Origin of the sequence: Xanthomonas cannabis pv. cannabis, from assembly GCF_000802365.1 — a bacterium.
Classification (GTDB): domain Bacteria; phylum Pseudomonadota; class Gammaproteobacteria; order Xanthomonadales; family Xanthomonadaceae; genus Xanthomonas; species Xanthomonas cannabis.
In genome coordinates this window covers 1-44,400 of sequence record NZ_JSZE01000040.1, presented here as the reverse complement: position 1 = coordinate 44,400, position 44,400 = coordinate 1, and the positions used below count along the sequence as shown (strand labels likewise).

Annotated in this window: 41 protein-coding genes, 2 tRNA genes, 1 other RNA gene and 1 pseudogene; 36 read left to right on the top strand and 9 right to left on the bottom strand. The window is 66.0% G+C overall.

Annotation, left to right across the window (positions count from 1 at the left end):
• Positions 1-77 precede the first annotated feature (77 nt).
• The 6 genes from OZ10_RS08890 (at position 78) to OZ10_RS08865 (ending at position 4,177) form a co-directional block, all read left to right on the top strand.
• On the top strand, positions 78-827 hold the full coding sequence (locus tag OZ10_RS08890) for a 3-deoxy-D-manno-octulosonic acid kinase (protein WP_039404020.1): 750 nt from the start codon (positions 78-80) through the stop codon (positions 825-827).
• Entirely contained in the window at positions 827-1,576 is a 750-nt protein-coding gene (locus OZ10_RS08885) for an MBL fold metallo-hydrolase (RefSeq protein WP_039404022.1), read from the top strand. Before OZ10_RS08890 ends, OZ10_RS08885 begins: the two co-directional genes overlap by 1 nt.
• Positions 1,576-2,610, top strand: coding sequence for a GTP 3',8-cyclase MoaA (gene moaA / locus OZ10_RS08880; protein WP_039404024.1), 1,035 nt, complete (start codon positions 1,576-1,578; stop codon positions 2,608-2,610). Before OZ10_RS08885 ends, moaA begins: the two co-directional genes overlap by 1 nt.
• A gap of 390 nt (positions 2,611-3,000) precedes the next feature.
• Positions 3,001-3,498: a cyclic pyranopterin monophosphate synthase MoaC gene (gene moaC, locus OZ10_RS08875; RefSeq protein WP_039404026.1), complete on the top strand. Its 498-nt coding sequence runs from the start codon at positions 3,001-3,003 to the stop codon at positions 3,496-3,498.
• Complete coding sequence (gene moaD / locus OZ10_RS08870; RefSeq protein ID WP_039404028.1) at positions 3,495-3,740, top strand: molybdopterin converting factor subunit 1; 246 nt, start codon at positions 3,495-3,497, stop codon at positions 3,738-3,740. The genes moaC and moaD overlap by 4 nt, the downstream gene beginning before the upstream one ends.
• Entirely contained in the window at positions 3,737-4,177 is a 441-nt protein-coding gene (locus OZ10_RS08865; RefSeq protein WP_039404030.1) for a molybdenum cofactor biosynthesis protein MoaE, read from the top strand. Before moaD ends, OZ10_RS08865 begins: the two co-directional genes overlap by 4 nt.
• Positions 4,178-4,713: 536 nt before the next feature.
• Here the strand turns inward: OZ10_RS08865 and ffs are convergent.
• Together ffs and OZ10_RS08860 are read right to left on the bottom strand one after the other, a co-directional pair.
• Positions 4,714-4,810, bottom strand: an RNA gene (ffs, locus tag OZ10_RS20600) — signal recognition particle sRNA small type.
• A gap of 74 nt (positions 4,811-4,884) precedes the next feature.
• Positions 4,885-4,977: transfer RNA gene (locus OZ10_RS08860), tRNA-Ser, on the bottom strand.
• A gap of 135 nt (positions 4,978-5,112) precedes the next feature.
• On the opposite strand from OZ10_RS08860, the gene dnaX reads away from it, so the two are divergent.
• The 4 genes from dnaX to OZ10_RS08840 all read left to right on the top strand — a co-directional run bounded on the left by dnaX (position 5,113) and on the right by OZ10_RS08840 (position 8,585).
• Positions 5,113-7,113 carry a DNA polymerase III subunit gamma/tau gene (gene dnaX / locus OZ10_RS08855; RefSeq protein WP_039564566.1) on the top strand — a complete coding sequence of 667 codons (2,001 nt, stop codon included), beginning with the start codon at positions 5,113-5,115 and terminating at the stop codon, positions 7,111-7,113.
• 6 nt (positions 7,114-7,119) lie between these two features.
• Complete coding sequence (locus tag OZ10_RS08850) at positions 7,120-7,440, top strand: YbaB/EbfC family nucleoid-associated protein (protein ID WP_005913896.1); 321 nt, start codon at positions 7,120-7,122, stop codon at positions 7,438-7,440.
• 100 nt (positions 7,441-7,540) lie between these two features.
• A complete protein-coding gene (gene recR, locus OZ10_RS08845) occupies positions 7,541-8,134 on the top strand; it encodes a recombination mediator RecR (RefSeq protein ID WP_039564564.1) in 594 nt (197 codons plus the stop codon).
• Between the two features lie 100 nt (positions 8,135-8,234).
• Positions 8,235-8,585, top strand: a complete 351-nt coding sequence (locus OZ10_RS08840) for a histidine triad nucleotide-binding protein (RefSeq protein ID WP_039404049.1) — start codon at positions 8,235-8,237, stop codon at positions 8,583-8,585.
• 299 nt (positions 8,586-8,884) lie between these two features.
• Here OZ10_RS08840 and OZ10_RS08835 read toward each other — a convergent pair whose 3' ends face one another.
• From OZ10_RS08835 to OZ10_RS08820, 4 genes are read right to left on the bottom strand one after another with little or no spacing between them, the layout of a single operon-like run.
• A complete protein-coding gene (locus tag OZ10_RS08835) occupies positions 8,885-9,418 on the bottom strand; it encodes a Slp family lipoprotein (protein ID WP_039404052.1) in 534 nt (177 codons plus the stop codon).
• Entirely contained in the window at positions 9,415-11,367 is a 1,953-nt protein-coding gene (locus OZ10_RS08830; RefSeq protein ID WP_039564563.1) for a transglutaminase TgpA family protein, read from the bottom strand. Before OZ10_RS08830 ends, OZ10_RS08835 begins: the two co-directional genes overlap by 4 nt.
• On the bottom strand, positions 11,360-12,316 hold the full coding sequence (locus tag OZ10_RS08825) for a DUF58 domain-containing protein (RefSeq protein ID WP_039404056.1): 957 nt from the start codon (positions 12,314-12,316) through the stop codon (positions 11,360-11,362). Before OZ10_RS08825 ends, OZ10_RS08830 begins: the two co-directional genes overlap by 8 nt.
• A gap of 5 nt (positions 12,317-12,321) precedes the next feature.
• Positions 12,322-13,275 carry an AAA family ATPase gene (locus tag OZ10_RS08820; RefSeq protein ID WP_039404058.1) on the bottom strand — a complete coding sequence of 318 codons (954 nt, stop codon included), beginning with the start codon at positions 13,273-13,275 and terminating at the stop codon, positions 12,322-12,324.
• Between the two features lie 37 nt (positions 13,276-13,312).
• Here OZ10_RS08820 and OZ10_RS08815 point away from each other — a divergent pair, with 37 nt between their 5' ends.
• From OZ10_RS08815 to OZ10_RS08805, 3 genes are all read left to right on the top strand, one after another.
• Positions 13,313-15,148: a glycosyltransferase family 39 protein gene (locus tag OZ10_RS08815; protein ID WP_039564562.1), complete on the top strand. Its 1,836-nt coding sequence runs from the start codon at positions 13,313-13,315 to the stop codon at positions 15,146-15,148.
• An 8-nt stretch (positions 15,149-15,156) separates the two neighbouring features.
• Entirely contained in the window at positions 15,157-16,131 is a 975-nt protein-coding gene (locus OZ10_RS08810) for a glycosyltransferase family 2 protein (RefSeq protein ID WP_039404062.1), read from the top strand.
• A gap of 266 nt (positions 16,132-16,397) precedes the next feature.
• A complete protein-coding gene (locus OZ10_RS08805) occupies positions 16,398-17,984 on the top strand; it encodes a glycosyltransferase 87 family protein (RefSeq protein ID WP_039564569.1) in 1,587 nt (528 codons plus the stop codon).
• Between the two features lie 14 nt (positions 17,985-17,998).
• On the opposite strand, the gene OZ10_RS08800 is transcribed toward OZ10_RS08805, so the two are convergent.
• Positions 17,999-18,574 carry a Maf family protein gene (locus OZ10_RS08800; protein WP_039564561.1) on the bottom strand — a complete coding sequence of 192 codons (576 nt, stop codon included), beginning with the start codon at positions 18,572-18,574 and terminating at the stop codon, positions 17,999-18,001.
• 108 nt (positions 18,575-18,682) lie between these two features.
• On the opposite strand from OZ10_RS08800, the gene OZ10_RS08795 reads away from it, so the two are divergent.
• The 14 genes from OZ10_RS08795 to OZ10_RS08730 all read left to right on the top strand — a co-directional run bounded on the left by OZ10_RS08795 (position 18,683) and on the right by OZ10_RS08730 (position 29,921).
• Entirely contained in the window at positions 18,683-19,192 is a 510-nt protein-coding gene (locus OZ10_RS08795; protein ID WP_039564560.1) for a YceD family protein, read from the top strand.
• A 97-nt stretch (positions 19,193-19,289) separates the two neighbouring features.
• On the top strand, positions 19,290-19,484 hold the full coding sequence (gene rpmF, locus OZ10_RS08790) for a 50S ribosomal protein L32 (protein WP_039404068.1): 195 nt from the start codon (positions 19,290-19,292) through the stop codon (positions 19,482-19,484).
• 89 nt (positions 19,485-19,573) lie between these two features.
• Complete coding sequence (locus OZ10_RS08785; protein WP_005995227.1) at positions 19,574-20,551, top strand: beta-ketoacyl-ACP synthase III; 978 nt, start codon at positions 19,574-19,576, stop codon at positions 20,549-20,551.
• Positions 20,552-20,611: 60 nt separating this feature from the next.
• On the top strand, positions 20,612-21,394 hold the full coding sequence (locus tag OZ10_RS08780) for a BUD32 family EKC/KEOPS complex subunit (RefSeq protein WP_039564558.1): 783 nt from the start codon (positions 20,612-20,614) through the stop codon (positions 21,392-21,394).
• 104 nt (positions 21,395-21,498) lie between these two features.
• Positions 21,499-22,443, top strand: coding sequence for an ACP S-malonyltransferase (gene fabD / locus OZ10_RS08775; RefSeq protein ID WP_039564557.1), 945 nt, complete (start codon positions 21,499-21,501; stop codon positions 22,441-22,443).
• Positions 22,444-22,525: 82 nt separating this feature from the next.
• Positions 22,526-23,269: a 3-oxoacyl-ACP reductase FabG gene (gene fabG, locus OZ10_RS08770; RefSeq protein WP_039404078.1), complete on the top strand. Its 744-nt coding sequence runs from the start codon at positions 22,526-22,528 to the stop codon at positions 23,267-23,269.
• 154 nt (positions 23,270-23,423) lie between these two features.
• Positions 23,424-23,663, top strand: coding sequence for an acyl carrier protein (gene acpP / locus OZ10_RS08765; RefSeq protein WP_002814322.1), 240 nt, complete (start codon positions 23,424-23,426; stop codon positions 23,661-23,663).
• Between the two features lie 140 nt (positions 23,664-23,803).
• Positions 23,804-25,039: a beta-ketoacyl-ACP synthase II gene (gene fabF, locus OZ10_RS08760; RefSeq protein WP_039404089.1), complete on the top strand. Its 1,236-nt coding sequence runs from the start codon at positions 23,804-23,806 to the stop codon at positions 25,037-25,039.
• Between the two features lie 173 nt (positions 25,040-25,212).
• Positions 25,213-26,568 (top strand): aminodeoxychorismate synthase component I, encoded by a 1,356-nt coding sequence (locus tag OZ10_RS08755; protein WP_039564556.1) that lies wholly within the window; start codon positions 25,213-25,215, stop codon positions 26,566-26,568.
• Between the two features lie 60 nt (positions 26,569-26,628).
• Positions 26,629-27,702, top strand: coding sequence for an endolytic transglycosylase MltG (gene mltG / locus OZ10_RS08750; protein WP_039404093.1), 1,074 nt, complete (start codon positions 26,629-26,631; stop codon positions 27,700-27,702).
• Positions 27,699-28,658: a DNA polymerase III subunit delta' gene (locus OZ10_RS08745; protein ID WP_039564555.1), complete on the top strand. Its 960-nt coding sequence runs from the start codon at positions 27,699-27,701 to the stop codon at positions 28,656-28,658. The genes mltG and OZ10_RS08745 overlap by 4 nt, the downstream gene beginning before the upstream one ends.
• The gene (locus tag OZ10_RS08740; protein ID WP_003483889.1) at positions 28,655-29,008 is read left to right on the top strand and encodes a PilZ domain-containing protein; all 354 of its coding nucleotides are present in this window, start codon (positions 28,655-28,657) and stop codon (positions 29,006-29,008) included. Before OZ10_RS08745 ends, OZ10_RS08740 begins: the two co-directional genes overlap by 4 nt.
• Before the next feature lie 232 nt (positions 29,009-29,240).
• Positions 29,241-29,315: transfer RNA gene (locus OZ10_RS08735), tRNA-Val, on the top strand.
• Between the two features lie 279 nt (positions 29,316-29,594).
• Positions 29,595-29,921, top strand: a complete 327-nt coding sequence (locus tag OZ10_RS08730) for a hypothetical protein (protein ID WP_039404101.1) — start codon at positions 29,595-29,597, stop codon at positions 29,919-29,921.
• A gap of 49 nt (positions 29,922-29,970) precedes the next feature.
• Here the strand turns inward: OZ10_RS08730 and prpR are convergent, their stop codons facing one another.
• Complete coding sequence (gene prpR / locus OZ10_RS08725) at positions 29,971-31,581, bottom strand: propionate catabolism operon regulatory protein PrpR (RefSeq protein WP_039564553.1); 1,611 nt, start codon at positions 31,579-31,581, stop codon at positions 29,971-29,973.
• 124 nt (positions 31,582-31,705) lie between these two features.
• Between prpR and prpB the strand changes: the two genes are divergently transcribed.
• Together prpB and prpC are read left to right on the top strand one after the other, a co-directional pair.
• A complete protein-coding gene (gene prpB, locus OZ10_RS08720; protein ID WP_039564552.1) occupies positions 31,706-32,602 on the top strand; it encodes a methylisocitrate lyase in 897 nt (298 codons plus the stop codon).
• A 75-nt stretch (positions 32,603-32,677) separates the two neighbouring features.
• On the top strand, positions 32,678-33,832 hold the full coding sequence (gene prpC, locus OZ10_RS08715; RefSeq protein ID WP_039564550.1) for a bifunctional 2-methylcitrate synthase/citrate synthase: 1,155 nt from the start codon (positions 32,678-32,680) through the stop codon (positions 33,830-33,832).
• A 23-nt stretch (positions 33,833-33,855) separates the two neighbouring features.
• On the opposite strand, the gene OZ10_RS22605 is transcribed toward prpC, so the two are convergent.
• Positions 33,856-34,050, bottom strand: coding sequence for a hypothetical protein (locus tag OZ10_RS22605; protein WP_052209998.1), 195 nt, complete (start codon positions 34,048-34,050; stop codon positions 33,856-33,858).
• A 32-nt stretch (positions 34,051-34,082) separates the two neighbouring features.
• On the opposite strand from OZ10_RS22605, the gene acnD reads away from it, so the two are divergent.
• From acnD to OZ10_RS08675, 7 genes and pseudogenes are all read left to right on the top strand, one after another.
• The gene (acnD, locus tag OZ10_RS08705; protein ID WP_039564549.1) at positions 34,083-36,674 is read left to right on the top strand and encodes a Fe/S-dependent 2-methylisocitrate dehydratase AcnD; all 2,592 of its coding nucleotides are present in this window, start codon (positions 34,083-34,085) and stop codon (positions 36,672-36,674) included.
• A gap of 91 nt (positions 36,675-36,765) precedes the next feature.
• A complete protein-coding gene (locus OZ10_RS08700; protein ID WP_039564548.1) occupies positions 36,766-37,008 on the top strand; it encodes a type II toxin-antitoxin system ParD family antitoxin in 243 nt (80 codons plus the stop codon).
• Entirely contained in the window at positions 37,005-37,322 is a 318-nt protein-coding gene (locus OZ10_RS08695; protein ID WP_039564547.1) for a type II toxin-antitoxin system RelE/ParE family toxin, read from the top strand. Before OZ10_RS08700 ends, OZ10_RS08695 begins: the two co-directional genes overlap by 4 nt.
• Positions 37,323-37,412: 90 nt before the next feature.
• The gene (gene prpF, locus OZ10_RS08690) at positions 37,413-38,600 is read left to right on the top strand and encodes a 2-methylaconitate cis-trans isomerase PrpF (RefSeq protein WP_039564546.1); all 1,188 of its coding nucleotides are present in this window, start codon (positions 37,413-37,415) and stop codon (positions 38,598-38,600) included.
• A gap of 573 nt (positions 38,601-39,173) precedes the next feature.
• A complete protein-coding gene (locus tag OZ10_RS08685) occupies positions 39,174-41,390 on the top strand; it encodes a TonB-dependent receptor (RefSeq protein WP_039564544.1) in 2,217 nt (738 codons plus the stop codon).
• 76 nt (positions 41,391-41,466) lie between these two features.
• On the top strand, positions 41,467-42,462 hold the full coding sequence (locus OZ10_RS08680) for a nucleoside hydrolase (protein WP_052209997.1): 996 nt from the start codon (positions 41,467-41,469) through the stop codon (positions 42,460-42,462).
• A gap of 943 nt (positions 42,463-43,405) precedes the next feature.
• Positions 43,406-44,400 (top strand): annotated as a pseudogene (locus OZ10_RS08675) (alpha-2-macroglobulin family protein); the annotation flags it as partial.

The window sequence follows — 44,400 nt, the reverse complement described above, 5'->3', positions numbered from 1 at the left end:
GACATCGCCCAGGGCGGACAAGCGCAGCAGACACAGCGATGCAGGCGTTACAGCCATGGTGTTGTTAGACTCGATAGATGGTTTCTTTCGACGCCACCGAAGCGCTGACGCCGTACCGCGAGGGCCGCGGGTACGGCGCCATTCTGTTCGACCGCGAACGGCTGCGGCAAGCCGATGCCGGGCTGTTTTCGCCGCAACGCTGGGGCGACAGGGCGCAGCCGGTCGGTGAGGGCGGCCGCGGCGGGGCCTGGTTTGTGGATGCGCCATTCGGCCGCAGCGTGTTGCGCCAGTACCTGCGTGGCGGTATGGCGGCGCGGGTGAGCCATGACCGGTATCTGTGGAAAGGTGCCGGACGCACGCGCAGCTTTGCCGAGTTCCGGCTGATGCGCGAACTGATCAAGCGTAAGTTGCCGGTGCCGCGTCCGCTGGCGGCCTGCTATCTGCGCGAAGGCCTGGGCTACCGCGCGGCCTTGTTGATGGAGCGGCTTGAAGATGTGCGCTCGCTGGCCGACCACGCGCAGGTGGCCGGACGTGGCGCACCGTGGGAGGCCACCGGCCAACTGATTGCGCGGTTTCATCGCGCCGGGCTGGATCACGCCGACCTCAACGCGCACAACATCCTGTTCGATGCCGGCGGGCATGGCTGGTTGATCGATTTCGACCGCGGTGTGCTGCGCATTCCGGCCACCCGCTGGCGCGAGCGTAACCTCAAGCGGCTGCATCGTTCGCTGCTGAAGCTGCGCGGCAACCGTAGCCGCGAAGAGGTCGACAAGGATTACCAGCGGCTGCACCGCGCGTATGAGCTGGCCTGGGGCCGGGGCTACTGATGCATTGGGCGTTGCGGGTGCAAGGGGTCGGCAATGCGTCGGCGGTGGCGCTCGGTTCGCCGATGGCCACCATCGAGCGCGACGGTGCGCCGTGGCTGACCATCGACTGTGGCAGCGAGGGGCTGACTGCCTATCACGCCCATTACGGCCAGCTGCCGCAGGCGATCTTCATCACCCATGTGCACCTGGATCATGTCGGCGGGCTGGAGCGGGTGTTCGTCGACAGCTATTTCTCCGAGCGGCGCGGGCGCACGCGCCTGTATGTGCCCGCGCCGGTGGTGCCGCTGCTGCAGCGGCGCATTGCCGATTACCCGAACGTGCTGGCCGAAGGCGGGGCGAACTTCTGGGACGCATTCCAATTGGTGCCGGTCGGCGATGCCTTCTGGCACGACGGGGTGCGGCTGGAAGTGTTCCCGGTACGCCACCACTGGCCCGAGACCGCTTACGGGCTGCGTCTGAAGGGCGCGCTGGTATGGACCGGCGACACCCGGCCAATCCCGGAAATGCTGAAGCGTTATGCCGACGACAACGAGCTCATCGCGCATGACTGCGGTGTTCACGGCAACCCGTCGCATACTGGCGTGGACGATTTGGAGCGGGAATACCCGCAGGACCTGTTGAGCCGCATGCTGCTGTACCACTACGCCAGCGACGCCGATGCCGATGTGCTGCGCGCGCGGGGCCATCGTGTTGCCGTGCCTGGGCAGCATCTGGCACTGGCGGACTCGACCGCTGCCACGGTGCGCTGATGGGCGCCCTGACCCTGCCCACCCTGGCCGGTGCGCCCATGCAGGACCGCTACGGTCGCCCGTTGCGCGACCTGCGCCTGTCGGTGATCGAGGCCTGCAACTTCCGCTGTGGCTATTGCATGCCGGCCGATCGCGTGCCGGACGACTACGGGTTCGATGCGCAGCAGCGCCTGAGCTTCGAGCAACTGGAAACCCTGGTGCGGGCCTTTGTTTCGGTGGGCGTGACCAAGGTCCGCCTGACCGGTGGCGAGCCACTGCTGCGGCGTGACCTGCCGGCCCTGATCGCGCGTCTGACGGCGATCGACGGCATCGAGGATCTGGCATTGACCACCAATGGCGTCCTGCTCGCGCGCCAGGCGGTGGCGCTGCGCCAGGCCGGGCTGCGCCGCATCACGGTCAGCATGGATGCGTTGGAGCCGGCATTGTTCAGACGCATGAGCGGCGACCGCGGCGATATCGCCCAGGTGCTGGCCGGGATTGCGGCTGCCGAGCAGGCCGGCTTCACGCGGTTGAAGATCAATTGCGTGGTGCAGCGTGGCGTCAACGAGGATCAGGTGCTGCCGCTGGTGGAGCACTTCCGCGGTACCGGTCACGTGCTGCGCTTCATTGAATTCATGGACGTGGGGAGCTGCAACGGCTGGTCACCGGAGGCGGTGGTGAGCTCTGCGCAACTGCACGAGCGCATCCATGCACGCTGGCCGCTGATGCCGCTGGACGCCAATTACACCGGCGAAGTCGCGCAGCGCCACGCATTTGCAGATGGCGCCGGCGAAGTGGGGTTCGTCAGTTCGGTCAGCGTGCCGTTCTGTGGCGACTGCCAGCGCGCGCGCGTTTCGGCCGACGGCCATCTGTATACCTGTCTGTTTGCCAGCCAGGGCCATGATCTGAAGCCAGCCTTGTCCGACGGCGAGTACGGGTTGGCGGAACACCTGCGTCAGCGCTGGAGCCTGCGTGGCGACCGCTACAGCGAGGTGCGTGCGGTGGCGGCGCCGCGGCGGGGTAAACCGGTGGAGATGTTTCTGATCGGCGGGTGAGTGCGGGCATGCTTCTGGCGCTATGCGCGCCGCACGCGTGCCTGCGCGATTTGCTGATGCGCTGTGCGCGGGCGTTGGCGCATTGCGCGGCACGGACTGGGCGTCACTGCGTCCGGGCGTCCTGCAGTCGCAGCGGACGGTGTGCAGCGATCGCTGCGCTAAGTGCGGACCTCGCTATCGATGACCGGGTCGACGGTGTTTGAAGCGTTGTTTTCTTGCAATCCTGCGCCGCTGGATCATCGGTCGACCGCCGGGTGACTGCCGGATTGCGTGCTGCCGCGCGTCGCGCGCTGGCGCAAGGATGCACACTGCTAGCAGCTGCTGTTCCATCAAGGCGCCTCGTTCACCGAGAATGCCGCATCCTGCCCGCCTGTCACCGTGTAGTTCTCCATGCCTCCCAAATCACGTTCCGCGCGCCTGACCCACCTGGATGATGCCGGGCTCCCCACCATGGTGGATGTCTCGGACAAAGCGGTCACCGCACGCAGCGCCATGGCCGTCAGCCGGGTGCGTTTTCCGGTTGCGGTCGCAGCCCAGTTGCGTGCCAGCGGCCTGCGCAGTGCCAAAGGTGGCATCGTCGAGACGGCAGTGATCGCCGGCACGATGGCGGTCAAGCGTACGCATGAGCTGATCCCGTTCTGCCATCCGCTGCCGATCGACGGCTGCCGTTTCGAGATCGATTGGGCTGGAGAGCAGGTGCTGGACATCCAGTGCACGGTCCGTTGCGTGCATCGCACCGGCGTGGAGATGGAGGCCCTGACCGGCGCCAGCGTTGCGGCATTGACGGTGTATGACATGTGCAAGGCGCTGTCGCACGCCATGACCATCGGGCCGACCAGGTTGGTCTCCAAGCGTGGCGGCAAGCGCGACATCGGAGCGGTGCGATGACCGCCACGGTGACGGTGTTGTATTTCGCCAGCCTGCGCGAGGCGGCAGGGATGGCCGACGAGCGCGTGCAGTCCAGCGCCCAGGACCTGCGGGGACTGTATGCCGAGCTCGATGCACGGCACGGCCTGCGCTGGACGCCGGCGCAGTTGCGCGTCGCCGTCGACGGGGCGTTTGCGCGCTGGGAGGATGCGGTGCGCGACGGCAGCGAAGTGGTGTTCATTCCGCCAGTGTCGGGAGGTTGAACGTGAGCGAGCAGACAACTGCCGTGTTTGCGCTGTCCGACATTGCGCTGCCAGTCGATCACTTGCGTGCATGGATGGAGCATCCGCACGCCGGCGCCTTCGCCAGTTTCGAGGGCTGGGTGCGCGACCACAATGAAGGCCGCGGCGTTGCCGGCTTGCGCTACGAAGCCTATGCCGCACTCGCCCAGGCCGAAGGCCAGCGCGTGCTCGATGAGGCGGTCAGCCGCTTCGCCATCGTGCAGGCGCAGTGCGTGCATCGTGTGGGCGAGCTGCGTATCGGCGAGATGGCAGTGTGGGTCGGTGTGAGTGCGGCGCATCGCGGCGCCGCGTTCGACGCCTGCCGTTACATCATCGACGAGGTCAAGGCGCGCGTGCCGATCTGGAAGCACGAGCACTATCTGGAAGGGGATGCGGGCTGGCTGCATCCGGAGGCGTAGGGGTGAAGTCAGCGTAGTGGCGTACCGAGCGCTGCAAGTCTCATGCTGACGATGGCGCGCGGCTCAAGGGCGTCTGCCGCGCGTCAATGCGCTTGTGTAGTGCCCAGCCCTGCGCACGCCACGTCGGTCCGCAACGCGGCACTCATTAGTGCAACTGCAGCTGGTCAGGAGCGGGTACGCGTTGAAGCTCGGGTGGTGTCCCGGCCGCTTATCTGGTCGAGCGCATTGAGCGATTCACGCTCAGCCGGGCGTCGCAGCGCGTTGCATCAATCCGCGTCGTAGGCGCTTTGGCGCGCAGCTTCCCGGTGCGGGCGCTCGGCTGTCGCCAAGACCGCCATCAGGGACGGACGAGGGGTTTGCATGCGGTGCGAAGCACGACACCGACGGCCTGCACGGCAACATCGCCAACAACAGCGCACTGATGTTCCTACAGAACGCCAATGGAACTGCAGAGCGTGGTTGCCGCGTGATGCAGGCAAGCGTACCGCTGTGGCGGCGACTGGCCGGCCCGGCGCGTGCTGGAGGTTGGGGTGGTGTCCCCGCCGGTTGACCTCGGCGCCCGCATCAATCGATACCGTTGCTGCCTTCCGGCCCTGGCGGGATTTTCGATCTAGCGTCGCGAGGGACCGACGGGGCCACCATAAGACGTGGGCCACTGGCGTGGCCCGGGATCTGCTGCGACGGTGTCATCGCGCACATCATGAAACTGGCGGAGAGAGGGGGATTCGAACCCCCGAAGCGCGGTTTAGACGCTTACACACTTTCCAGGCGTGCTCCTTCAACCACTCGGACACCTCTCCGTACCTGCACGACCGGGGCCTTACAGGGCCGCAAATTCTAGCGGTCGCCGGCCCATACCACAAGCTGAATCTTGCAGGCGCAGTCGATGAGACGGGCCGTGGCACAATATCGGCTCAGAACAAGCTGGTTGCCCGATGTCTTATCTCGTTCTCGCCCGCAAGTGGCGCCCGAAGCGTTTTGCCGAACTCGTGGGCCAGGAACACGTGGTCCGCGCGCTCAGTAACGCGCTCGACAGTGGGCGCGTGCACCACGCGTTTCTGTTCACCGGCACGCGCGGCGTGGGCAAGACCACCATCGCGCGCATCTTCGCCAAGTCGCTGAACTGCGAGACAGGCACCAGCGCCGACCCGTGCGGGACGTGCCCGGCCTGCCTGGACATCGATGCCGGCCGCTATATCGACCTGCTGGAAATCGACGCCGCATCCAACACCGGCGTGGATGACGTGCGCGAGGTGATCGAGAATGCCCAGTACATGCCCTCGCGCGGCAAGTTCAAGGTCTATCTGATCGACGAAGTGCACATGCTCTCCAAGGCGGCGTTCAATGCGTTGCTGAAGACGCTGGAAGAGCCGCCGGAGCATGTGAAGTTCCTGCTGGCCACCACCGACCCGCAAAAGCTGCCGGTGACCGTGCTGTCGCGCTGCCTGCAGTTCAACCTCAAGCGACTGGACGAGGATCAGATCCAGGGGCAGATGACGCGGATCCTGGCGGCCGAAGAGATCGAATCGGATCCGTCGGCGATCGTGCAGCTGTCCAAGGCGGCCGATGGCTCGTTGCGCGATGGTTTGTCGCTGCTGGACCAGGCCATCGCCTACGCCGGCGGCGCGCTGCGTGAGGACGTGGTGCGCACCATGTTGGGGACGGTCGATCGCACCCAGGTTGGGGCGATGCTGCAATCGCTGGCCGATGGCGATGGCGCGCGGCTGCTGCAGGTGGTGGCCGCGCTGGCTGAATTCTCGCCGGACTGGAGCGGCGTGCTGGAAGCCCTGGCCGAGGCACTGCACCGGGTGCAGGTGCAGCAGCTGGTGCCATCGGTGGCCTTTGTAGGCGATGGGATCGACCCGACCCCGTTTGCCGCGCAGCTGCGCCCGGAAGTGGTGCAGCTGTGGTATCAGATGGCGCTCAACGGGCGCCGTGATCTGTATCTGGCGCCAAGCCCGCGCGCCGGGTTCGAAATGGCGGTGCTGCGCATGCTGGCCTTCCGGCCCGCGGCGGCGGTGCCTGCCGGTAGCAGCGACGACGGCCGTGGGGCCGGTGCCGGCAGTGGCACACGCGTGGCGGGCGCAGGCGTGCAGGCCGCTGCGCCTGCTGCCGCGGCCGCAGCTCCTGCAGCGATGCCGGCAGCGGCGATGGAAGCAGTGGCTGCGCCAAACGTGGCAGTTGCCGCTGCTGCGCCAGCAGCGGTCGCGGCAGCGCCGGTGGTTTCGCTGGCTGCTTCGGCGGTTTCCATGGACGCTGCGCCTGCGCGCACTGACGACACCCCACCCTGGGCGGTGGACGACGCACCAGTGAGGACGCCTGCCGCAGTGAGGGAGATCTCGGCTGCCGCATCCGGGGCGGCCACTGCCCCGTCGATCGCGTCGCCCTCGGTCATGGCCACGCCAGAAGCGGCCATGGCGCCTCCCTTGGACGCTGCAGACCCGGCAGCGGCAACCGAAACGATGGCGGCGACACCGCCGTCGCACGTTGCAGCAGCATCCCCGGCGCCTTCCACCGATGCGGCGGCGCCGATCGACGATGGCCGCATCGCCGATGCCGAACAGTGGCTGGAGCTAGTCACGCGCAGCGGCTTGAATGGCCCGTCGCGACAGCTTGCCGCCAACGCTGCGTTTATCGGGCATCGCGATGGCGTGCTGCGGCTGGCGCTGGCGCCGGGCTTCGAATACCTCAACTCAGAGCGCTCCATCGCCAACCTGGCTCAGGCATTGGCGCCGGTGCTGGGCGACACCCCGCGCATCGTGATCGAAACCGGCAACGCCGATGTCGAGACCTTGCACGAGCGGGCCAACCGCCAGAAAGGCGAGCGCCAGAGCGCAGCCGAAATCGCCTTCATCAACGACCCCAATGTGCAGCAGCTGATTCAGCAGCAGGGCGCGCGGGTCGTCCCCGATTCCATCCGCCCTTACGACGAGTAACGCCCCATGCGTGGAAACATTGCCCAATTGATGCAGCAGGCGCAGAAGATGCAGGAAAACCTGCAGCGCGCCCAGGAAGAACTGGCCAAGCTGGAAGTCACCGGCACCGCCGGCGGCGGCATGGTCAGCGTGACGCTGACCGGCGCCAAGGAGTGCCGCAAGGTGCGCATCGACCCGAGCATCCTGTCCGACCAGGAAATGGCCGAAGACCTGATCGCCGCTGCGTTCAACGACGCCTCCAACAAGATCGACGCCGAATCCAAGGACCGCATGGGCTCGGCCACCGCCGGCATGCAGCTGCCGCCCGGCATGAAGTTGCCGTTCTGATCGAGGGGATTCGGGAGTCGGGATTGGGGATTCGCTAGAAGCGAGGCTCGCTTCTGCGTTTGCCAATCCCGAATCTCAACTCCCGAATCCCGGCCGCCCAATGTCCACTCTGCTCGAACAACTGATCGAGGCCTTCCGGGTATTGCCCGGTGTGGGCCAGAAATCGGCGCAGCGCATGGCCTACCACGTGCTCGAGCGCGAGCGCGAGGGCGGGCGGCGCCTGGCCGCGGCGCTGGGAAATGCGGTGGAAAAGGTCGGGCATTGCGTGCAATGCCGCGATTTCACCGAATCGGAAGTCTGCACCATCTGCGCCAGCAGCAGCCGTGACCGACAGCAGCTGTGCGTGGTCGAGTCGCCGGCCGATCGCCTGGCGATCGAGCATGCCACCGGCTACCGCGGCCTGTATTTCATCCTGCAGGGGCGCCTGTCGCCGCTGGATGGCATCGGCCCGCGCGAGCTGGGGCTGGACCGCCTCGGCGAGCGCCTGGCCGGCGGTGAAGTGACCGAAATGATCATCGCCACCAATGCCACCGTGGAAGGCGAGGCGACCGCCCATTACCTGGCGCAGCTGGCGCGCCAGCATGCGGTACGGCCAAGTCGGCTCGCCCAGGGCATGCCGCTGGGCGGCGAGCTGGAATACGTCGACCGCGGCACCCTGTCGCACGCCTTCGGCACCCGCAGTGAGGTGCTTTGAGGGCGGGGATTGGGGAGTCGGGATTGGGGATTCGCAAAAGCCGGTCGGCGCGCGCGGTAAGCTTTGGCCAATCCCGAATCCCGAATCCCCAATCCCGTCTATGACCGACACCATCTTCGGCAAAATCATTCGTCGCGAAATTCCGGCCACCATCGTTTATGAAGACGACGAGGTGCTGGGCTTTGAGGACATCGCACCGCAGGCGCCGGTGCATGTGCTGTTCATTCCCAAGCAGCACGCCATTCCCACCCTGGACGATGTGCCGCCGGAGCAGGCGCTGCTGGTCGGCAAGCTGGCCATTGCGGCGGCGGCCTACGCGCGCGCGCAGGGACTGGCGCAGGACGGCTACCGCATCGTGATGAACTGCCGCGAGCATGCCGGCCAGACGGTCTTCCATATCCATCTGCACCTGCTGGCCGGTGCACCGCTGGGCCGCTTCGGCACCCCCTGACGGGACGTCGCCACCGATGTGGCCGAACAGATGGTCGAGCGACAACGGCAGGCCGGGCTTGAGCATGGCCGGTCGTCGCTACTGCGGTCACGAGCCGATGCACACCAATAGGCGCTCATGGCAGCCGTGTAGCCGCGCAGCCGCGATTCCGGCCTTGTTGCGCCCGCGTAGCGCCGGGGCCGGCGAAATGGCGAAATAACGATCCTGCCGAAACGCGCCGCAGGCGGCTTGATCCGCACCAACAAAAACGCCGCTCCTTCAAGAGCGGCGTTTTGCATCGCGGCTGACTCAGCGGTGGATTACCACCAACCGCGGCCCCAACCCCAGCCGCCTCCCCAACGCGGACCCCACGGGTCGCCCCATGGGCCGTACGGGTAGGCCGGAATCACGTCGACGTCGCGCACTTCCGGCCACAGATACACCACATCGGCAGCCACCTTGGGCAGCTTGTAGTCGTACTCGCCGATCTTGGTGGTTTCATAGCCTTCGATCTTGCCGATGAAGGTGACCTCGCGGCCCGGCTCGAACACGGCCGGGTCATAGAAGCCCGAGCGGCATGCCAGGAAGCGGCCATCGCTGGCATCCACCGCATTGCGGTCCGGACGGCCACTGGCGTTGAGCGGACGCGAGATCAGCTCGAAGCAGGTCTGGCCCTGGGCGGGTTTGGTCTGAATGATCTTGCCGCCCCAGCGCACCGAGGTGCCCAGCTGCGCGCTGGCCGTGGAATCGCTAGGGCTGACCGTGGGGAACTGGCCCTGCAGCGGCTTGGGCGCGGTCGCGCAGGCTGCGAGCCCGAGCACAGCGACAATGGGGAACAGAAAACGGGTACTCATGAGGAAGCTCCGGTTCGCGGGCGATGCTGCAGCAGGTCTTTCAGGAGAGTGGCGCTGTCGGAATCAGCGCCAGCGTATCGCGCGGCAGCGAAACGTTGGCTGAGCGCCAACAGTGCCGTGTCCGGGTGCGAACGGGCGACGCGTTGCGCCCAGTCAATGGCCGGTTCGTGGGGTTCGCGGGCCAGGCCCAGCTTGCCGTAGCGGCGACTCAGCCGATGCCAGGCGCGCAGTAGCGGGTCGCGTTCGCGCTCGCCGCGAGCCAGCAGCCAGCCCATCCAGGCCAGGGCACTGACGGCAAACACGCCGAAGATGGCGGCCAGTTGCGTGGGCTCTAGGCGGTCGATGCCGAACGGCTGCAGCAGGCGCTGCTGGCGGTCGGCATTGAATGACAGCACCAGGTCGTTCCAGCCGCGGCGCAGCCAGTCGCCGACCTGGCTCAGGCCGGCCCAGGTGCCGAGCTGGGCCAGGCCGGCGCCGCCATCGGTCTGCAGGCGATCTTCCAGCGTGTCGTAGATGCGTTCCGGCGCCACCGCCGCAGTCGGGTCCACGCGCACCCAGCCGCGGCCGGCCAGCCACACCTCGGTCCAGGCATGGGCATCCATGCGCCGCACCACCCAGTAGTTGCCCAGCCCGTTGTAGGTGCCGCCGGCATAGCCGGTGACCACGCGCGCCGGGATGCCGGCCGCACGCATCAGCACCACGAATGAAGAACTGAAGTGTTCGCAGAAACCGGCCTTTTGCTGGAACAGGAATTCGTCCACGCTGTTGCGGCCGAGCAGCGGCGTATCCAGCGTGTAGGCGAATTCGCGGGTGATCCAGCCCAGCGCGCGCTGCACCACCGCATCGTCGTTGCTGCCGGCCTCCGCGCGCCATTGCCGGGCCAGGGTGAGCGTGCGCGGATTGAAGCCTGGAGGCAGCGCGAGCGCGCGCTTGCGTAGCTGGTCGGGCAGGTCGGTATCGAAACGGGTGGGCGGTGCCGATTGCAGCTCCCAGCGTGTTAACGCGCTCAACGGGCGCTGCGCGAACAGTTCGTAATCGGGTGAGAGCTCGGCGTTGGCAACGCCCTGGGTCGGCAGGTCCAGCGACACCAGCTGGCGACGATCGGTGGGCTCGTAGTCCAGTCGGTAACGATAGGTTTGCGGGCCTGCGGTGACCGAGGCGGGCTGGCCGCGGCCGGTCCAGCGCGCGCGCTGCCAGGTACGGCCGTCGAAGTCCCACATCACTGGTCCGCGCCAGTAGCGTTGCTGCGGCGGTGGTGCCTTGCCGGTGAACTGCACGCGCAAGGCCGGGCTGTCGTCGGCCATCAGGTCGATCCATTCGCCCGGGGACATGTTGTCCGACAGGCCGGGCCGCGACAGTGCGCGCTCGGGCACGCCCCACAACGGCGAACTCAGGCGCGGCAGCAGCCAGAAGGTGACCAGCGCCAGCGGCACGCCGATGGCGACCAGTTTGCCGATGCTGCGCAGCTGCAGGCGCAGGCCGGGCGTGCCGGTGCGGTGCTCTTCGTCGGCCAGCCGCTGCATGCTGAGCAGGGCGCTGACCACCGCCAGCAGCGCCAGGCCCATCGTCGTCGGGCCCTGGTCGAGCAGGAAGGCCGCAAACGGCGCAAACAATGCAAAGCCCAGCAGGCTGCGCGCATCGCGCAGGGTGCGCAGTTCGGAGGCCTTGATCGCCAGCATCGCCGCCAGCACCGCGCAGCCGGTGTCGCGCCCGAAACGCATGCCAATTTGCCAATACACCGCCGCCAGCATCGCGATCACCAGCAGGACGCGCACCGGTGCCATCAGGGTGCCGCGCCAGCTCATCACGCCCACCAGCATTGCGGCGATGGCGATGGTGGAGGCCAGCAACCCGGGCAGCTGCAGCAGCAACGGCGTGAGCGCCAGCCAGCTGGTGGCCAGCACCCAGCCACGGCTGGCCTGGGAAATGGGAAGGGCCGGCTCAGTCATGGGGCAGCAGCGCCAGCGCGCGTAGGCAGAGGTGATGGTGCGAAGGCCCCTGTGCAGGGCCCAGCGGGGGTTGGCCCGGCAGCAGCAGCCGGTAGCGTCGCCCGTCGCGCTCGGCCAGGTTGACCCAGCGCGCCAGCCGCGCGATGCGGCGCTCGTAGGGCAGCGCGTGGAGGCTGCGCCAGTCCAGCGTCACTTCGATACCGAGCGGTTGCTCGTACTCGCGCACCAGCAAGGTGTCGCGCCGCGCCGAGTGCTTCCAGGAAATCGTGCGTGGCGCATCGCCTGTGCGGTACGGGCGCAGCTGATGCAGTTCCTCGCCTTGCGCGTGCAGCCGGGTCTGGTTGGGCGACCCGGCGCCCTCGGGCAATGACGGCCCCTGTTCTTCGGGTCTGGGGTAGGCCAGCAGCGGCGTTTCCGGCCACGCCCACGACCATGCCCGTACCAGCCCCAGCGGTTGGGTACTGGACAGGCGGATGCGTTCGATGTCCTGCCAGCCGCGGCGTGCGGTGGGCACCAGCAAGTCGACCTCGGCCATGTCGTGGTCGACCAGCGAACAGAAGCCGCTGCTGTCCAGATGATCCAGGCGCACGCCGCGGCGCGCGCGGGTGTCGCGGCGTGCCAGCGACACCCGCATGCGCAGCGGCTCGCCGGCCACCACCGGCTCGGCCGACACCGCCTCGATCCGCAGCGCCGACAACTGCAGGTGCGCCATGATGCTGCTGGCGACCCCGGCGGTGGCCAACAGCAGCGCCAGCAGCAGCGCGGGGTTGTTGTTGTAGTTCAGCGCGCCCAGCAGCATCGCCAGCAACAGTGCGGTGACGAACAGTCCGAAGCGGGTGGGCAGCACATAGATGCGCCGCCGGTCCAGCACGATCGGCAAGGCTTCGGCTCCCCGCGGACGCGCCAGCAGGCTGAGCCGGCGGCCGATGCCGCGCAGTGGCGCACGCACCTGGGTCAGTCCACCGGCACACTGTGCAGCAGCGCCTTGGCCAGTGCCGGCCCGGACGAGGATTCGGCCTCCGGCACCAGCCGGTGCCCGGCCACGGCGACAAACAGCGCCTGCACGTCTTCCGGTAGCACATGTTCGCGCCCCAGCAGCAGCGCGTAGGCCTTGGCGGCACGCAACAGCGCGATGCCGGCGCGTGGCGACAGCCCCACGCGCACCCCGGCGTGCTGACGGCTGCGCAGCAGCAAGGCCTGCACATAACCGATCAAGGCATCGCTGGTGTGGACCTGGCCGACCACTGCGCGCAGCGCCACCACGTCGGCGTCGCTGAGTTGCGGGGCGGCCTGGGCGATCAGCTCGCGTCGGTCGGTGCCCGACAGCAGCGCGCGCTCGGCATCGGCGCTGGGGTAGCCCAGACTCAGCCGCAGCAGGAAGCGGTCCAGTTGCGAATCGGGTAGCGGGAACGTGCCGGACAGATCGACCGGGTTCTGCGTGGCGATCACGAAGAACGGCTCCGGCAACGCATGCGTCACGCCGTCCAGTGTCACCTGCTGCTCGGCCATGGCTTCGAGCAGCGAGCTTTGCGTGCGCGGCGGGGCGCGATTGATCTCATCGGCCAGCAGCACGTTGGTGAACACCGGGCCGGGATGGAACTGGAACTGGCGCGAGGCCGCGTCGTAGACCGACACGCCCAGCACATCCGCCGGCAGCAGGTCGGAGGTGAACTGCACGCGCTGGAAGCCCAGCCCCAGGCTGGACGCCATCGCGTGGGCCAGGGTGGTCTTGCCCAGGCCGGGCAGATCCTCGATCAGCAGATGGCCGCCGGACAGCAGCGCCACGAACGCCAGCCGCACTTCCTGCGCCTTGCCCAGCAGCAGCGAATTGACCTGGTCTTGCGCGCGCCGCAGCGATTGACGCAGCGCATCGGTTAGCATTTCCGTGGAACGCAGCGGTGTCGACATCACAATTCCGTAGGTGAAAAGAAGAGTGCACAGGGCAATGCAGGGGGACCAACGCGCACATCGCACCTTCGTGATCCTGTGGACACTGGCGACGGCCGTCAAGCTATTGATCGCCGCACGCTTGCCGCTATTCGTGGACGAGGCGTTTTACTGGCAGGAAGGTCAGCATCTGGCCGCGGCCTACTCGGATCTGCCGGGCCTGACCGCCTGGCTGGCGCGGCTGGGCGTGGAGCTGGGCGGGCATCATCTGCTGGCCTTGCGGTTACCGTTTCTGGCCATCGCCGCGCTGATTCCCTGGTTGATCGCGCACATCGCCACGCGCTGGTTCGGCTCCACCCTGGGCTGGCAGGCCGGCAGCCTGACCCTGCTGATGCCGCTGTCGGCCACGCTGGGCATCCTGGCGGTGCCGGATGTGCCGATGGCCTTGGCAGCGGTGCTGTGCATGGACGCTGGCGCGCGCTTGCTGCGCGAGGTTGATGCCACCAGTGCGCTGGAGCTCGCCATCGGTCTGGTGATCGGCGCGCTCAGCCACTACCGCTTTGCCGGCGTGATCGGGGTGGGCTGCATCGCGCTGCTGTGCATTCCGCAGGGACGGGCGGTGATGCGCGACCCGCGCATCTGGATGGCGCTGACGGTGGGCGCGATGAGCTGGCTGCCGCTGCTGTTCTGGAACACCGACCATGACGAGGCCGGCCTGCGCTTCCAGTTGGTCGACCGGCACCCGTGGCGCTTTCAGATCACCGGGCTGTGGTTTCTGCTGATCCAGGCGGCACTGGTGACGCCGTTGCTGGCCTGGGCAATGGTCAAGGTGGGCCTGGCTGGCACGCGGACCGGTGGCGGTTCGCGTGCGCAGTGGCGTTACTTCGGTTTGCTAGGCGGCATTTCGACCGTGGCGATCTTCGTGCTCGGGTTCTTCAGCGATGCCGAGCGGATCAGCTTCCATTGGCCACTACCGGGGTATCTGGCGCTGCTGGTGGCGGTGCCGGTGATCCTGATGCGCTGGCCGCACCCGCTGCGCCGTGCGGCGTGGCTGATCGCGCTGCTCGGCACGCTTGGTGCGTATGGCTATTACCTGGCCGTCTCGGTGCCGTCGATCCGCGCGCACGCGGCTGGCGAAAAATACTACCCGCGCAACTTTGCCGGCTGGAACGATCTGGCGCGCGCGGTCAAACGTCAGCTGGCGCAGATGCCGCCGGGCACGCGCGTGCTGGCAGAAAACTTCAAGGTCGGCGCCGAGCTCGGTTTCCAGTTGCACGACGCCAATATCGAGGTGCTGCGCGCCGACTTGAACGACAAGCACGGGCGCAGTGCGCAGTTGCTGCAGTGGGGGTTGCTCAGCGATGGCACGCGGGATGGGCCGCGATTGCTGGTGCTGTCGCCCAGCGATCAGCGTTACCGCGATCTGCTCGTGCGCTACCACGACATCTGCAAGATGGTCGGGCCATTGCCATCGCCCACCGTCGTCTCCACCGATCACGGCTATCAGCGCTTCCTGCTGCTTGCATTGCCGGCGCAGCGCGCGCCCGGGGTGTGCATCACCCCGGCGATGGCCTGGATCGACACGCCGCTGCCGGACGCGGCGGTGTCCGGCCAGGTTCAGGTGCGCGGTTGGGCATTCAAGGACGGCGTCGGCCTGGCGGCCGTGGAGCTGCTGCTTAACGGTCGCCCGGTTGCGCAGGTCGCTTACGGCAGCGCGCTGGACGTGCGCCCGTACTGGAAGATTTCTACCGACCCGCAGCACCCGAACGTCGGCTTCTCCGCCACGCTCGACACGCACGCGCTGCCGCCAGGCACGCACTGGTTGGGACTGCGCCTGCACGGCCGCGACGGCAGCGTCGAGGACTGGTGGGAGCAGCCCGTCACCGTTCCCTAGATCGCCCAATGACGCAATCCTTGCCTGTTACCCATCCCGCACCGCTGTCCGGGATTCGAATCGCCGTGCTGGTGCCTTGCCATGACGAAGCGGCAACAGTGGCCGAGGTGGTCGGCGCGTTTGCTGCCGCCCTGCCGGGCGCGGTGATCTACGTGCTGGACAACAATTCCAGCGATGCCACCGCAGCAGTCGCCGCGGCAGCAGGTGCACAGGTATGTCGCGTCGCACTGCAAGGCAAGGGCAACGTGGTGCGGCGTGGATTTGCCGACGTCGAAGCCGACATCTACGTGCTGGTCGACGGCGACGCCACCTACGACGCCGGTGCTGCGCCCGCGCTGGTGCGCAAGCTCATCGACGAACGCCTGGACATGGTGGTCGGCGCGCGGCGCGATCAGCAGCAGGCCGCCTATCGCCCGGGCCATCGGCTGGGGAACGTGCTGCTGACGCGGTGCGCCGGGCTGCTGTTCGGGCGCAGCTTCGATGACATGCTGTCCGGGTACCGGGTGTTCTCGCGGCGCTATGTCAAATCCTTCGCGGCCCATGCCCATGGTTTCGAGACCGAAACCGAACTGGCCGTGCACGCATTGCAGTTGCGCATGCCGGTGGCCGAGGTCGAAACCGCCTACGGCGTGCGCCCGGAAGGCTCGCAAAGCAAGTTGAATACCTGGCGCGATGGCTGGCGCATCCTCACCACGATCGCCAAGTTGTTCAAGGCCGAGCGGCCGCTGTTGTTTTTCTCGGTGGGTTTTATTGCCTGTGCCCTGGCTTCGGTGGGATTGGCGATCCCGTTGTTTGAAACCTACGCCCAGACCGGCCTGGTTCCGCGCTTTCCCACCGCCATCCTGTGCGTGGCGCTGATGCTGTTGGGGTTCTTGTTGCTGGCCTGCGGATTGATCCTGGATACCGTCACCCGTGGACGCATCGAGGCCAAGCATCTGGCCTATCTTGCCGAGCCCTTGCTGGGGCCGGGGGCGCATCGATGAGTGCGCTGCTCGCGCGCGTCTACGCCGGCACTGCCGCCTGCGGACGGGGGCGCAGGATCGCCCGCTTGTTGCATTGGGCCGATCACCGCTTCGCGTTCCGGCGTCCAGCCAACATGGTCGCGGCGGTGACCGCCGTTGCGCTGCTAGGTGGTCTGGTGGCGTTGTGTCTTGGGCAGGATGCCAACTGGGACCTGCGCAATTACCACGTCTATAACGGCTATGCGTGGTGGCACGGTCGCCTGACCCAGGATCTGGCTCCGGCACAGTTGCAGAGCTATTTCAATCCGGCGCTGGATATCGTCCAGTACGCGCTGCTGACACGCTGGCCCGGGCCAACGGCCGGCGCGCTGATGGGCGTGCTGCATGCAATGGTGTTCGTGCCGGTGGCGGCAATCGCCTGGTATGTGCTGGAGGCAGACTCCCAGCGCGCTCGCCTCGCCCCGCTGCTGGCGCTGGCTGGCCTGTGCAGCGCGGCATTCCTTTCCGAATTTGCCAACACCATGGGCGATGCAAGCACGGCGCTGCCATTGCTCGCGGCGCTGGCATTGGTGATGCGCGCGCAGCGCCGACAACAGGCCGGTAGTGCGCTTGCTGCGGGTCATTGGCTGCTCGCCGGGTTTTTGCTTGGTCTCGCCGTGGCGTGCAAGTTGACCAACGCGCCTTATGCAGTGGCATTGGCTTGTGCGGCGCTCTGCGCCGGTGGGCGGCCGCGCGCACGGGCGCTGGGTGTGGTGAGCATGGCGCTAACGGCATTGCTGGTCTTTGCCGTGATCGCTGCCCCCTGGTATCTGCGGGTCTGGGAGCAGTTCGGCAACCCCTTGTTTCCGCAGTTCAATGGCCTGTTTCGCGCGCCACTCGCGCAACCTGTCTCGCTAGGTGACACCCGTTGGCTGCCGCGCAATGTTGGCGAGTGGTTGGCGTGGCCGCTGGTACTGACCTTCAATCCCTGGCGAGTGAGTGAAATTGCGCTGTTTCAATGCATCTGGGCACTGCTTTATCTGGCCGTGCTGGGAATCGTGGGGCGTGCGCTATGGCGCAGGTCGTTGCCCGTTCCCGGCTGGAATGCACAGGCGATGACGCTGCTGGTGTTTGTCGGCGTGGGTTATCTGCTCTGGCAGAGCATGTTTTCGATCCATCGTTACCTGGCGGCGTTGGAACTACTGGCGCCGTTGGCGCTCTGGCTTTGCTGTCAGCGGCTGTTCGCTGCCGCCCGGGCCCGCACTGTGGCCGCCTGCCTGGTGCTCTTGAGTGCGGTGATTGCGCTCGGGGGCTGGAACGACTGGGGCCATGAATCGTGGGCACGGCACAGCATCCAGGTGCAGCCACCACCGATCGATGCACCGGCGTCCAGTACCGTGTTACTGGTCGGAAACCAGCCACAGGCATGGCGGATTGCGCTGCTTGCGCCAGCGGCACGCTATGTCGGTGTGGCCAGCAACCTTGCCGAGTCGGATGCCTATCGCGCCCGCGTGCGCGCACTGGTGGCAGAGCGGCCCCAGCTGTATGCGTTATGGGATGCTACCCAGGACAAGCAGAGCCCCCGCGTGGATCGGATGAATCGGTGGGCGCGGCGTCTGGGATGGAGTGCTGGACCGGAATGCGCCCAATTGCGCTGGCTGACGGCGCATGGATTGCGTGCCGAACTCGATGCATCCCGGCCCGGACTGTGTCAGCTGCGCGTTCCCGAGTACAAGGCGAGGGAATTGGTGGCTGCCGATCGCCGTCTACTGGAGCAGGCGCGGCAACAGCTGCTTGCCTATGGGGTGAAGCTGGATCCGGCGAGTTGTCGCAGGCTTTCCTCGCAAATCGGGCAGGGGGAGTATCCCTACCAGTTCTGCAGGCTCGATCGATGAGGCCAGGCGATAGCTCAGGGCAGTTGAAACCCCGCCTGACGCAGTAACCGCGCCAGCGCGATCAGCGGCAGCCCGACCAGGGCCGTCGGGTCCTCAGAGCGAATCGCATCGAACAGGCTGATGCCAAGGCCCTCGCATTTGAAGCTGCCGGCACACTCCAGTGCGGGTTCGGCGGCCAGGTAGCGCGCGATCGCGTCGGGTGTCAGCGGGCGAAGCTGGACTTCGGTCAGGTCCACGGCGTGAAAGGCGCCCTCCGGGCCGATCAGGCTGACCGCGGTGTGGAAGCGCATCGTGCGCCCGGACATGGCGCTCAACTGCGCGCGTGCCTGGTCCAGGGTGCCGGGCTTGCCCAGCGCCTGGCCGTCGAGGTCGGCCACCTGATCCGAGCCGATCACCCAGGCGTCGGGCGTGTGGGTCGCGATGGCGGCGGCCTTTTCGGCAGCCAGGCGGCTTGCGAGGGCGCTCGGGGCCTCACCCGGTTGCGCCCGCTCGTCGACCTGCGGGCGTGCGGTGGTGAAGTCCAGTTGCAGGCGGCCAAGCAGCTCGCGCCGGTACACGGAAGTGGAGGCTAGGATCAGGCGTGGCATCATGGACGCTGCTGGAAACGGGCAGGGCAGTCTGCCAGTCTGCACCCGGTGCAGCACACTGAATGGGTGCATTTGACATGGCCACGGCGGGTCTTTAACATTCTGCGGCTTATGTCCGCGAACGTACCCGAAATGCTGGATGCTTGGCGGATGGTCGCAGCGCGCAGGCGCTTCGATGGCCGCATCCCGCTCTCTGCGATGACCCGTCTGCAGGGGAGTCTGGTCGATACCGAAGGCGAGTGTGTCTATTCGCTCCAGTTCGATCAGGACGCTCTGCTCAAGGTCGCCTATGTCGAACTCAGCATCGATGTCGAGCTGCCGCTGGCCTGCCAGCGCACCTTGCAGCGTTTTCTGTACCCGGTGCAGATCAGGCAGCGTCTTGGCCTGATCCGCGACGAGGACGAAGAAGCCGCGTTGCCGCCGGACTACGAAGCCTTGCTGGTGCCCGACGACGGCATGTTGCGGGCGGCGGACCTGGTGGAGGACGAACTGGTGCTGTCGGTGCCAGTGGTGCCGATGGCGCCGGGTAGCGAAGCGATCGATGCCGAATGGGTCCCGACCCAGGAAGAGCAGGACAAGGCCAGTCCGTTCGCGGCGCTGGCAGCGTTGAAGAAACAGTAACCGCCGCTGTTAAGGGCGGAAAGACAGGTCGACGCGGGCGTAGAGCGTGCTGTTCGACTCAACAGACAAGTTATCGAACTAAAGTTGGAGCAATCCCATGGCTGTGCAGAAATCCCGTGTCACCCCGTCCCGTCGCGGCCAGCGTCGTTCGCACGACGCCCTGACCGCCAAGCAGCTGTCGACCGACCCGACCAGCGGCGAGATCCATCTGCGCCACCACATCACCGCTGACGGTTACTACCGCGGCAAGAAGGTGATCGCGACCAAGTCGTCGGCCATTCAAGAAGATTGATTCGTGGCACCCGGCGCCTCTGCGCGGCCGGGTGACTCTCGCTTCTTCCGGAGCCGCCGGTCACCGCGGCTCTTGCACCAGGAAACAGTATGAGCAAGCGGATCTATTCCAGAATCGCGGGCACGGGTAGCTATTTGCCCGAAAAGGTGTTGACCAACGACGACATGTCCAAGATCGTCGACACCAGCGATGAATGGATCTTCTCGCGCACTGGTATCCGTGAGCGTCACATCGTCGCCGACGACCAGACCACCAGCGATCTGGCGTATTTCGCCTCGCTGAAGGCGATGGAAGCGGCCGGCGTCACCGCCGACGAGATCGACCTGATCGTCATCGGCACCACCACCCCCGACCTGATCTTCCCGTCCACGGCCTGCCTGCTGCAGGCGCGGCTGGGCAACGTCGGCTGCGGGGCGATGGACGTCAACGCGGCCTGCTCGGGCTTTGTCTACGCGCTCAGCGTGGCCGATAAGTTCGTGCGCAGCGGCGACGCCAAGACCGTGCTGGTGGTCGGCGCCGAGACCCTGACCCGCATCGTCGACTGGACCGACCGCACCACCTGCGTGCTGTTCGGCGACGGTGCCGGTGCGGTGATCCTCAAGGCCGACGAAGAAACCGGCATCCTCAGCACCCACCTGCATGCCGACGGCAGCAAGAAGGAGCTGCTGTGGGACCCGGTGGGCGTGTCGGTCGGCTTCGGCGAAGGCAAGAACGGCGGCGGTGCGTTGCTGATGAAGGGCAACGACGTGTTCAAGTACGCGGTCAAGGCGCTGGATTCGGTGGTCGATGAGACCCTGGCCGCCAACGGCTACGACAAGCACGACCTGGACTGGCTGATCCCGCATCAGGCCAACCTGCGCATCATCGAGGCCACCGCCAAGCGGCTGGACCTGCCGATGGAGCAGGTGGTGGTCACCGTGGATCGCCACGGCAACACCTCGTCGGCCTCGGTGCCGCTCGCGCTGGACGAAGCGGTCCGCTCGGGCCGCGTGCAGCGCGGCCAATTGCTGCTGCTGGAAGCGTTCGGTGGTGGATTTACCTGGGGCTCGGCGCTGCTGCGCTACTGAGTCCCGCAGGCCCGGCCGCGTCCGCCGGCTGGGTTTGACTGCGTCGAAGGACGGGCCGTCATGGCAGAACCGATCGTCATCGCCGGCCAGCGTGTCTGGCTCAAGCAGTACCGCCGCAGCGATCGGGCGGTCTCGCTAGGCGCACTCAACTTTGTCGCACGCCGCTGGGGCCTGGATGCACTGCGTCCACCGCCGCACCGTGGCGGCGACGCCGCGCGCGACCTCGAAGCGCGCCGGCTCGGCGAGCTGCATGCGCAGTCGGTCAATGTGCCGCGCGTGGTCGGCTGCGGGCAGGCGGCCCTGATCCTGAGCGACAACGGCCGCTCGTTTGCCACCTGCCTGCGCGAAGCCGACGTGTCCGAGCGTGACCGCCTGGTGGCGCTGGCGGTGTCGGCCATGGTCCATGCGCATGGTCATGGCGCCTATTTCGGGCAGCCATTGCCACGCAACATGACCTTCGATGGCCAGTCGGTCGGTTTTATCGATTTCGAAGAAGATCCACTGGAAGTGATGGACCTGGCGCAGGCCCAGGCGCGCGACTGGCTGGTGTTCGGCTATGGCGTGGCCAAGTACTACCGTGGCCGGCGCGAGGTGCTGCAGCGCCTGCTGGCGCGTGCCTTCGATACCGCCGGCCCGGCGGTGGTCGAGCATGCGCATACGGTCACCGGGCGCCTGCGGCGTGTTGCGCAGGTGGCGCGCAGGCTGGGCCGCTCGGCAAGCGCGCTGGGGCGGGCGATCCAGGCCATCCATGCGGCCAGTGCCTTCGGCGTGGTGTTGGTGCTGGTGCTGTGCGTGGACTGGTTTGCCGACGGCGAAATGGACCTGCTCGAAGCCTTGCTGTAAGCGTGCCGGCCGCTGCGTCGGTGCCGGCTTGCATACGCGGCAGTACAGACGCCAGGCCGATTTCGCACGTATCATCCCGGCTCGATTTTTGCAGGCAGCAGCGCGTGACCGAATCCACTCTCGCCTTCGTGTTTCCCGGCCAGGGCTCGCAGTCCTTAGGGATGCTGGCCGAACTGGCCGAACTGCATCCGCAGATCCGTGACACGTTTGCCGAAGCCTCTGAAGGCGCCGGTGTCGATCTGTGGGCCCTGTCCCAGGGCGGCCCGGAAGAGATGCTCAACCGCACCGAGTACACCCAGCCGGCCTTGCTGGCCGCTGGCGTGGCGGTGTGGCGGTTGTGGACCGCCCAGCGCGGGCAGCGCCCGGCGCTGCTGGCCGGGCACAGCCTGGGCGAATACACCGCCCTGGTCGCCTCCGGCGCCTTGTCGCTGCATGACGGCGCGCACCTGGTGCGGCTGCGCGGCCAGTTCATGCAGGCCGCCGCGCCGGCCGGTGTTGGTGCGATGGCGGCGGTGCTGGGTGCCGACGACGCGCTGGTGCTAGAGGTCTGCGCCGAAGCGGCAGGCAGCCAGGTGGTGGTGCCGGCCAATTTTAATTCGCCCGGTCAGATCGTGATTGGTGGCGATGCCGCTGCAGTGGACCACGCCCTGGCCTTGCTGGCCGAGCGCGGCGTGCGCAAGGCAGTCAAGCTGGCGGTGAGCGTGCCCTCGCATACCCCGCTGATGCGCGATGCCGCCAATCAGCTGGCTGAAGCGATGGCCGGGCTGAGCTGGCAGGCGCCGCAGATCCCGGTGGTGCAGAACGTCGATGCGCGTGTGCACGAGGGTAGCGCCGCGATCCGCCAGGCGCTGGCCGAGCAGCTGTACCTGCCGGTGCAATGGACCGGGTGCGTGCAGGCGCTGGCTTCGCAGGGCATCACGCGGATTGCCGAATGCGGCCCGGGCAAGGTGTTGAGCGGGCTGATCAAGCGCATCGACAAGAGCCTGGACGCGCGCCCGCTGGCCACGCCGGCCGACTATGCCGGCGCGCTCGACGCGTGGGTGCACTGATCCACTGCATATGCCGGTCGTGCCGGCCTCCCTCGACGTTCGCGGCCACGGTCGCGACGTCCCCCTTCGAGGAACAGCATTCATGAGCAAGCCTCTGCAGGGCGAAATCGCCCTCGTCACCGGTGCCAGCCGCGGGATCGGCGCGGCCATTGCCGACACGCTGGCCGCCCAGGGCGCCACCGTCATCGGCACCGCCACGTCGGCCTCCGGCGCTGCGGCGATCGGCGAGCGCCTGGCCGCCCACGGCGGGCACGGTCGCGAACTCAACGTCACCGATGCAGCCGCAGTCGATGGCCTGATCGATGCGATCGGCAAGGAATTCGGTGCAATCTCGATCCTGGTCAACAACGCCGGCATCACCCGCGACAACCTGTTGATGCGCATGAAGGACGACGACTGGCAGGCGATCATCGACACCAACCTGACCAGCGTGTTCCGCACCTCCAAGGCGGTGATGCGCGGCATGATGAAGGCGCGCAAGGGCCGCATCGTCAATATCGCCTCGGTGGTCGGGGTGACCGGCAATCCGGGCCAGACCAACTACGCCGCGGCCAAGGCCGGCATCATTGCGTTCTCCAAGTCGCTGGCCAAGGAAATCGGCTCGCGCGGGGTCACCGTCAACGTGGTGGCGCCCGGTTTCATCGACACCGACATGACCAAGGCGCTGCCGGACGAGGCCAAGACTGCCTTGCTGCAGCAGATCGCACTGGGCCACCTGGGCGCCCCGGAAGACATCGCCAATGCGGTGGCATTCCTGGCTGGCCCGACCGCACGCTATATCACCGGCGAGACCCTGCACGTCAACGGCGGCATGTACATGCCGTGAGCGTGCGCCGCCGGGAGGCGCTAAGTGGCTGATCGGCCGGGACTTGTGATGCAATGCAAGGCTCGGGCGCTTCCACTACACTATCCAACGCGGCCATCGCAGCCCGATGGCGTTTTTTTGTACCACCACTACTCCATCTGGAGCGATATCCCCAATGAGCACCATCGAAGAACGCGTCAAGAAAATCGTCGTCGAACAACTCGGCGTCAAGGAAGAGGAAGTCACCACCAGCGCATCGTTCGTCGATGACCTGGGTGCCGACTCGCTGGACACCGTCGAGCTGGTGATGGCGCTGGAAGAAGAGTTCGAGTGCGAGATCCCGGACGAAGAGGCCGAGAAGATCACCTCGGTCCAGCAGGCGATCGACTACGTCAAGGCTCACGTCAAGAGCTGATGCGTTGTTCCTGACCGCGGTGGCGTGCGTCAAGCCGCTGCTGCGTCAGACATTCCATGGGGCCGCTGATGCGGCCCTGTGTTTTTAGGCGTCACCCGCAAACCGCAAGCACCGTTCGTTCCGTGGTGAGGAGATCTGCAATGAGTCGTCGTGTTGTCGTTACCGGCATGGGCATTGTGTCGCCGCTGGGCAATGATCTGGCCAGCAGCTGGGATGGAATCATCCACGGGCGCTCCGGCATTGGCCCGATCACGCAGATCGATGCCTCGCAGTTCACCACCAAGATCGCCGGCGAAATCAAGAATTTCGACCCCACGCTTTTTGTGTCCGCCAAGGACGTCAAGAAGATGGACTCGTTCATCCACTACGGTGTCGGCGCCTCGTTCATGGCGCTGGACGATTCCGGGCTGGAAATCGACGAAAGCAATGCCGAACGCATTGGTGCCATTCTCGGCTCCGGCATCGGCGGGCTGCTCGGTATCGAAGAGCAGACCATCAAATTCCATGAGGGCGGCGCGCGCAAGATTTCGCCGTTCTACGTGCCCAGCACCATCATCAACATGTTGCCGGGCCAGGTCAGCCTGATCAAAGGCCTCAAGGGCCCGACGTTCTCGGCCGTGTCCGCGTGCGCCACGTCCAACCACTCGATCGGCACCGCAATGCGCATGATCCAGTACGGCGATGCCGACGTGATGCTGGCCGGCGGCGCCGAGCGCGGCTCCTCGCCGAGTTCGGTCGGCGGTTTCTGCGCCATGAAGGCGATGTCCACCCGCAACGACGATCCCGCTGCGGCCTCGCGCCCGTGGGACAAGCAGCGCGACGGCTTCGTGCTGGGCGACGGTGCCGGCGTGCTGGTGCTGGAAGAGTACGAACACGCCAAGGCGCGTGGCGCACGCATCTATGCGGAGCTGGTCGGTTTCGGTGCCAGTTCGGATGCGTTCCACATGACTGCCCCCAGCGAAGACGGCGAAGGCGCGGCGCGCAGCATGCTCGCCGCCATGCGCGATGCCAAGCTCAATCCCGAGCAGATCGGCTACCTCAATGCGCACGGTACCTCCACGCCGCTGGGCGATCTGGCCGAAACCCTGGCGATGAAGCGCGCGCTGGGCGATCACGCCTACAAGACCATGGTGAGCTCGACCAAGTCGATGACCGGACACCTGCTCGGCGCGGCCGGCGGCGTGGAAGCGATCTTCTCGGTGATGGCGCTGCACACCGGCATCATTCCGCCGACCATCAACCTGGAAGAGCCCAGCGAAGGCTGCGACCTGGATTACGTACCCAACATGGCGCGCGAGGTGCAGGTGGATGCGGTGATGTCCAACGGCTTCGGCTTTGGCGGCACCAACGGCACGCTGGTGTTCAAGCGCGTCTGAGTCGATGCGCCGTTTTCTTCGCTGAAAACGGTGTGTGGTGCCTCAGCTGCTGCGCGTGGTGCGTCCGCGCGGCAGTCGCTGCCGACGTTTCCGATTGACAGCCGATCCATCTCATCGCGGACGCTGCGTTTACCGCAGCGGCCCGCGTCTGCACCTCACGCCACGCCGGACCGATGACGCTCACCCGATCACTGCATGCGGACATCGACCTGCTGGCGCTGCATCGGCTGGCACCGCAACGCTATCCGGCCCTGCTCGAATCCACCGCTTCCGGAACCGCCCACGGGCGCTGGGATGTGCTGCTGCTGGCAGAGGGCGCAAGCCTGCGGTTGGACGGCGATGGGCGCACCCGCGATGGCGATGGCCGGGTGCTCGAAAGCACATTTCTGGACGCGCTGGATGCCGCCTGGCAGGCCGAGCGCGTGCCGTACGATACGACCAGCCCGTGGCCGTTTCGCGGCGGCTGGGCGGTGCTACTGGATTACGAACTGGCCGCGCAGGTCGAGCCGATTCTGCAGCTGCCCGCCCGCGGTGATGGCATGCCGACTGCGCTGGCGTTGCGCGCGCCGGCGGCAGTGCTGCGCGACCGCGTGGAAGGGCGTTGCGTTGCGCTGGCCGAGCCGGGGCGTGAGGACTTGCTGCAGCAGATCGTTGACGATATCGCCGCCTGCGCCGCATTGCCGCCGTTGCCTGCGTGGGTTGGGCCGGTGGTAGTGGACGAGGACGCACCCGAGCGGTTCACCGACGCGGTGCAGCGGGTGCTGGATTACCTGCGGGCCGGCGATGTGTTCCAGGCCAATATCTCGCGTGCCTGGCAGGCCACATTCGCCAACTTAGTCGACCCGGCCGCGCTGCATGTGCGCCTGCGCGCGGCCAATCCTGCGCCGTTTGCCGGCCTGTTCGTGGCGGCCGGGCGCGCGGTGGTGAGCTCCTCGCCCGAGCGGTTGGTGTCGGTGCAGGGCGATGCGGTGCAGACCCGCCCGATCGCCGGTACTCGCGCGCGCTTTGCCGGCGACGACGACGCGGCGCGGATCCGTGAACTGGTCGGGCATCCCAAGGAGCGTGCCGAGCACGTGATGCTGATCGATCTGGAGCGCAATGACCTGGGCCGCATCTGCGCGCCCGGCACGGTGGAAGTGGACGAGCTGATGGCCGTGGAGAGCTACGCGCACGTGCACCACATCGTCAGCAACGTGCGTGGCCGCCTGCGCGCCGGGGTGACTCCGGGCGCGGTGATCGCGGCGGTGTTTCCCGGCGGCACGATCACCGGTTGCCCCAAGGTGCGCTGCATGCAGATCATTGCCGAGCTCGAACAGACCGCGCGCGGCGCCTACACCGGTGCGTTCGGCTGGCTCAATCGCGATGGTGATATGGATCTGAATATCCTGATCCGCACGGCCGAGGTGGCCGGCGAGCAGGTGCGTTTCCGCACTGGCGCCGGGATCGTGGTGGACTCGGACCCGCAGCGCGAGCTGGACGAAACCCGCGCCAAGGCGCGTGGCGTGTTGCGCGCGATCGAGCAGACATGAGCGCTTCAACGGGACATCACCGGCGCGCGGTATCCTGCGCGGCGCTGGGGCAATGACGAGGTGGGTGTGGCGGTGACTGGCAAACGCGGATGTCTGGCCGTGCTGGGCACGGCATTGCTGCTCGCAGCGCTGCTGGCGATTGCCGCGGTGGTGGCGTGGCGGCATTACCTGCACTTCGCCGATACCCCCGTGCCTGCGAGCGCGCCCAGTGTGGTGATTGCGCCCGGCGATTCGCTCAAGGTCACGCTGCGCAAATTGCGCGCAGCCGGCCTGGAGCAGGGCACCGATCTGGAATGGCAGCTGCTCGCGCGCCAGGTGGATGCCGCCGGCAAGCTCAAGGTGGGCGAGTACGCATTGGCGCCGGCACTGTCGCCACGCGAGGTGCTGACGCGCATGCGCCAGGGGCGTGTGATCCAGTACCGTTTCACGATCGTGGAGGGCTGGAATTTCCGGCAGCTCCGCGCCGCACTCGCCACCGCCACGCCGCTGCAGCACTCCATCGACGCGCTGGACGATGCGGCGCTGATGGCGCGGCTGGGATTTGCCAAGCAGCATCCGGAAGGGCGATTCCTGCCGGAAACCTATGTGTATCAGCGCGGCGATAGCGACCTCGACGTGCTCAAGCGCGCGCACGCGGCCATGGACAAGGCATTGGCGCAGGCCTGGGAACAGCGCGCCCCGAACCTGCCGCTTAGCTCGCCGGAACAGGCATTGATCCTGGCATCGATTATCGAAAAGGAAACCGCCCTGGGTTCCGAGCGGCCGCTGATCGCAGGAGTGTTCCTGCGCCGCCTGCAGCTGGGCATGAAGCTGCAGACCGACCCGACCGTGATCTACGGCATCGGCAGCAGCTACGACGGCAATATCCGCCGCCGCGACCTGACCACCGACACGCCGTACAACACCTATACGCGCACCGGCCTGACGCCGACGCCGATCGCCATGCCGGGCCGCGAGGCGCTGCTGGCGGCGGTGCAGCCGGCGCCCGGTGAGGCGCTGTATTTCGTGGCCGTCGGCGATGGCACCGGCGCGCACGCATTCTCGGCCACGCTGGCCGACCATAACGCGGCAGTGGCGCGCTACCTGCAGCGCCGCCGCCTGCCGAGCGCGCCGCAGACGGAGCCCACGCCATGACCGCCGCATTTTCGCCCTGGCAGCAACGTGCCTTCGACCAGACCGTGGCCGCACTGGATGCCGGACGGCTCGGGCACGGGGTGCTGATCTGCGGGCCGGAAGGGCTGGGCAAGCGCGCGGTCGCCCTGGCCCTGGCCGAGCACGTGCTGGCCAGCTCGCCGGACCCGGCACTGGCGCAGCGCACGCGGCAGTTGATCGCCGCCGGCACCCACCCCGACCTGCAGTTGGTGTCCTTCATTCCCAACCGTACCGGCGACAAGCTGCGTACCGAGATCGTCATCGAGCAGGTGCGCGAGATTTCGCAAAAGCTCTCGCTCACACCGCAGTACGGCATCGCCCAGGTGGTGATCGTCGACCCGGCCGATGCAATCAATCGCGCCGCCTGCAACGCCTTGCTCAAGACGCTGGAAGAACCATCGCCCGGCCGCTACCTGTGGTTGATCAGTGCCCAGCCGGCGCGGTTGCCGGCGACCATCCGCAGCCGCTGCCAGCGCCTGGAATTCAAATTGCCGCCCGCGCACGAGGCATTGGTCTGGTTGCTGTCGCAAGGCGTCAGCGAGCGCGCTGCGCAGGAGGCCCTGGACGCCGCCCGCGGCCATCCCGGCCTTGCCGCGCAATGGCTGCGCGAAGACGGCCTGGCGGTGCGGCGTGCGGTGGCGCAGGACCTGGAGCAGATCGCCAGCGGCCGCGCCGGCGCAGTCGATGTCGCGCAGCGCTGGACCAACGACGGCCAGGCCGACCAGCGCCTGCGCCATGCTGCCGATCTGGCATTGGCGCAGGCCTCGGCCGGCTTGACCGATCCATCGCGGTTGCACAAGCTGGCGACCTGGTTCGACGCCGCCAACCGCACCCGCGACCTGCTGCGCACCACCGTCCGCGCCGACCTGGCAGTGACGGAATTGTTGCTGGCCTGGCGCGAGGGAGAGCGCCAGCCACGTTCTAGGGGAACTCGATGAGTGCAATGAATGCACGCCAGGGCATTTTGTCGCTGGCATTGAAAGACAAGCCGGCGCTCTACAGCGCCTACATGCCGTTCGTGAAAGGTGGCGGCATCTTCGTGCCGACCCCCAAGCGCTACATGCTGGGCGACGAAGTCTTCCTGCTGCTGACCCTGCCCGATTCCAGCGAGCGCCTGCCGGTGGCCGGCAAGGTGATCTGGACCACGCCGGCCGGCGCCCAGGGCAACCGCGCCGCCGGCATCGGCGTGCAGTTCCCGGACGGCCCGGAAGGTGAGGCAGTGCGCAACAAGATCGAGACCCTGCTGGCAGGCCTGACGACCTCGGACAAACCGACGCATACGATGTGAGGTAGTGCGGTGCGGTTGCACGGGTGATTGCCGTCGTATTGGAAACGGGTCGTCCAAGGGCGTAGCGGGCGTTTGAATGGCGCCGAATCGATTTATCGCCATGGCGCCGCCAGACCGTCGGCACGCCGCGCCCAGTCATTGGATCGGGACGTTTTCGACCAGGTCATCGCCGTCGCGGATCAACCTGTTGACGATTGCCGCAGCTGCCCTATAATGTTCGGCTCGCGTCACCGGGCGGTTAGCTCAGCGGTAGAGCATTGCCTTCACACGGCAAGGGTCACAGGTTCGAACCCTGTACCGCCCACCATCGAAATCCTGCACTCCACGGGATTCGACGCGAAAAAAAAGCCGGCCATGTGCCGGTTTTTTTGTGTCTTGCGTTCCATGCGGAAGGCTCCAGGACGCAGCAGAGCGCGAGACGTCATCGGTGACACGTGCATGTCCGTTAGTGACCGGAGAGTCGAGCCTGCGCCCCCCGTGACCGTGCTTTCCAGATGGTCTGTCTCGTCGCTTGTGCCTGCTTGTTGCGGGCCCAACAAGGACTTGCCATCCTGGGAGACCCCCCCGCGTTGAAGAAGGTCTGGCGATGAAAGCACTGCTTGGAAGTGCCCTGATTGCGATGGCGCTGCTAGCCGGCTGCGCGCGCGATGTTGGCGAGCAGTACGTTGGCAAGTGGGTCAATGTGAAGTCGCAGAAGAATGTGCTGAGCATCGAGCACAACGGCGAGAGCTTCATCATCCGCGACACCTCGCCGGAGATGTTCGGCAATGGGGTCAAAACCCGAAATTACCCGGCGTTGTTGACCAAGGGGGTGCTGCAGGTGTCCAGTGGCAGTGGCACGGTCAACTATGCGATCGACGAGGCGAGCGGTCGTTTGAGCACCGGCGATACCGAGTACACACGGGTCAAGTGAGCCTCCGCGCGCCTGGGGCAAATCGCCGTACGGTCGTCGCGCCAGTTCTCTAGGTAGCTTGCGTCTGCATCCAGCGCCACAGCGTCGTGCGCGAAACGCCGAGCGCCTGTGCGGCGAGGGCGCGATTGCCGTTTGCGTGATCGAGCGCTGCGCGGACGGCTGCAGCGGTGAGCTGCAGGCGGGACGCCGCCAGGTCGCCGCGTGCGGATGCCGCTGCGGTATTGCCGATCTGTGTGTCGAACAGTTCCGGTGCCCACCACTGCAGTTGCTCAAGGCTCAGGCTCTCGTGCGCCTGCGCCTTCCAGTGGATGCACAGGCGTTCGACCAGGTTGCGCAGCTCGCGCACGTTGCCGGGCCAGGTGTGCAGTTGCAGTCGTTGCAATGCAGCCTCCGACAGCGGCGAGGCGATATTGCCAAGTTGCTGGAAGTAATGCGCCAGCAGCAGTGCGATGTCGTCGGGGCGCTGACGCAAGGGGGGCAGCGCGATGCGTAACGCTGCCAGGCGGTAGAACAGGTCGCGACGGAATCGTCCTTGCTCGACCAGCGCGTGCAGCGCCTGCAGGCTGGCGGCCACCACACGCACGTCGATTGCGACGGGCAGGGTTGCGCCAACGCGCAACACTTCGCGTTCTTCCAATACGCGTAAGAGCCGTGTCTGCAACGGCATGGGCAATTCGCCGATTTCGTCGAGGAACAGCGTGCCATCCTGCGCGGCTTCGATCAGGCCGATGTGGCCGCCGCGGCGGGCACCGGTGAAGGCGCCATCGCTGTAGCCGAACAGCTCTGCTTCCAACAACGATTCGCTGATGGCCGCGCAATTGATTGCCACGAAACGGCCGCGGCGACGGCTGCCGGCATGCAATTGTCGGGCGGCCAATTCCTTGCCGGTGCCGGTTTCGCCGCTGATCAACACGGTGCCCGCATGCGGGGCATACAGCTGCACCAAGGCACGCACCTGCGCCATGGCGGCGTCGTCGCCAAGCAGCGCATCGCTACGTCGGGGGCGCCTTGAGTGACTACGCGCGGCGGGCCGCTCCCGGCTGGATGCCGCGCCCAGTGCGATGGCCTGCTCCAGCGCCTGACGCACCGACCCTGCCGAATACAGCAGCACGCCTGGCAGCCCGGCCTGTTCGGCGAAATCGATCGCCATACCGGTGCCCACGATGACCTGGATACCGGCGGCGCGCAGGTCGGCAATGCAATCGCGCGCGTCCTCGGCAGTGACGAATCGGCGGTGCTCGATGTCCAGGTCGAAACTGGTCTGGAAGGCATGGAACGACGGGACGTCGCTGGCATGGGTCACCACGCCGATGCGCGGGGCAATGCGGCGCGCGCGCGCCAGCGCTTCCATCAGGTCGAATCCGCTCGCCTGGATTGGCGCCAGCGGCAATGCCAGGCGGCTGCGCAGATAGGCGGCGTTGGAGCCGCCGGCCACCAGGGCGTCGCAGCGTTCGCGGCGCAGTCGCTGGCCGATGACCTCCACCGCTTCGGCAAAGCCGAGGTTGATCTGCTCGATGCGCGCGCGCTGGTCGAACTCGGGGATGACGTCGGCGAGCAGGCCGGTCAGGCGGGACACGCTGACGGTCCAGATTACCGGCAGAGAGATGCCCGCTGCATCGGAGATGCTGGGGCGGCGCGGGAAGTCGAGCTGTTTCGTCATGTTTCATGATGTTCCATTAGTTCCGAAACTGCAACGGCGAGGTCTTCCGCTCGTAGCAGAATCAAATACTTGCGATTGGCACGACGTTTGCGAACCAGCTAACCCTCTCCTCCTGGAAACCGTCATGACGTCCTCCTATCCAGCCTCTGCCGGCACGCGCTTTCGCGCAGCGCTGGCTGCCGAGTCGCCGCTGCAGGTGATCGGTGCGATCAATGCCAACCACGCGCTACTGGCCCAGCGTGCGGGCTACCAGGCCATCTACCTGTCTGGCGGCGGCGTGGCGGCGGGGTCGCTGGGGCTGCCGGACCTGGGGATCAACACATTGGAAGACGTACTGATCGATGTGCGCCGCATCACCGACGTGTGCGAACTGCCGCTGCTGGTGGATGTGGATACCGGCTTCGGGCCGAGTGCCTTCAATATCGAGCGCACCATCAAGTCGCTGATCAAGGCCGGCGCGGCCGGTTGCCATATCGAAGACCAAGTGGGCGCCAAGCGTTGCGGGCATCGGCCGGGTAAGGAGATCGTCAGCCAGGGCGAGATGGTCGACCGGGTCAAGGCGGCGGCCGATGCCAAGACCGATCCGGCGTTTTTCTTGATCGCACGCACCGACGCCATCCAGATGGAAGGGGTGGATGCAGCGATCGAGCGCGCCATCGCCTGTGTGGACGCGGGCGCCGACGGCATCTTTGCCGAAGCCGCGTACGACCTGGACACCTACACGCGGTTTGTCGATGCAGTGGGCGTGCCGGTGCTGGCCAACATCACCGAATTCGGCAAGACGCCGCTGTTCACGCGCGACCAGCTTGCGCAGGCCGGTGTGGCGATCCAGCTGTTTCCGCTGTCGGCATTCCGTGCGGCCAACAAGGCGGCCGAGGCGGTCTATACCGCGATTCGGCGCGACGGCCATCAGCAGGCCGTGCTGGACACCATGCAGACGCGCGAAGAGCTGTACGAGCGCATCGGCTACCACGGCTACGAGCAGCGCCTGGACGCGTTGTTTGCACGCAAAGGCGCATGATCGCGCCTTGCTGCGTGCAGGTTTGGCCACTTCATCCGTGACACCGCAACACGACACCGTTTGGGAGCGCATCGCATGAACGACACCGTCAATCCCGGCTTCAAGCCGAAGAAATCCGTCGCACTGTCCGGCACTGCTGCAGGCAACACCGCGCTGTGCACGGTGGGCCGCAGCGGCAACGATCTGCATTACCGTGGCTACGACATCCTGGATCTGGCCACCACCAGCGAGTTTGAGGAAATTGCCTATCTGCTGGTGCACGGCAAGCTGCCCAACAACGGCGAACTGCGCGGCTACAAGGCCAAGCTGCGTTCGCTGCGCGGCGTGCCGGCGGCAGTGAAAACCGCGCTGGAACAGCTGCCGCCATCCGCGCACCCGATGGATGTGATGCGCACCGGTGTGTCGGTGCTTGGCTGCCTGCAGCCGGAAAAGGACGATCACAACCATCCCGGTGCGCGTGATATCGCCGACAAGTTGATGGCCTCGCTCGGTTCGATGCTGCTGTACTGGTATCACTACAGCCACAACGGCAAGCGCATCGAGGTGGAGACCGACGACGACTCCGTCGGTGGGCACTTCCTGCGCCTGCTGCATGGCTTTGCGCCGAAGGATTCGTGGGTGCGCGCAATGCACACCAGCCTGATCCTGTACGCCGAGCACGAATTCAATGCCTCCACGTTTGCGAGCCGCGTGATTGCCGGTACCGGTAGCGACATGTACAGCGCCATTGCTGGTGGTATCGGCGCGTTGCGCGGTCCCAAGCATGGCGGCGCCAACGAGGTGGCCTTCGAGGTGCAGAAGCGCTATGACACGCCAGACGAAGCCGAGGCCGACATCAAGGCACGTGTGGAGCGCAAGGAAGTGGTGATCGGCTTCGGGCACCCGGTCTACACCGTGTCCGATCCGCGCAACAAGGTGATCAAGGACGTGGCGCGCGAACTCTCCGACGAGCAGGGCAGCCGCAAGATGTACGACATCGCCGAGCGCCTGGAGACGGTGATGTGGGACATCAAGAAAATGTTTCCGAACCTGGATTGGTTCAGTGCGGTCAGCTACCACATGATGGGCGTGCCGACGGCGATGTTTACGCCGCTGTTCGTGCTGGCGCGTACTGCCGGGTGGAGCGCGCACATCATCGAGCAGCGCATGGACGGCAAGATCATTCGTCCCTCGGCCAATTACACCGGCCCGGAAGATCAGGTGTTTGTGCCGTTGGATCAGCGCGTCTGAAAAGTGCCACTTGCGAGCGGCCCTCATCCGCCCTTCGGGCACCTTCTCCCGCGTTGCGGGAGAAGGGAGCGTGGCGAGTGGCACGTGGTGAGCAGGAATACGAGCAGCATCAGCGACAACAGCAACAGCAACAGCAGCAACAGCAACAGCAACAGCAACAGCAACAGCAGCAGCAACAGCAGCAGCAACAGCAACAGCAGCAGCAACAGCAGCAGCAATAAACCCCGCCCGCCTTGTGATATCGCCAGCCATGAATAGCCAGTACCGCAAGCCCTTGCCGGGCACCGCGTTGGATTACTTCGATGCACGCGCCGCCGTGGATGCGTTGCAGCCCGGTGCATATGCAGGCTTGCCGTACACCGCACGCGTGCACGCGGAAAACCTGGTGCGACGCGCCGAGCCGCAGAAGCTGGAGGCGTATCTGCGCCAATTGATCGAGCGCAAGCGCGAGCTGGATTTCCCGTGGTTTCCGGCGCGTGTGGTCTGCCACGACATCCTGGGCCAGACCGCCCTGGTGGATCTTGCCGGTCTGCGTGATGCAATCGCCGAGCAGGGCGGCGATCCGGCGCAGGTCAACCCGGTGGTGCCGGTGCAGCTGATCGTCGATCACTCGCTGGCGGTTGAATACGCCGGCTTCGACAAGCAGGCCTTTGCCAAGAACCGCGGCGTGGAAGACCGTCGCAATGCCGATCGGTTCCATTTCATCGAATGGACCAAGCGCGCGTTCGAAAACATGGAAGTAATTCCGCCGGGCAATGGGATCATGCATCAAATCAACCTGGAGAAGATGTCGCCGGTGATCTACACGCTGGACGGCGTGGCCTTTCCGGATACCTGCGTGGGCACCGATAGCCACACTCCGCATGTGGATGCGCTGGGCGTCATCGCAGTGGGCGTGGGCGGCCTGGAAGCAGAAAACGTGATGTTGGGTCGCGCCTCGTGGATGCGCCTGCCGGACATCATCGGTGTGGAACTCACCGGGCGGGCGGCACCGGGAACGACTGCCACCGATATCGTGCTGGCCTTGACCGAATTCCTGCGCCAGCAACGCGTGGTGGGCGCCTATCTCGAATTCTATGGTGCAGGCGCCAGTGCGCTGACCATCGGCGACCGCGCCACCATTTCCAACATGACGCCGGAATTCGGGGCGACCGCGGCGATGTTCTACATCGACCAGCAGACCATCGACTACCTGCGGCTCACCGGTCGCGACGACGCGCAGGTGGCATTGGTGGAGAACTATGCACGTCATACCGGGCTGTGGGCCGACGATCTGGCCACCGCACAGTATGAGCGCGTGCTGCAGTTCGATCTGTCCAGCGTGGTGCGCAACATGGCCGGGCCCTCCAACCCGCACAAGCGCGTGGCCACCAGCGAGCTGGCTGCGCGCGGCATTGCCGGTGCTTGGGACCAGGTGCCGGGGCAGATGCCCGATGGCGCGGTGATCATCGCGGCAATCACCTCGTGCACCAACACCTCCAACCCGCGCAACGTCATCGCGGCCGGCTTGCTGGCACGCAATGCCAACGCGCGTGGCTTGACCCGCAAGCCGTGGGTAAAGAGTTCGCTGGCGCCGGGCTCCAAGGCGGTGCAGCTGTACCTGGAAGATGCCGGTTTATTGAGCGAACTGGAACAGCTGGGCTTCGGCATCGTGGCGTTCGCCTGCACCACCTGCAATGGCATGAGCGGTGCGCTCGACCCAACCATCCAGCAGGAAATCATCGACCGCGATCTGTATGCCACGGCGGTGCTGTCGGGCAACCGCAATTTCGACGGGCGCATCCACCCGTATGCCAAGCAGGCGTTTCTCGCCTCGCCGCCGTTGGTGATCGCCTATGCAATCGCCGGAACCGTGCGCTTCGATATCGAAAAGGACGTGCTGGGCATCGATGCCGATGGCGTGGCGGTAACGCTCAAGGATCTGTGGCCGAGCGATGCGGAGATCGACGCGGTGGTGGCGCGCAGCGTCAAGCCGGAGCACTTCCGTCGTGTGTACGACCCGATGTTTCAGCGCAGCAGTGGGCAGGGCATCAGCGTGAGCCCGCTGTACGACTGGCGCCCGACCAGCACCTACATTCGCCGCCCGCCGTATTGGGAGGGCGCATTGGCAGGGGCACGCACCCTGCACGGCATGCGGCCGCTGGCCGTGCTCGGCGACAACATCACCACCGATCATCTGTCGCCATCCAATGCGATCCAGGCCGGCAGTGCGGCTGGCGAGTATCTCGCGCACATGGGCGTGCCCGAGGAGGATTTCAATTCCTACGCCACCCATCGCGGCGACCATCTCACCGCGCAGCGCGCCACCTTCGCCAATCCCAAATTGATCAACGAAATGGCCGTGATTGATGGGCAGGTCACCGCAGGCTCGCTGGCGCGACTGGAGCCGGAAGGGCAGGTCATGCGCATGTGGGAGGCCATCGAAACCTACATGACCCGCAAGCAACCGTTGATCATCGTTGCCGGTGCCGATTACGGGCAGGGTTCCTCGCGCGACTGGGCAGCCAAGGGCGTGCGTCTGGCCGGTGTGGAGGTGATCGTGGCGGAAGGCTTCGAACGGATCCACCGCACCAACCTGATCGGCATGGGCGTGTTGCCGCTGGAGTTCAAGCCGGGCACCGATCGCAAGACACTTGGCATCGATGGTAGCGAAACCTTCGACGTCACCGGACAGCGCACGCCGGGGGCCACGCTGACACTCTCGATCCACCGGCGCAACGGCGAGCAGTTGCAGGTGCCGGTCACGTGCCGGCTGGATACTGCAGAGGAAGTCTCGATCTACGAGGCCGGTGGTGTGTTGCAACGGTTTGCGCAGGATTTTCTGGAGGCCACGGCTGCCTGATGCCCTTGGTACTCAAGGCCCTCAGGCCGCCCGCTTGCACCCGCCCGGCCCGGCGCGCACACTTTGGCAATCTTTGCCATCGGGAGGCTGCATGGCCACCATGAACATCTCTTTGCCTGACGAACTCAAGCAGTTCGTCGATCAACAGGTGCTGGAGCATGCCTACGGTTCCAGCAGCGAATACCTGCGTGAACTGATCCGCAAACAACGCGATGTGGAACAGCTGCGTGGGCTGCTGCTGGACGGAGCCAACTCAGGTCCGGCGGTCGCGATGGAGCCGGATTTCTTTGAGGCCATGCGTGAGCGCGCGCAGGTACGCGCTGCCGGCAAGTGAAGCCGGCGCGCTGGCGTCCGTTGGCGCGGCGTGACGTGGATGAAGCCGCTGCGTGGTACGGCGAACAGGCTGGGCTCGCAGTGGAACTGGCGTTTACCGACGCGCTGGAAGTGGCGGTCAAAACCCTGATGCGGCACCCTGGAGTCGGTTCGAGCCGACATGCGGTACTACTGAAGTTGCAGCATCTGCGCGTGTGGCCGCTCAAGGGGTTTCCCTATTTGATTTTCTATATCGAACGCGATGCAGACGTCGTCATCTGGCGTGTACTGCAGATGCAGCGCGACATTCCAGCATGGATGCGCGACGACGCCTGAGTGGCTCAACGCTTACGCGCAAAGCCTTCGGCAATGCCGCAGATGGCGCATTGTTGCTGCACTGACGCTCAATTGAGATAGACCAATCCCATGACCCATTTCCCCCAACTCCGTATCCCCGCCACCTACATGCGTGGCGGCACCAGCAAGGGCGTGTTTTTCCGCCTGCAGGATCTGCCCGAGGCCGCGCAGCAGCCGGGCGCTGCACGTGATGCGCTGTTGCTGCGGGTGATCGGCAGCCCGGATCCGTATGCCAAGCAGATCGATGGCATGGGCGGGGCGACCTCGAGCACCAGCAAGAGTGTGATCGTCTCTGCCAGTACGCGTGCCGGGCACGATGTGGACTATCTGTTCGGGCAGGTGTCCATCGATAGCGCGTTCGTGGATTGGAGTGGCAACTGCGGCAACCTTTCCGCAGCGGTGGGGCCGTTTGCGATTGCCAGCGGATTGATTGATGCCACACGCGTGCCGCGCGATGGCATGGCCATGGTAAGGATCTGGCAGGCCAATATCGGCAAGACGATCGTGGCGCATGTGCCGATGACCGATGGGCTTGTGCAGGAAACCGGCGACTTCGAACTGGATGGCGTGACCTTTCCGGCGGCCGAAGTGCAGCTGGAATTTCTCGACCCGGCCGATGACGCCGAAGGCGAGGGTGGGGCGATGTTCCCCACCGGCAATCTCATCGATCGATTGGAGATTCCCGGGCTGGGCACGCTGGATGCCACGCTGATCAATGCGGGCATTCCGACCATCTTCGTCAACGCGCGCGATCTGGGCTACACCGGCACCGAGTTGCAGGAGGCCATCAATGGCGACCCGCGGGCGTTGACCATGTTCGAAACGCTGCGCGCACACGGTGCGGTGCGGATGGGCTTGATTGCGAGGGTGGAGGACGCCGCGACGCGGCAACACACGCCCAAGGTGGCCTTCGTGGCGCCGCCGGCCGACTACACCGCGTCCAGCGGCAAGCCGGTGCATGCGGCCGAGATCGATCTGCTGGTGCGTGCGATGTCGATGGGCAAGTTGCACCACGCGATGATGGGCACCGCAGCGGTGGCGATTGGCACCGCTGCGGCGGTGCCGGGCACCTTGGTCAACCTGGCGGCCGGCGGCGCGGCCCGCTCGGCGGTGCGCTTCGGGCATCCGTCCGGCACCTTGCGCGTGGGCGCCGAGGCAACACAGGTCGATGGGCAGTGGCAGGTGACCAAGGCGTTGATGAGCCGCAGTGCGCGGGTGCTGATGGAGGGTTGGGTGCGGGTGCCCGCGCCGGAGTGAATGAGCGGCGGCCACGCGTTGCCGATCCGGGCGCTCACTTGCTGCATGTGTTCGTGTCCCGATACGTCGTTGCCTGGGCAGCGGTTGGCATCGCCAGGACAGGCGGCAATGTGTTGCCGCAGGTGTGATCGGCCCCTGACTGACAGAACCGGGGCTCACCGGTTTGGCAGTGATGAACGCCGCCGGCGATCCGCCTGCGCTGCGAGCCGGCTTCAGACCAGGGTTGCCGTGCGATGGCATCCGGATCGCATCCCCGACGTCTGCCGTTCGTCCGGTCATCCGGCCTCCCTGCGGAGCGATCCAGTGCCCGCCGTGCAGGCCTGGCGACCGCGCGCTGACCGATGTCGTTGGCGCCGGTAGCCCCATGCAGAAGACGCCGCTTGATCCAACTCGGGAGACTGGCTCGGCCATGGCGCACAAATTGCACGGGTGTGCTGCATTAATTCGAACGCTTACTCGAATTATAGAAACTTTTTCGTACGGGCTCTGCCATATTTGTGTAAATCGTGTTAATTCTGTTGCACCGCGGCATGCAGGCCAGGCCGCCCCGCCACCAGAATTCGGAGTCTTCCCATGTCAGCCAGCCGGTCGCTCAAGATCAGCGCGCTTGCCGTTGCCGTCGCGTCTTTCCTCCCGCTCCACGCTGCCGCGCAGCAGGCTCCCGGCGACGACGGTGTCGTGCGTCTGGATGCGGTCAAGGTGACGGTCGAGCGTCGCTCGGAAGATTCCAAGGATGTGCCGGTTTCCGCCAGCGTGCTGCGCCCGGAATTTCTCGATGCCATTTCCACCAGCGGCTCGGACATCCGCGTGCTGGCCGGCAAGGCGCCGAGCCTCAACATCGAATCGTCCAACGGCCGTGTGTTTCCGCGCGTGTATATCCGCGGCTACGGCAACACCGACTTCAACACCTACGCGTCGCAGCCGGTGTCGTTGATCTATGACGACGTGGTGCAGGAAAACGCGTTTTTGAAGGGCTTCCCGATCTTCGATCTGGAAGGCCTGGAAGTGCTGCGCGGCCCGCAGGGCACGCTGTTCGGCCGCAATACGCCGGCCGGCGTGGTCAAGTTCAATTCGGTCAAGCCGACCATCGGCGCCAACGACGGCTACGCCAGCCTGTCGTACGGCACCTACGGCACCATGACCCTGGAAAGCGGCCTGAGCATCGCGATGGGCGACCATTGGGCAGCGCGTCTGTCCACCTTGGGCCAGCGCCGCGACGATTGGGTGGAAAACCGCGACGGCCGCGATCTGGAAGGCTATACCGATTCGGCCGTGCGTCTGCAGCTGCTGTACCAGGCCAGCGACGATTTCAGCGCGTTGTTCAACGCGCATGCGCGCCATCTGGACGGCACCGCGCGGCTGTTCCGCGCCAACGTCATCCAGCCTGGCACCAACCAGCTGGTGGATGGCTTCGACGAAGAAAAATCCTTCATCGACGGCGCCAACACCCAGGAACTGCAGACCTATGGCGGCAGCGCCAACCTGACCTGGGACCTGGGCGACATTGCGTTGCACTCGATCACCGCGTACGAGGGCATCGGCAAGTACTACAGCCGCGGCGATATCGACGGCGGCTTCGGCGCGGTGTTCGCACCGCCGTCCGGCCCGGGCGTGATTCCGTTCCCGGTGGAAACCGCCGGCGGCATCAAGAGCCTGGACCAGTACAGCCAGGAAGTGCGTGCCGAATCGCAGTACGAGGGCCCGCTCAACTGGCAGGCCGGCCTCTACTACTTCCACGACGATGTGGAAGGCGAAAACTACACCTACAACACCTTCAGCGGCGGCGACCTGGCCAGCTACCAGCTGACCCGCCAGCGCAACACCTCGTGGGCGGCATTCGGCTCGCTGAACTACGCGGCCACCGACCGCCTGAACCTGCGCGCCGGCATCCGCTACACCTACGACAAAAAGACCTTCGACGTGCTGGCGCTGGACCGCATCACGCTGGTGGAGCCGTCCAGCGGCGAGACCGATAACTCCAAGGTCACCGGCGACCTGGCTGCCACGTTCTCCATCAACGACGACGTCAACGTGTATGCCCGTGCGGCACGCGGTTTCCGCGGCGCCAGTTTCGGCGTGCCCTCGGGCACCGCGCCGCTGACCGTGGCCGAGCCGGAGACCGTGGATTCCTTCGAGGTCGGCATCAAGTCGGATCTGTTCGACAACCGTGCACGCCTGAGCTTCGACATCTACGATTTCCGCGTCAAGAACCAGCAGCTCACCGCAGTGGGCGGCGCGTCCAACGACGTGCGCCTGCTCAACGCCGACAAGACCGAGGCGCGCGGTGCCGAGTTCGACTTCGAAGCGTTGATCACCCAGAACCTGCGCGTCACCGCCGGCGGCGCCTACAACTGGACCCGCATCGACGACCCGAGCCTGTCGGTGGGCGTGTGCCGCACCTGCACCGTGACCGACCCGCTCAATGCGGCGGGCCGCGCACTGATCGACGGCAACGACCTGCCGCAGGCGGCCAAGTGGATGGCCAACGCGACGCTGCGTTACGGCATCCCGATGGGCAACGACGGCGAGCTGTTCTTCTACACCGATTGGTCCTACCGCAGCGAAGTGAACTTCTTCCTGTACGACTCCAAGGAGTTCACCGGCCAGCCGCTGGTCGAAGGCGGCGCCAAGATCGGCTACAACTGGGGCGCGGGTGCGTACGAGTTGTCGGTGTTCTGCCGCAACTGCACCAACCAGATCCGCGTGACCGGCGCGATCGACTTCAACAACCTCACCGGCTTCATCAACGACCCGCGCATCGTTGGCGCGCAGTTCCGCGCCAACTTCTGATCGGCGTTGCGGTGTAGCACCATCGAACCGCCGGCTAGCATGCCGGCGGTTTTTTTATGGCGGCAGGAGTAAATGCATGCGGCGGATCATTCGAAATGCGTGGTTGATTGCTGTGTTGTGCTGTGCGGCTGCCGTGGCGCAGGCGCAGGCGGCTGCGGCGACGACAGCGCGGGCCACGCAACCGCCCGCGGCCACCGAGCTGCTGGTGGTTTCCACCGATATCGGCGACGACATCGACGATGCGTTTGCGCTGGGGTTGCTGTTGCGCAGCCCGCAGTTGCAGGTGCTGGGCATCGCATCGGCATGGGGCGACACCACGTTGCGTGCGCAGCTGTTGCAGCGCTTGTTGCAGCAGGCCGGGCGCAGCGAGATTCCGTTGGCGGTGGGTGCACGCACGACCAGCACCATTGCCTTCAGCCAGGCGCGCTGGGCCGCCAAGGGACAGTTGCCCGGCAAGCTGCCGGATGCGGCGGCCATGATCCTGCAGCAGGCGCGCCGGCATCCGGGCAAGGTCACCTTGCTGGTGCTGGGGCCGATGACCGATGTAGCGTTGGCGCAGCAGCGCGACCCGGCCGGCTTTGCCAAGCTCAAGCGCATCATGGCGATGGGCGGCTCGGTGCGTGTGGGTTACGGCAAGTCTGCCTATCGGCCGGCCAGCGCACCGGCGCCGGAGTACAACATCCTCTCCGATGTGCCGGCGGCGCAACGCGTGTTCGCGGCCGGCGTGCCGATCGTGTTGCTGCCACTGGATGCTACGCAGATCACGCTGGAAGAACCCGAGCGTATCGCCTTGTTCGCGCATGGCGATGGACTCACCGATGCGCTCACCCAGCTGTACTACCAGTGGCGCAACACCGACCAGCCCTGGGCCAATGCCACACCGACGGTGTTCGACGCGGTACCCGTCGCCTGGCTGCTGAGCCCGGCGCTGTGCCCGACCACGCCGCTGCATCTGGATGTCGATGCACAGGGCTATACCCGCGAAGGGCCAGGCATACCGAACGTGCAGGCGTGCCTGCGTCTGGACAAGCCGGCGTTCATTGCGGTGTACATGCGCCAGCTGCTGCGCTGAGCCGCGTGCCGCGGCATTGCCAGCAAGGCGCTTGGGTAGGTGGTGCTGTTGGTCCTCCGTCCGGTCATTGGTTAGGTGCGGCGGCGTGAACCGCCCCTCATCCGCCCTTCGGGCACCTTCTCCCACTGACGGGAGAAGGAACGGCTTGAGCTTCATGGCATTGGTGGCACGGCTGGTGTGCGCGCTCGTATTGGCGTGAACCGTCCCTCATCCGCCCTTCGGGCACCTTCTCCCGTCGACGGGAGAAGGAACGTTTTGTGCTTCATGGCGTTGGTGGCACAGCTGGTGTGAGCATTCGTAATGGCGTGAGCCGTCCCTCGTCCGCCCTTCGGGCACCTTCTCCCGTCTACGGGAGAAGGAACGTCTTTTGCTTCATGGTGTTGATGGCAGGGTTGGCGAGCGATTCGTAATGGCGTGAGCCGCCCCTCATCTATCCTCGGGCACTTTTCCCACCAGCGGGAGAGGGGGTATCGACGAGCTTCTTGGTGGTGCTAGCACCGCGCAAGTGTCGAAACAGCTCCGCGGATACGAGGCAGGCGAGCCAACGAACAGGTATGTACGTCGCTTGCGTGCGTACGGCGACCCAACGCGCAGTGCCAAGCATCACGCTGGCGGCCGAGACCTAGTCCATCCAGCCCCGGAACTCCTTCTCCCGCGTGCGGGAGAAGGTGCCCGAAGGGCGGATGAGGGGCGGTTGAGGACATCCCCGCCAGCCCAGCACAGGCGCATCCAGTCTCCAGCTTGCCTACGCGCAGCCGATCCAGCAGGCGCCAGGAGTCCTTGCCCGAGGCCACTGCAAGACACATGGCGCGCAGCGCCACGGGGGTGATGCCCATGCGCCGCGCAGCGCGTGCGGGTGCGTCGCTATACTGGTCGTCTCAGTCATGGGATAGCACGAATGGACAGCCGGGAATCAGGGATGAGGGCGTCGGGCACGCGGCGCATGTTGCTGTGGGTGGTATTGCTCACGGTGACGATTGGCGCGGTGGCCTGCAAGCGCAACGAAAGCGGTCAGTTGCCTGCCGCCAGCGGCGAGGCGATCAAGGCCGACAAGCAGGCCATTACCGGCTTCGCGCTGGCGCGTGCCTATCCCGACCAGACCAGCGATGGGCTGTCGCTGGCGCTGGAATTCTCGCGGCCGTTGGTGGGCACGCAGGATTTCGATGCGCTGGTGCGCTTCGAAGAAAAGGTCGGTACCGGCGACAGCAGCTGGTCGCTGTCCGAGGACGGCAAGACGCTGCGCTACCCGTATGTGGAGGCCGCCAAGGACTACACGGTGCTGATCGACGCCAATTTGCTGGCCGCCGACGGCAGCCGTCTGGGCAAGCCGCTCAAGCAGAAGGTCTACACCGGCGAACTCAAGCCTGTGGCCGGGTTCGCTTCGCAAGGCAGCGTGTTGCCGGCGCGCGAAAGCCGCGGCCTGCCGGTGGTGTCGGTCAACGTGCCGGAAGTGGACGTGGAGTTCCTGCGCGTGCGCGAGAAGTCGCTGCCGGCGTTCTTCCAGCAGTTCCAGCGCGGCGGTCGCCGCGGCAGCTGGGATCTTGAAAGCGAGTACAGCGGCAACGAGCCGCTGTCCAAGCTGGCCGACCCGGTCTACGTCAACCGTTTTATTTTGGGCGGCAAGCAGAACGAGCGTGTGCTGACCTACCTGCCCACGCAGGACATCAAGGAGCTGCAGGAGCCGGGCCTGTACTTCGCGGTGATGAAGCGCGCCGGCAGTTTCGAAAACGAATTCGATACCGCATTCTTCACCGTCAGCGACATTGGCCTGCACACGCGTGCCTACAAGGACAAGCTGTTCGTGCACACCGCCTCGTTGCAGAGCGGCGAGCCGATCAAGAACGTGGAATTGCGCATCCTCGATGCCAAGGGCGAGCTGTTCCTGAAAGGTGTCACCGACGGCAACGGCAACGCATTGCTCAACTACACGCTTGATGC

Coding starts and splice junctions, on each gene's coding strand:
- OZ10_RS08890 (WP_039404020.1), top strand. CDS start 78: ATGGTTTCTTTCGACGCCACCGAAGCGCTGACGCCGTACCGCGAGGGC.
- OZ10_RS08885 (WP_039404022.1), top strand. CDS start 827: ATGCATTGGGCGTTGCGGGTGCAAGGGGTCGGCAATGCGTCGGCGGTG.
- moaA (WP_039404024.1), top strand. CDS start 1,576: ATGGGCGCCCTGACCCTGCCCACCCTGGCCGGTGCGCCCATGCAGGAC.
- moaC (WP_039404026.1), top strand. CDS start 3,001: ATGCCTCCCAAATCACGTTCCGCGCGCCTGACCCACCTGGATGATGCC.
- moaD (WP_039404028.1), top strand. CDS start 3,495: ATGACCGCCACGGTGACGGTGTTGTATTTCGCCAGCCTGCGCGAGGCG.
- dnaX (WP_039564566.1), top strand. CDS start 5,113: ATGTCTTATCTCGTTCTCGCCCGCAAGTGGCGCCCGAAGCGTTTTGCC.
- OZ10_RS08850 (WP_005913896.1), top strand. CDS start 7,120: ATGCGTGGAAACATTGCCCAATTGATGCAGCAGGCGCAGAAGATGCAG.
- recR (WP_039564564.1), top strand. CDS start 7,541: ATGTCCACTCTGCTCGAACAACTGATCGAGGCCTTCCGGGTATTGCCC.
- OZ10_RS08840 (WP_039404049.1), top strand. CDS start 8,235: ATGACCGACACCATCTTCGGCAAAATCATTCGTCGCGAAATTCCGGCC.
- OZ10_RS08835 (WP_039404052.1), bottom strand. CDS start 9,418: ATGAGTACCCGTTTTCTGTTCCCCATTGTCGCTGTGCTCGGGCTCGCA.
- OZ10_RS08830 (WP_039564563.1), bottom strand. CDS start 11,367: ATGACTGAGCCGGCCCTTCCCATTTCCCAGGCCAGCCGTGGCTGGGTG.
- OZ10_RS08820 (WP_039404058.1), bottom strand. CDS start 13,275: ATGTCGACACCGCTGCGTTCCACGGAAATGCTAACCGATGCGCTGCGT.
- OZ10_RS08815 (WP_039564562.1), top strand. CDS start 13,313: ATGCAGGGGGACCAACGCGCACATCGCACCTTCGTGATCCTGTGGACA.
- OZ10_RS08810 (WP_039404062.1), top strand. CDS start 15,157: ATGACGCAATCCTTGCCTGTTACCCATCCCGCACCGCTGTCCGGGATT.
- OZ10_RS08800 (WP_039564561.1), bottom strand. CDS start 18,574: ATGATGCCACGCCTGATCCTAGCCTCCACTTCCGTGTACCGGCGCGAG.
- OZ10_RS08795 (WP_039564560.1), top strand. CDS start 18,683: ATGTCCGCGAACGTACCCGAAATGCTGGATGCTTGGCGGATGGTCGCA.
- rpmF (WP_039404068.1), top strand. CDS start 19,290: ATGGCTGTGCAGAAATCCCGTGTCACCCCGTCCCGTCGCGGCCAGCGT.
- OZ10_RS08785 (WP_005995227.1), top strand. CDS start 19,574: ATGAGCAAGCGGATCTATTCCAGAATCGCGGGCACGGGTAGCTATTTG.
- OZ10_RS08780 (WP_039564558.1), top strand. CDS start 20,612: ATGGCAGAACCGATCGTCATCGCCGGCCAGCGTGTCTGGCTCAAGCAG.
- fabG (WP_039404078.1), top strand. CDS start 22,526: ATGAGCAAGCCTCTGCAGGGCGAAATCGCCCTCGTCACCGGTGCCAGC.
- acpP (WP_002814322.1), top strand. CDS start 23,424: ATGAGCACCATCGAAGAACGCGTCAAGAAAATCGTCGTCGAACAACTC.
- fabF (WP_039404089.1), top strand. CDS start 23,804: ATGAGTCGTCGTGTTGTCGTTACCGGCATGGGCATTGTGTCGCCGCTG.
- OZ10_RS08755 (WP_039564556.1), top strand. CDS start 25,213: ATGACGCTCACCCGATCACTGCATGCGGACATCGACCTGCTGGCGCTG.
- OZ10_RS08745 (WP_039564555.1), top strand. CDS start 27,699: ATGACCGCCGCATTTTCGCCCTGGCAGCAACGTGCCTTCGACCAGACC.
- OZ10_RS08740 (WP_003483889.1), top strand. CDS start 28,655: ATGAGTGCAATGAATGCACGCCAGGGCATTTTGTCGCTGGCATTGAAA.
- OZ10_RS08730 (WP_039404101.1), top strand. CDS start 29,595: ATGAAAGCACTGCTTGGAAGTGCCCTGATTGCGATGGCGCTGCTAGCC.
- prpR (WP_039564553.1), bottom strand. CDS start 31,581: ATGACGAAACAGCTCGACTTCCCGCGCCGCCCCAGCATCTCCGATGCA.
- prpB (WP_039564552.1), top strand. CDS start 31,706: ATGACGTCCTCCTATCCAGCCTCTGCCGGCACGCGCTTTCGCGCAGCG.
- prpC (WP_039564550.1), top strand. CDS start 32,678: ATGAACGACACCGTCAATCCCGGCTTCAAGCCGAAGAAATCCGTCGCA.
- acnD (WP_039564549.1), top strand. CDS start 34,083: ATGAATAGCCAGTACCGCAAGCCCTTGCCGGGCACCGCGTTGGATTAC.
- OZ10_RS08700 (WP_039564548.1), top strand. CDS start 36,766: ATGGCCACCATGAACATCTCTTTGCCTGACGAACTCAAGCAGTTCGTC.
- prpF (WP_039564546.1), top strand. CDS start 37,413: ATGACCCATTTCCCCCAACTCCGTATCCCCGCCACCTACATGCGTGGC.
- OZ10_RS08685 (WP_039564544.1), top strand. CDS start 39,174: ATGTCAGCCAGCCGGTCGCTCAAGATCAGCGCGCTTGCCGTTGCCGTC.
- OZ10_RS08680 (WP_052209997.1), top strand. CDS start 41,467: ATGCGGCGGATCATTCGAAATGCGTGGTTGATTGCTGTGTTGTGCTGT.